Consider the following 55917-nt stretch of genomic DNA (forward strand, 5'->3'; position numbering starts at 1 on the left):
GAACGAGTGGATGGAGCCGCGCGACGGCTCGGCGATGTAGCCCAGTAACTCCGTTCCCTGCAGCGCATCCCACAATTGCTGCTGCACCCGCTGCGGGCGCAGGGCGTCGAGCACCAACAGATGATGATCGGGGCGATGCGCGGCCAGCCAGGCCACGGCCTGCTCCAGCGCGGCGGCCGCATCGCGGTGCAGCCAGGCGCAATCGATGGGGCTGTATAAGTCGCGGCCGACGAAATTGTCGGGCGTGGCATAGCGCAAGTCGACGGCAATGCCGGCGATGCTGCTCAGGTGGCGAAATTGCGGGTCGCTGCCGACCGCTTCCAATTGCGAACTTGCAACAGACATCAGACTCCTCTTTCCAGGCAGTTGCGCGCCGCCACGCCAATGCTGTCGGCCAGGCGCCGCGCGCCATGCGACAGCGGCGAGTGGCTCGCCGTCAATAAATACAGTTGGATCGGTATCGTGGGCGCCCAGGGACGGCGCTGCAGCCGCTCGGGCGAGCCGGACGCCGCCGTAAACGGGTCGACCACGGCCATGCCGGCGCCCGCTTCCACGAGGGAACGGGCGATTTGATACGTCTGCACCACGGTGGAAAACACGGGATGGATATCCTGCGCCTCGCAGGCGGCCACCACCAGTTCGCCCAGCGGATCGTTGTCCGCATGGCCGATCAGCTCGCCGTTCAGGCCATGCGCCGTCAACGGTGTGCCGCAATCGGCCGCATGCCAGGTGCCGGCTGGCGCGATGACCGTCATGACGCCCTGCGCGATCGGTTCGGCCACGATGCCCGGATGGCGCGGGTCTTGCAGCGATACGGCCAGGTCCGCTTCACCGAGGCGCAAGGTATTGACGATCTCGCCCGTGTGGTGGGTAGCCAGCTGGCAGCGCGTGTGAGGAAAGTCGCGCCGCCACTCCGTCATGGCAAACGGCAAGACGCTGATGGCAAGCGTCGGCGTGGACACCAAACGGATGGTTTCCACCGCATGGCCCTTCAGGCTAGCCGCCAGGCGGCGGATGCCCAATAAATCGCGGTTGAGCTTTTCCGTCTCGACAAACAAACGGTGCGCCTCGGGCTTCGGGTACAGCTTGCCCCGCACGCGCTCGAACAGCGGCATGCCCAGTTGCAACTCGCAATGCTGCAAGACCTTGGTCACAGCCGGCTGCGAGATATGCAGCACCTGGGCGGCGCCGCTGATGGTGCCAACTTGCATGATGGCGTGAAACACTTCGATATGACGCAGCCGCATGAGCTATTCCTTTACCTTGCCGTGGCCGCCTGGGCCGTAATGTTCAGCATATAAGAAAAAGTCATGGGCTGGAACGGCCATGCTACTTTGTTGCAACAGCTGTGGCCGGTGTCGTCAGCACTTCCAGCAGGGCTGCCGTCTCGCCGTCGGGCATGCCGTCAAAGCGCGTATTGCGGTACTTCATCTGGAAGGCGATCAGCACATTGCGCGTCGCTTCATCGAATATGCCCGTATTTGGCGTCGCATAGCCGTGCTGGGCCAGCTTTTTCTGGAACCAGACGGCATCAGGTACTTGCTGCTCAAAAATGAGGCGCTGCGCGGCCACGCGGTTGGCATCGGGCCAGACGATCAGGCCCGCATCGGCCAGCTGGCGCCATGGAAACAACGGACCCGGGTCCTGCTTGCGCTGCGGGGCGATTTCGTTGTGGCCCAGGATATTTTCCGGCGCGATGTTGTAGCGGGCCTGGATATCTTTCAACAGCGGAATCAGTTCATCGATCTGTGCCTGGGGGAAGGGATACCAGAGGCGGCCTTCCGGCGTGTCCTTGTAGCCAGGGTTGACGATCTCGATGCCGATCGAGCTGACATTTAACTGTGTATAAGTCTTCCAGTTACTCACACCCGCGTGATTGGCCTGGCGCGATTCGTCGACCAGCACGTAAAACTTCGGCTTATCCGTGTCCGTCAGCAAATAATGGCTGCTGACTACTTGTTCCGTCAGGATCTTGATCGAACGGGGCAGGTCGCTGACCGTGTAATGGATGACGATGAATTTCACGCGCGGGCTCTGGCTGCGCGCCGTCAAGCTATGGTCGAGGTGCGGCGCGGGCGTGGTACACGCGGAAAGCAGTGCCACCAGCAGGGCGAGGGCGATTTTTTTCATGAAAGATCCGTGTTCGGGTTAATAAAATAGTCAGTACTTGACAATACGCTGGCTCGCCGTCCTGGCCGCCAGCTTGGCCGCGGCCTCATGCGAACGGGCAACTTTTTGCTCCATCATCAACGATACAGGCAAAGCGGCGCGCATGGCAGCCGCGATGGCCGGGTGCAATTGCGCCGCGCGCCCTGCCAGCACCACGGGACGGGGACCGTAGCGCGCCGTCAGCGCCAGCGCCAATCGCGCCAGTTCCTGTCCCGCGCGCTGCAAGATGTCCAGCGCCAGCGGGTCGGCATCTGCACTGGCGGCCACGGCCAGCGCCAGCCGGCCGATGGCGCCCCGGTCCTGGCCATACATGAAGGCGCGCGACAGCGACCAGTCGCTGCCGCCCAGTTGCGCAAATACGGCTTCGGCCATAGGCGAACTGTGCCAGCTGCCGGGCGCCTCGTCTTCGCGGCGCCAGATGTGACGCAAGGCTTCGCGCGCGATCCAGTAGCCGCCGCCGCCATCGTCGAGCAGCACGCCGCGCCCGCCCGCGCGGTGAAAGCCGCCATCCACATCGATCCAGGCGGCGATCGAACCCGTGCCAGCGTAGACCAGATAACCTTCGCCAGGTTCAAAACTGTCGCGATAGGCGATTTCAATGTCGTTGCCCAGGCTGACGTCAGCGGCATCCAGCACCAGCAGGCTGGCCAAGGTTTGCGCCAGCACAACATCGTCGCCGCCAAAACCCGTCAAGCCCGCCACCACGGCACGCGGTTGGCCGACGGCCAGCACGGCCTGGCACAGCCGGGCAAACGTGGCGTGCACGGCGGCGCGGCCCGCATCGCTGCCCATTTGCAAGGCAGACAAGCCTTCGACTGCGCCGTCGGCCACGATGGCGCCGTCGGCGGTGGCCAAGGCCCAGCGCGTCTGCGTGCCGCCCGCGTCGATGCCCAGCCCGAGCACGGCAGTATCAGTATTGGTTGCAGGGAAGGAAATCATGGCATGAGTGTAAAGCCAAGCGAAGCTTGCAGGCATGAAAGCTTGCGCATGTTTCATGCCTACAGGTTATGGACTAGCGGTGAACGCTCAACAATTACTTGGCAGGGGCCGTAAACGGTGCGCGCACGGTGACGCGAGGGCTTTCATTGCCGAGGCGGTCCACGGCGCTGACCACCACCGCATTGACTTTACCGATGGCATCATCAACCAGGGTCAGTTCAGCCTGCACGCCAGTGACCACGGTGAAACGCCAGTCTTCGCCGTAGCGGGCCCAGACGGCGTATTGCGCCACGGGTTTGCCGCCGCCCGACGTCAATTTGACGTTCAGGCTGCTGGAATCGCGGCGCAAAGCCAGCACCGGCGTGCCCGGCGCTTCCTTGCCCAGCCATGGCGTGGCGGGGATCAGGGCCGGGCTTTGATACACGCTCGCCTTGAGTTGCTCGCTGACACCCTTGCGGTTCTGCATCAGGGGCACCATGCTGAAATGCACTTGGCCATTCGCGCCGGGGCGCGTGCGCGTCACTTCGATCTGCTTGATGATCTCTTGCGGCGTGAAGGACTTGGCGGAATTGTCGATGCGGCTCGTATATAAACCGGGCCACACGTGGCGGCCATACGGATTTTGCGCCAGCCAGTAGTCGAGCAGCACGCCAAACGCTTGCGGCGCCTGCGCCACGGGCCAGTACAGCTGCGGCGACAGATAATCGAGCCAGCCCTTGGCCAGCCATAGTTCCGCATCCGCATACAATTTATCGTACTGGCTGAAGCCGACGATGCCGGCAGGGCGGCGGTCGGGACGGCCTATGCCGAACGGGCTGATGCCGAAACGCACCCAGCTCTTTTCGCGGTGGATGCCGGTATATAAAGCTTCGATCAGCTGGTTGACGTTCTGGCGGCGCCAGGAAGCGCGGTCGAGATCGCCGCCGGCCAGCAGATATTGCTGCCAGGAAGGCTCATCGGGGAAGGGCAGTTCGCGCTTGGCGCCGCCATTGCCCGCGTCCAGCGCGGCCGTCTCGGCTCCCGCACCGGCGCCAGGCGCGTCGATCGGGTATGGATAAAAGTAATCGTCGATGTGCACGCCATCGATATCGTAGCGGCGCACCACGTCCAGCACCACGTCCGTCGTGTGCTTCGAAGCGGCCGCATCGCCCGGGTCCATCCACAGGTAGCGGCCGTATTGCTTGACGGACGCGGGGTTGGTGGACGCGAAACTGTCGCGCGCCAGCGGCGACTTGGCCGTCGCGTGACGAGCCCGGTACGGGTTGAACCAGGCGTGCAATTCCAGGCCGCGCGCATGCGCCTGCGCCACCCAGAAGGCCAGCGGGTCATACATGGGCAATGGCGGCTGGCCTTGCTTGCCCGTCAGATATTCCGACCATGGCTCCAGTTGCGAGGGGTAAATCGTGTCGGCGCTGGGGCGCACCTGCAGCACAATCGCGTTCAGATTCAAGGACTTGGCGCGGTCGAGGATGGCGATCGCTTCGGCTTGCTGCTTGGCGACAGGCAAATTGCTGCGGCTGGGCCAGTCGATATTGGCCACCGTCGAGACCCAGGCGGCGCGGAATTCGCGCGGCGCCGGCGGCGGCACTTCGCCCGTGATGTGCTGCACGGGCGGCACGGCCGGCAAGCCCGCTTCGCCTGGCGTCACTGCGGACGGCATTCTGGTGCTGGTACAGCTGCTGAGCAATGTGGCGGTGGCCAAGGCGGCCAGCACGCCGGCCGTGGCGCCCAGGCGTTTTTTGAAAGTAGACAACAAAACAATTCCTTGCAGTGGTAAAGCGCAGGTCTATCGGTGCGGGCATTTTACTGTGCGCCCGCCATCCTTGCGGGCGCACGGTTCAAAAGAATCAGGCCTCGGCCTTCTTGCCGAATTCAGGATCGATCTTGACCAGCGCGGCCATGATGAAAGCGGGAATCGTGGCGATGCAGACCCAGATGAAGAAGTGCTGGTAGCCGAGCATTTGCTGGATCCAGCCGCTGGCCATGCCCGGCAACATCATGCCCAGGGCCATGAAGCCCGTGCAAATGGCGTAATGGGCCGTTTTATGCGCGCCATCGGAGACCATGATCATGTACAACATGTACGAGGCGAAACCAAAGCCATAACCGAATTGCTCCAACGCAATGCCCCCCGCGATCACATAAATGTTGCTGGGCAAGGCGCTGGCCAGGTAGACAAACACCAGGTCGGGCAAGTGCACGGACAGCACCATGATCCACAGGCAACGCTTCAAGCCGAAGCGGGAAATGATGAAGCCTCCCAGCAAGCCGCCCAGGGTCAGGGCGATCACGCCGATGGTGCCGTAGACGAGGCCCACCTGTTCCGTCGTGAGGCCCAGGCCGCCCTTGGCGACGGGGTCGAGCAGGAAGGGCGCGGCCAATTTGAGCAGTTGCGCTTCGCCGAGGCGGAACAGCAGCAAAAAGCCGAGGATGACGACAATATCCTTCTTCTTGAAGAAGGCCGCAAAGGTGGCGATGAACTCTTGCAACGGAGAAATGCCGGCGTCCTGGATGCTGGGGCGGTCGTCCTTGGGTTTCGGCAAGATAAAATAGTGGTACAGGAAGAGGGCGATGAACAGGCCCGCCAGAATCGCGAACACGACGGACCAGGCCAGCTGCACATTGCCCGTCGCATGCGTCAGATAGCCGGCCAGATACACGAGGCCGCCCTGGCCGGCGATCATCGCCAGGCGGTAAAACGTGCTGCGCACGCCGACGAAGGCCGCCTGCTGGTGCTCTTCCAGGCCCAGCATATAAAAGCCGTCGGCGGCGATATCATGCGTGGCGGAACTGAAGGCCATCAGCCAGAAGATGGCCAAACTGATCTGGAAAAAGTGGGGCAAGGACGTCGTCAAGGCCACCAGCGCCAGCGCGGCGCCGATCACCAGCTGCAGGCCGACGATCCAGAAACGCTTGGTGCGGTACATATCGATGAAGGGCGACCACAGGGGCTTGATGACCCAGGGCAAGTACAGCCAGCTCGTGTACAGCGCGATATCCGTATTGGAAAAGCCGTAATTCTTGTACATGATCACGGACAAGGTCATGACCACTACGTAGGGGATGCCCTGGCCGAAATACAGGGAAGGGATCCACAGCCACGGATTATTTTTACGCGCCGGGGCGGGTTGTTTCACTAGCTCCATACATCCTTCTTGGTCTCCCAGACAGAAGAATGCCGCGCCATCGGATCACGCCGCCAGTGCCGCCCGCACACTGCCGCCCGCGCCGGCCAACAATGCCTGTGCCTGGTTTGTATTGATTTTTTTGATCAAGGCAACAATCGCCACCTTGACGTGATAGTGGCATTGTTCCAGCACGGTCCTGGCCTGCACCTCGCTGGCGCCGGTGGCATGCATGGTCAGACGCACGGCCCGCCAGATCAGCTTGGCGTTGGTCGGCTTCAAGTCTACCATCAAGTTTCCGTAAGTTTTGTGCAAACCGACCATCAGGGCGCTGGAAATCGTGTTCAGGGTGATTTTTTGCGCCGTACCCGCTTTCAGACGCGTGCTGCCGGAAATGACTTCCGTGCCCGTGTCGAGCACGATGCCGCATTGCGCCTCGTGCGCCACGGGGGCGTCCACATTGTTGGCAATGCCTATCGTCAAGGCGCCCGCCTTACGCGCGGCCAGCAGGGCGCCCAGCACGTACGGCGTGGCGCCGGAGGCGGCCAGCAGGATCACGACATCATTTTCTTGCGGCAACAGGGCCAGCACATCGCGCTCGCCTTGCTGTACATCATCTTCGGCCCCTTCGACGGCCGTGAACATGGCGCCCGCGCCGCCGGCCAGGATGGCCATAGCCCGCTCGGGCGGCCAGGAAAACGTGGGCGTCAATTCAACGCTGTCGAGCACGCCCAGACGTCCCGACGTACCGGCGCCCACGTACAGCAAGCGGCCGCCGGCAGCGATGCGGGGCAGGGCGGCCGTGATGGCGGCCCCGATTTGCGGCGAGGCCAGCCGCACGGCTTCGACGGCCCAGAACTGGTCGTCGACCAGCGCCGCCACCAGTTGCTCCACCGGATACAAGTCCAGATCCGGATGCCGCCGGCTCGGGGTTTCAGTTTTCAACATGATTTCAGAACATGGTTGAAGGTGAAACCAGTTTAATACCAACGAGCAAGATCAGCCATGAAAGGATGGCGGGCGGGCATAACGGGAGTTTATGGGTGCACGCGGATCGTGGCGGCCGCCTTCTTACGGCGCGCGGCGCATCTCGGCCACGAAGTCGTAATGGTCGCTGCGGCAATACGAATGCGTCAGTTCCACCGCTTCGCCCGTTTCCAAGTAGGCGATGCGCGTGATGAACAGCACGGCCTGGCCATCGGGGATGCCCAGCTGCTCGGCCAGCACGTCCGTCGCATTCATGGCGCGGATGTGCTGCAAGGCGCGCACGGGGGCCTTCTTGATGCTGCTCAAGTATTCATACAGCGAGTCGCCCATGGCGGCCGGGTCCGGCACGACGCTGAAGGGCAGCACGCTCACTTCATATGCCATCACCACGTCGTCGGCCAGGCGCAGGCGCTCCAGGCGCGCCACTTTCGTGTTCTGCGCCAGGCCCAGGCTCAGCTGCTCGTCGCTGCTGGCGATGACGACTTCGCGCTTGAGCCAGCGCGAGCCGGGACGGTAACCGCGCTGCTGCAGCTGCTCGGAAAAGCTCGACAAATTCGACAGCGGCTGCTCAATGCGCGGGGCAATATAGTTGCCCGAACCGCGGCGGCGCACGACGAGGCCTTGCTCGACGAGCTGGTCGATGGCCTTGCGGGCAGTCACGCGCGATACGTCGAGCAGTTCGGACAGGGTACGTTCAGATGGCAGGGCCTGGTCTACCTGGTAACGGCCGTTGCGTACGTCATCGCTCAGCTTGCGGGCGATCTGCATATATAAAGGCGAATTGTCATTTAAATCGACCTTGAGTTCTACGCTGGTCTGGCTCATACAGTTCTCCTTGTCCTCCTAGTGTAATAGCGATGGCGCTTGTGCGTATCCCGTCCACCCATGAATAAATGGAAAATGACCATAAATAACGGTTATACATTTAAAAAAACAATGTTTTACCGTACGTATAGCTTTGCATTATAGATAAATAAGCAATTTTCATTAGCCTGGGAAACGATCCCGCCCTATGCTGGCGATGCCTCCACCACATCGCGAAACAGAGAAACATGCATAATAAAATGACGGGTTTGCTGGGCTTGCTGCTGCTGGGCACAACCTGGAGCGCGCTGGCCGCCCCGCCCGGCAGCGGCAAGGACCAGCAGCCTGCGCTCGATGCGGCCCTGTCCGCCATCGTCGGGGATGCGGCCCACCCGCTGGCCAGCCTGTCCGTGTTGGCCATTCGCAATGGTAAGGTGTCGTATCAGCAACAATTTGGCTACCGGCACATCGGCGCCACGCCGGCTGACAGCTTGCCCGTGACGCCGGACACCCTGTTCCGCATCGCTTCCGTATCGAAGATGATGACGACCCTGGGCCTGATGCGCCTGCTCGAGCAGGGCAAGCTGAGCCTGGACCAGGACGTGGGCATTTATTTAGGCTTTTCCCTGCGCAACCCGCATTTCCCCCAGCGGCCCGTGACCTTGCGCAGCCTGCTCAGTCACACTTCCTCGCTGCGCGACGCGGGCGGCTATGCCTGGGGGCCGGAACGCAGCCTGCGTGACGTGTTTACGGCCGGCGGCGACGCGATGTGGGATTCCAGCGCGGCACCCGGCCGCTACTTTACGTATTCCAACCTGAACTGGGGCGTGATCGGCACGGTGATGGAGCAAGTCACGGGCGAGCGCTTCGACTTGCTGATGCGGCGCCTGCTGCTCGATCCCCTCGATGTACGCGGCGGCTACCATCCGCCGGCATTCACCGCGGACGAGATAGCGAACACGGCCACCCTGTACCGCAAGCGCACGCTGGAGACGGAAGAGTGGCGGCCGCACGGCCCCTGGATCGCGCAAGCCGACGATTTTGACCAGCATCCGCCTGCCGGCATCGCGCGTTATGTGATCGGCAGCAACGCCACCGTCTTCAGTCCCACGGGCGGCTTGCGCATCTCCGCCGCGGGACTGGGCACCGTCATGCAGATGCTGCTCGACGGTGGCCGCTATCAGGGAAAGCAACTATTGCAGCCGGCCAGCATCGCGCTGATGTTTGGCCGCCAATGGCAGCTGGCGCCGGACGGATGCAATGGCAACAGCGAACGGGGCTTGTACCGTGTCTGGGGCCTGGGCAACCAGCAGTTCGATGCTGTGGCTGGGCAGGGCAATGGCCTGGTCGAGGGCGCCAGTTTTCATGCGGTCGGCCACCTGGGCGACGCGTATGGCCTCGTCTCCGCCTTCGTGCTCGATTTCAAGCACAGGAATGGCATGGTGATGCTGGTGGGCGGCACGGGCAGCGATCCCGAACGTTATCCGGGCACGTATTCCGCCATGGGGCGCAGCGAGGAATTGATCCTGACCACCTTGTACCGTGGTGCGATTGACAAGCATGAATCATTGCACTGAAATAGTGCATTCCTGAAAGTTATGGCTGCACCATGATGTTTCATTGGCTCACGTGATGGCCAGCCTCTAAGCTCTCATCGAATGCTCCCGCACCATGGGAGCGCAACGCAGCGAGGCAACATGCAGCAACACGTCATCATCATCGGCGGCGGTGTCGTCGGTCTGACATCGGCCTGGTGGCTTGCCGAGGCCGGCTACAAGGTCACTGTACTGGAACGCAATGAACAAGTGGCGATCGCCGCCAGCTACCGCAATGGCGGCCAGCTCAGCTATCGCTATGTGGCACCGCTGGCGGACGCGGGCGTGCCCTTGAAAGCCCTGCAATGGCTGCTGCAGAAAGATGGCCCGCTGCGCTTCCGTCCCGAAGCGGACTGGCGCCAATGGCGCTGGCTGGCCAGCTTCCTGCGCAATTGCAATGCAGCCAGCAATGCCCGCACGACGGCCAAGCTGCTGCAGCTGGGCGAATGGAGCCGCGCCGGCATGGCGCAGCTGGAACTGACGGTGCCGCCCGAGGCGTATGCCTGGCGCGATGCGGGCAAACTCATCGTCTACCGTTCGCCCGCCATCTTCCAGCGGGCCGTGGCCCGGCCGGAATCGGAAGAGGCGCGCGTCGTGCTGTCGCCGCAGGAAGCCGTGCAGCGCGAACCGGCGCTGGCCGCCCTGCAGGGCGCGTTGGCGGGCGGCATTTTTACCGAGGGCGAGGCGGTGGCCGATTGCCACGCCTTTTGCCTGGCCCTGGAAGCGCGCCTGCTGCAGCATCCGAATTGTTCGCTCATCTTGAAAGGCGAGGCGCGCCGTCTCGTCACACACAAGGGCAAGATCACGGGCGTCGACACCAGCCTGGGCCTGCTGCAAGCGGACCATTACGTGCTGGCGGCCGGCATCCAGAGCCGCGACCTGGCCGCCACGGCGGGCATTTACCTGCCCCTGTATCCGCTGAAAGGCTACAGCCTGACGGCGCCCATCCGCGCGCAGCACCGGGCGCCCGAGATCAGCATCACGGATTTCGAGCGCAAGGTGCTGTATGCGCGCATAGGCGGCGACCTGCGCGTGGCCGCCATGGTCGACATGGTGGGCGCCGACAACAGCATCGACTGGAACCGCATCGCCGGCCTGACGCGGCTGGCGCGCGAAGCGATGCCGCACGGCGCCGACTACGACCAGGCTACGGCCTGGGCCGGCCTGCGCCCCGCCACGCCGAACAGCGCGCCGCTGGTGGGCGCCAGCAAAGTGGGCAATCTGTGGCTCAACGTGGGCCATGGCCCGCTGGGCTTTACCTTTGCCGCCGGCACGGCGCGCATCCTCGCCGATCTCATGGCCGGCAAGGCGCCGCCGTTCGCGCTGGACTTCCTCAGCCCGAAACAATAGCCGGCCAGGGCGGCGCGCACGCGCCGCTGCCGATATGGCGGATAATTGCGGAACTTTTATGTTCCTGTCTGCCAGCGCATGTCCACACCCTCAAAATTGTCCGCCTGCCCCTGTGGCGGCGCCTCCTACGCCAGCTGCTGCGGCCCGTATATCGCGGGCGACGCCTTGCCGCCCACGGCCGAAGCCCTGATGCGTTCGCGCTACACGGCGTTCACCTTGCGCGACGAAGCGTATCTGCGCGCCACCTGGCACGCCAGCACCCGTCCGGCCGACGCTTTATTTGCCGAAGAAGAAAAAGTCCACTGGCTGGGACTTGAGGTAAAATCTGCTTTACGTTTACGTCAACGTAAAGCAGAATCAGCAGATCAAGCCGAAGAGATACACCGCGATACCGTCGAATTCGTGGCCCGCTACAAGGTCAACGGCCGCGCGCACCGCCTGCATGAGGTAAGCCGCTTCGTGCGCGAGGCGGGCGAGGGCGGTGGTGCCCTGCGCTGGTTTTATCTCGACGGCAGTTTTCCCGAATAGCGCGACCCGAGAGACCGGGCGATCATAAAAAGGAACCGCAATGCCGCACATCGAAAGCAAACTCAATCCGCGCAGTGAAGATTTCAAGGCCAATGCCGCGGCCATGCAAGCCATCGTCGACGATCTGCGCGACAAGGTCGAGAAAATCGCGGCCGGCGGCGGCGAAGCGGCGGCCGCCAAGCACCTGGCGCGCGGAAAACTGCTGCCGCGCGACAGAGTCCAGATGCTGCTCGATCCCGGCACGCCCTTCCTCGAGTTTTCCCAGATGGCGGCCTACGCCATGTACCAGGACGCCAAGGGCGTCGATGCGGCCCCTAGCGCCGGCATCATCACCGGCATCGGCAGGGTCTCGGGCCAGGAATGCGTCATCGTGTGTAACGACGCTACCGTCAAGGGCGGCACCTATTACCCGATGACGGTAAAAAAGCATTTGCGCGCCCAGGAAATCGCCGACCAGAACAACCTGCCGTGCATCTACCTGGTCGACTCGGGCGGCGCCAACCTGCCGAACCAGGACGACGTCTTCCCCGACCGCGACCATTTCGGCCGCATTTTCTATAACCAGGCGAATTTGTCCGCCAAGGGCATCCCGCAAATCGCCGTCGTGATGGGCTCTTGCACGGCGGGCGGCGCCTACGTGCCGGCCATGAGCGACGAATCGATCATCGTCAAGGAGCAGGGCACGATTTTCCTCGGCGGCCCGCCGCTGGTGAAGGCGGCCACGGGCGAAGTGGTGACGGCGGAAGACCTGGGCGGCGGCGACGTGCACACGCGCCTGTCCGGCGTGGTCGACCACCTGGCGCAGAACGACTTGCATGCGCTGTCGCTGGCGCGCACCATCGTTTCGAATCTGAACCGTAAAAAACCGCAGCAGATGGCGCTGCGCGAGTCCGTCGAACCGAAATACCCGACGCAGGAACTGTATGGCGTAATCCCCGTCGATACGCGCAAACCGTTCGACGTGCGCGAGGTGATCGCGCGCATCGTCGACGGCAGCGATTTCGACGAATTCAAGGCCCGCTACGGCACCACCCTGATCTGCGGCTTCGCGCACATCTATGGCGTCAAAGTCGGCATCATCGCCAATAATGGCATCTTGTTCTCTGAATCGGCCTTGAAAGGCACGCATTTCATCGAATTGTGCTGCCAGCGCAAGATCCCGCTGGTATTTTTGCAAAATATCACCGGCTTCATGGTGGGCCGCAAATACGAAAACGAGGGCATCGCCCGCAATGGCGCCAAGATGGTCACCGCCGTGGCGACGGCGGCCGTGCCGAAATTCACCGTCATCATCGGCGGCAGCTTCGGCGCCGGCAACTACGGCATGTGCGGCCGCGCGTTCTCTCCCCGTTTCATGTGGATGTGGCCCAATGCGCGCATTTCCGTCATGGGCGGCGACCAAGCGGCGTCCGTGCTGGCGACCGTCAAGCGCGACGGCATCGAGGGCAAGGGCGGCGCATGGAGCGCGGACGAGGAAGCGGCCTTCAAGCAGCCGATCAAGGATCAATACGAACACCAGGGCCACCCGTACTACGCCACCGCGCGCCTGTGGGACGACGGCGTGATCGACCCGGCCGACACCCGCATGGTGCTGGGCCTGGGCCTGTCGGCCGCCCTGAACGCGGAAATCCCGGACACGAAGTTCGGCGTATTCCGCATGTAAGCGGCACTCAGGGAGAAGAGAATGGAATTTGAAACCTTAAAGCTGGTCATCGAGGGCAATGTCGCCACCGTGACCCTGAACCGCCCGGACGTGCGCAATGCCTTCAACGAGACGACGATCGCCGAACTGGCGCGCGCCTTCGAGGGGCTGGGGCGCAGCGACATGGTGCGCGCCATCGTGCTGGCCGCGAACGGCGCGGCCTTTTGCGCCGGTGCGGACCTGAACTGGATGAAGAAGATGGCCGGCTACACGCATGCCGAAAACCAGGCCGACGCGCTGCAGCTGGCGCAGATGCTGCGCACGATTTACCTGTGTCCGAAACCCGTGGTAGCGAAGATCCAGGGCGACTGCTATGCGGGCGGCATGGGGCTCGTCGCCGCATGCGATATCATTCTGGTTGCGGAAGACGTGCATTTCTGCCTGAGCGAAGTGCGGCTGGGATTGATCCCGGCCACTATTTCACCGTATGTCATCAAGGCCATGGGCGAAAACGCGGCACGCCGCTATTTCCTGACGGCGGAGCGATTCTCCGCCCGGGAAGCGCTGCGCATCGGCTTTGCCCACGAGGTAGTCGAGGCAAGCGCGCTGGACGCGAAAACCGCCGAGGTACTGAAAGCCCTGACGGGCAACAGCCCGCACGCCGTGGCGCAAGCGAAAACGCTGGTGCGCGAGATCGTCGGCCAGCCGGTCGATGACGCGCTGCTGGCGGACACCGCCGAGCGCATCGCGCAGATCCGCGCCTCGGAGCAGGGACGCGAAGGCGTGCAATCGTTCCTCGACAAGCGCAAGCCGGGTTGGCTCATGGGCTAGTTAATAGTCCAAAGCTCATGGACTAAGAATATCATTGGAGCAGTTTTGAAAGCAGAAAAACAATCGGGCTGGGTCGAACGCAGTCTGCGCAGCGTGTGGCATCCGTGCACGCAAATGCAGCACCACGAGACGGTTCCCTTGATCCCCGTCAGCCATGGCCGCGGCGCCTGGCTGTATGACCACGAGGGCCGACGCTACCTGGACGCCATCAGCTCCTGGTGGGTGAACCTGTTCGGCCATGCCAACCCGCGCATCAATGCGGAACTCAAGGATCAACTGGACCGCCTGGAACACGCGATGCTGGCCGGTTTTACGCATGAACCGGTGATCGAGCTGTCGGAAAAGCTCTCCGCGCTCACCAATGGCGTGCTCGGTCACAGTTTTTATGCGTCCGATGGCGCCTCGGCCGTGGAAATCGCCCTGAAAATGAGTTTTCACGCCTGGCGCAACAGCGGCAAGGGTGAAAAACAGGAATTCGTCTGCCTGAAAGGCAGCTACCACGGCGAAACCATCGGCGCCCTCGCCGTTACGGACGTGGCACTGTTCAAGGATGCCTACGGCCCCCTGCTGCGTGCCTCGCAGACGGTGATGTCGCCCGACTTCCGCCAGGCGGCAGACAACGAATCGGCGCAGGACGTGGCGCGCCGCGCCGCGGCCGACGTGGAACGGCTGTTCCAGGAAAAGTCCGAAAGAATCGCCGCCATCATCATCGAGCCGCTGGTGCAGTGCGCCACGGGCATGGCCATGCACGACCCGCTGTACCTGTCACTGGTGCGCGCCCTGTGCGACCGCTATCAAGTCCATCTGATCCTCGACGAAATCGCCGTCGGCTGCGGCCGCACGGGGACGTTCTTTGCATGCGAACAGGCCGGCATCTGGCCCGATTTCGTCTGCCTGTCCAAGGGCATCAGCGGCGGCTATTTGCCGCTGTCCCTCGTGATGACGCGCGAAGATATTTATCAGGCGTTCTACAGCACCGACGTGCGCCGCGGCTTTTTGCATTCGCACTCGTACACGGGCAATCCGCTGGCGTGCCGCGCGGCGCTGGCGACCCTGTCGATTTTCGAGGAAGACGACGTGCTGGCCACCAACCGCGAACGTGCCGGAAAAATCACGCGCGCCCTGGCGCCGCTGGCGCAGCACGAGCGCGTAAAACACTTCCGCCAGCAGGGCATGATCTGGGCGTTTGACGCCGTCGATGCGGCGCCCGATTTTTCGCGCCGCTTCTTCAGCACGGCGCTGGAACACGAACTGCTGATGCGCCCCATCGGCTCCACCGTGTACCTGATGCCGCCGTACATCCTCGACGACGCCGAAATCGCGGGCCTGGGCCAGCAGACGCTGGCCGTCTTCAACCAAGTGATCGGAGCCTGAGATGGAACTGCTCACACGCTTGAAGCAGCAGCTGCAGGGGCTGGAAGAGCGCAGCCTGATCCGCCGCCGCCGTACCGTCGACACGCCGTGCGCGCCGCGCCTGACGGTCGATGGGCGCGACATGCTGGCCTTTTGCAGCAATGACTATCTGGGCCTGGCCGCGCATCCGCGCATCGTGGACGCGCTGAAAGAGGGCGCCGACCTGTATGGCGCCGGCAGCGGCGCTTCGCACCTGATCAGTGGCCACAGCCGCGCCCACGCGCTGCTGGAAGAGCGCCTGGCCGCGTTTGTCGGCGCCAACCTGGAACAGGCGCGCGCGTTGTATTTCTGTACCGGCTACATGGCCAATTTAGCCGTGCTGACGGCCCTGGCGGCCGGTGATGCCGAAGCCGAGATCTTCTCGGAAGCGCTGAACCACGCTTCGCTGATCGACGGCACGCGTTTGTCCCGCGTCAAGACGCGCGTGTATCCGCATGCGGATCTCGACGCCTTGGCGGCCCTGCTGGCGGAAAGCAAAGCCAAAACGAAAATCGTCGTCACCGACAGCGTCTTCAGCATGGATGGCGACCTGGCGCCGCTGCCCGCGCTGCTGGCCCTGTGCGAACAATATGGCGCCTGGCTGGTGGTCGACGACGCGCACGGCTTCGGCGCGCTGGGCGAGAATGGCCGCGGCGCGCTGGAATACTTCGACCTGCATTCGCCGTATCTGGTCTACGTGGGCACGCTGGGAAAATCGGCCGGCGTGGGCGGCGCCTTCGTTTGCGCGCACGAAGCCGTGATCGAGACGCTGATCCAGAAGGCCCGCCCCTACATCTTCACCACGGCGGCCGCGCCCGCGCTTGCGCATGCGCTGCTGGCCAGCCTGGACATCATCGCCGGTGAAGAAGGAAAACAACGCCGGATGGACCTGGCCGCGCTGGTGGCGCAATGGAACGAGGGCTTGCAGCTGCAGCGCTGGCAAGCCTTGCCATCGCTCTCCGCCATCCAGCCCGTCATCATCGGCGAGAATGCGGACATGCTGGCCGTCGCCGCGAATCTGTACCAGCAAGGCCTGTGGGTCGGCGCCATCCGCCCGCCCACCGTCCCTGCCGGGTCGGCGCGCCTGCGCGTGACCCTGTCGGCCGGCCATACGGCACAGGAAGTGACGCAATTGATCAACGCAGTCAACACCCTGGAAAGGACTCGCCATGAGCCTTGATGACCCTATCGTGGCGGAAGTGCTGGCGGACCTGGCGCCGGCCGTGCAGCCGGCACCGGCCACCATCGGCCTGCCATCGCGCTTTGCCTGTTTCGTCACCGGCACCGACACGGAAATCGGCAAGACCCTGACGTCGTCGGCCCTGCTGCACGCGCTGGTGGCGCGCGGCGTGCGTGCCTGCGGCATGAAGCCCGTGGCCGCCGGCGCCGAGATGCGCGACGGAGAACTGCATAATGAAGACGCCGACAGCCTGATCGCCGCCGGCAACGTCACCATGCTGCGCAATATCACCACGCCGTATATGCTGAAGGAACCGGCCGCGCCGCACATCGCCGCCGCGCTCGAAGGCGTGAGCATCGAATCGGTGCCGATCCTGGCCGCCTACCTGGAAATCGCCGCCGCCTCGGACGCCGTCGTGGTCGAAGGCGTGGGCGGTTTCCGCGTGCCGCTGTCGCCCGGTTTCGATTCGGCCGACCTGGCGCAGCAGCTCGACCTGCCCGTGATCCTCGTGGTCGGCATGCGTCTGGGCTGCATCAGCCAGGCCTTGCTGACGGTGGAAGCCATCGAAGCGCGCGGCCTGACGGTGATCGGCTGGGTCGCCAACACCTTGGAAGTGGAAATGCGCTTCCTCGACGAAAATATCGATGCGCTGATCGAGCGCATCCCGGCGCCGCTGCTGGGCAGGGTGCCGCGCCTGGCGCAGCCCAGCGCGGAAGCGGCGGCCGCGTATCTCGATTTCACCGGCTTGCCCAACTGGCCGGCGCAGCATCCCAACACTTAAACGTATTCAAAAATAGAAACGAAGGAATCACATGTCTCACGTCCAAGAAGCAGCAAAAACCGTCGAACTGCACCGCCCAGCGGCGCGCATCACCGTGCCGGAAGCGGCCACCTGGCCCGTCGCCGACGTGCTGGCCCTGTTCGACCTGCCATTCAATGACTTGATGTTCAAGGCCCAGCAAACCCACCGCGTCAATTTCCCCGACGGCGACGTGGAACTGGCGACCCTGTTGTCGATCAAGACCGGCGGCTGCGAGGAAGACTGCGGCTACTGCCCGCAGGCGGCCCGCTACGACACGGGCGTGGAAGCGAAGAAAATTCTCGACATCGACACGGTGCTCGACGCGGCCCGCCAGGCGAAAGCCAATGGCGCCACGCGCTTCTGCATGGGCGCCGCCTGGCGTGGCCCGAAAGACCGCGACATGGACAAAGTCGAAGAGATGGTCAGCAAAGTGAAAGCGCTGGGCCTGGAAACCTGCGCCACCCTGGGCATGCTGGAAGAAGGACAAGCGGACCGCCTGAAAAACGCGGGCCTGGACTTCTACAACCATAACCTCGATACGGCGCCCGAGTTCTACGACAACGTCATCTCGACGCGCGAATACCAGGACCGCCTCGATACTTTGGGCCGCGTGCGCGAAGCGGGCTTGAAAGTATGCTGCGGCGGGATCGTCGGCATGGGCGAGACGCGCTTGCAGCGCGCGGGCCTGATCGCCCAGCTGGCCAATCTGAATCCGTACCCGGAATCGGTGCCCGTCAACCACCTGGTGCAGGTGGAAGGCACGCCTTTGTTCGGCCTGGAAGCGCTGGACCCGTTCGAATTCGTGCGCACGATCGCCGTGGCCCGCATCACCATGCCGAAAGCGCGCGTGCGTCTGTCGGCCGGCCGCCGCCAGATGGGCGAAGCCGTACAGGCGATGTGCTTCCTGGCCGGCGCCAACTCCATTTTCTATGGCGACAAGCTGCTCACCACCGACAACCCGGAAGCGGAAGACGACCGCACCTTGCTGGGTAAGCTGGGCTTGCAGACGCGCGGCGCCATGCTGGAATCGGTACAGAAAGAGAAGTGCGGCTGCTGATCCAGCCCTGTCGGGTTACGCCGTGCCGGCTAACCCGACCTGCGAATACCGCCTCACCAATGCGTAGGTCGGCTTAGCGCAAAGCGCGTAAGCCGACACGCCAGCACACAACGTCCATGACAAGAGACAGCTGCCCCTTTTTGAGAGAATAGAGAGAGACCATGTTCACTAAAATCCTGATCGCCAACCGCGGCGAAATCGCTTGCCGTGTCGCCGCTACCGCGCGCCGCATGGGCATCCAGACCGTCGCCGTGTATTCGGAAGCGGACGCCAACGCCAAGCACGTCGCCGTCTGCGACGAAGCGGTGCTGATCGGCCCCGCGCCGGCCAAGGAAAGCTATCTGTGCGGCGACAAGATCATCGCCGTGGCGCTGGCCACTGGTGCGCAGGCGATCCACCCCGGCTACGGCTTTTTGTCCGAGAACGCCGACTTCGCCGACGCCTGCCACGCGGCGGGCCTGGTCTTCATCGGCCCGCCGGCATCCGCCATGCGCGCCATGGGCTCGAAATCAGCCGCCAAGTCGCTGATGGAAAAAGCGAACGTGCCGCTGGTGCCCGGCTACCACGGCGAGAATCAGGATGCGGAATTTTTGCACGGCCAGGCCGACAAGATCGGCTATCCCGTGCTGCTGAAGGCATCCGCCGGCGGCGGCGGCAAGGGCATGCGCGTCATCGAGAACAGCGCCGACTTCAAGGCCGCGCTGGCCTCGTGCAAGCGCGAAGCGATCAGCTCTTTCGGCGACGACAAGGTGCTGGCCGAAAAATACCTGTCGCGTCCGCGGCATATCGAAATCCAGGTGTTTGCCGACACGCTCGGCAACTGCATCTACCTGTTCGAGCGCGATTGCTCGGTGCAGCGCCGTCACCAGAAGGTGCTGGAAGAAGCGCCGGCGCCGGGCATGCCGGCGGAACGCCGCGCCGCCATGGGCGAGGCGGCCGTCGCCGCCGCCAAGGCCGTCGGCTACGTGGGTGCGGGCACGGTGGAATTCATCGCCAACCAGGATGGCTCGTTCTACTTCATGGAGATGAACACGCGCCTGCAGGTGGAACACCCGGTGACGGAAATGATCACCGGCACCGACCTGGTGGAATGGCAATTGCGCGTCGCCTTTGGCGAGCCGCTGCCGAAAAAACAGAATGAATTGACGATCCACGGCCACGCCATCGAGGCGCGCATCTACGCGGAAAACCCGGAAAAGGGCTTTTTGCCGTCGATCGGCACCGTGCGCCACATGCAGTCGCCATCGGCCGTGACGTTCGAACTGGGCGGCACGCTGGTGCCCGCCGCCGTGCGCATCGATTCGGGCGTGCGCGAAGGCGACGCCATCTCGCCGTTCTACGACCCGATGATCGCCAAGCTGATCGTCTGGGGCGCGGACCGCCGCGAAGCGCTGGCGCGCATGGCGCAGGCGCTGGCCGACTACCAGATCGTGGGCCTGGCCAGCAATATCGCCTTCCTGAAGCGCCTGGTCGAAGGCCAGGCGTTTGCCAGCGCGGACCTCGATACGGGTTTGATCGAGCGCAATCAGGCGTCGCTGTTCCCCGCCCTGCAAGCAGCGCCCGACACGGCCCTGGCGCTGGCGTCCGTCGCCCTGCTGACGGAAGAAAAAGCGGCGTCCGAAGCGCAGTCGAGCAACCCCGCCGACCCGTGGGGCAATGCCCTGGGCTGGCGCTTGAACAGCACCCTGGGACGCAACCTGGCGTTTGCCGATGAATTCGCACTGGCCAGCGACGACAAAACCTATGCCGCGCGCATCGCCTACAAGACCGATGGCTGGCTGTTCAACGGCCAGCCCCTGAGCTTGACGGCGCGCACAGGCAACGAGCTGCACATCAAGCTCGGTGAACGTGCCGTGCATGGCACGGTGCTGCGCGACGGCGAGCAGTTCCACGTATTCACCGGCGGCTTGCATTACACGCTGCACTACAGCGACCCGATGGCGCATGCGGGCGAAGTCGAAGCGGAAGGCGGCCGCCTGACGGCGCCGATGCCGGGCAAGGTCGTCGCCGTGCTGGTCAACAAAGGGCAGGACGTCAAGAAGGGCGAGCCTTTGGTCATCATGGAAGCGATGAAGATGGAGCACACGATCGCCGCGCCGCATGACGGCCTGGTGGAAGACGTGCTGTACGCCGTCGGCGACCAGGTGGCCGATGGCGCGCCGCTGCTGGCTTTCAAGGCTGCCGCATAGAGGCAGCCACGATGCGCATCCTTTTACAACGCTCGGACGGCAAGGAAGCGGCGTGGATCGCCGATTTTAAAGACTTGCTGCCCGAAGCTGAAATCCACTTCTGGCGCGAAGGCGAGACGTTCGCGCCATGCGATTATGCCGTCGTGTGGCAGCCGCCCGCCGCCATGCTGCCGGCATTGAGCGAAGTCAAAGCCATCTTCAACACGGGCGCCGGCGTCGACGCGCTGCTGAAATTCGGCGATGCGCTGCCGGCCCACGTACCGCTGGTACGCCTCGACGACGCGGGCATGGGCGTGCAGATGGCCGAGTATGTGAGCCACGCCGTGCTGCGCCACTTCCGCCGTTTCGACGATTACGAGGCGCAGGGCCGCGCCGGCATCTGGCAGCCGCTGCCCGCCTTCGACAAGCTGGATTTTCCCGTCGGCGTGCTGGGCATGGGCGTGCTGGGCACCCGCGTGCTGCAAGCGCTGGCGCAGTTCGAATTCCCCCTGCGGGGCTGGAGCCGCAGCCGCAAGCACGTCGATGGCGTCGCATGCTTTGCGGGCGAGGAAGGGCTGGAAGCCTTCTTGCACGGCACGCGCGTGCTCGTGTGCATGCTGCCGCTCACGCCGGACACACACAACCTGCTCGACCGCGCGCGCCTGTCGATGCTGCTGCCAGGCGCCTACATCATCAACGTGGCGCGCGGCGCGCATCTGGCCGAACCGGATCTGCTGACCCTGATCCGCTCCGGGCATATCGCCGGGGCGACCCTCGACGTGTTCCGCAACGAGCCGCTGCCGCAGCAGCACCCGTTCTGGCAAGAACCGCGCATCACCATCACGCCGCATATTTCGGCCGCTACCCTGCGCCGCGAAAGCGTGGCGCAGATCGCCGCCAAGATGCGCCGCCTGCACGCCGGAGACGTGGTCGCCGGCATCGTCAACCGTTTGCAAGGATATTGAGATGAACCCTACTACCAGTTTGCCCAAGCAGGTCAAGATCGTCGAAGTGGGGCCGCGCGACGGCCTGCAAAACGAGAAGGAAACCATCAGTGCCGCCGTCAAGATCGAGCTGGTCGACCGCCTGACCCTGGCCGGCTTCGCCAATATCGAGGCGGCGTCCTTCGTCTCGCCGAAATGGGTGCCGCAGATGGCCACCAGCGCGGAAGTGATGGAGAGAATCGCGCGCCGCTCCGGCACGATTTATTCGGCGCTGACGCCGAACATGCAGGGTTTCGAGGCCGCCTTGGCGGCAAAAGCCGATGAAGTGGTAATTTTCGGCTCGGCCTCGGAGGCGTTCTCGCAAAAAAACATCAACTGCTCGATCGCCGAATCGATCGCCCGCTTCGAAGGCGTGGCGAAAGCGGCCAAGGAACACGGCCTGCGCCTGCGCGGCAGCATCAGCTGCGCCTTCGGCTGCCCCTACCAGGGAGACGTGCCGCTCGACGCCGTGGCCGACGTGGTGGGCCGCATGCGCGACCTCGGTTGCGACGAGATCGACATTGCCGACACCATCGGCGTGGCCACGCCGAGAAAGACGCAGGCGGTGATGCAGCGCGCCATCGGGGCTTTCCACGTGGGCGGCCTGTCCGGCCACTTCCACGACACCTACGGCCAGGCGCTGGCGAACATCTACGCCAGCCTGGAAACGGGCATCGCGATCTATCATTCGTCGGTATCGGGCCTGGGCGGCTGCCCGTACGCCAAGGGCGCCACGGGCAACGTGGCCACCGAGGACGTGCTGTACATGATGCAGGGACTGGGCATCGCCACCGGCATCGATCTGGACCTGGTGGTGGACGCGGGGCAGTTCATCTCGCAGCAGCTGGGGCGCAAGGGATCGAGCCGCGCCGGCAATGCACTGGCGGCGAAACGGGCCGCGGCGTAGGTCGGATTAGCGTGGCGGAGCCACGCGTAATCCGACGCCACCAGCGCCATGGCCATGGCCAACACTGTTGTCGGGTTACGCGCTTTGCGCTAACCCGGCCTACCCGACCAATGCGACCCGTACAGACGAAAAAAAACCCAAGAGCCGAAACTCTTGGGTTTTTTTCTACAAATTTGGTCGGAGTACAAGGATTCGAACCTTGGACCCCCTGGTCCCAAACCAGGTGCGCTACCGGGCTGCGCCACACTCCGAAGACCAAGATAATACAGGCCGTATCGACTTCGGTCAAGGGTCAGGTGAAACTCTGTGTAAATTATTTACGGACGACACTGAGATGCATGTATTTTTCAAAACGATTGAAGTATGCGACACTGGCTTGGCAAGTTTTCCCGATCAGACATGAAGGCGACGACGGCAATGGAGTTCAGGATAGAAAGAAGCGGCGGCGGCCAGCCCGTGCCGAACCGCCGCGGCATCGTGCTGGGCATCGCCGTGTCCTTGCTGCTGCATGGCGCATTGATCACTCTGTGGCGCCACGTGCAACCATCTGTTCCACCAGACACGGCCCCGCGCGTGGAATCGATCGCCGTGTGGATACGTCCGCTGGCGGCCAAGCCGCCCCCGCCGCCGGTCGAAGTCGTCAAGCCGAAGCGCGAACCAAAACCCATCAGCAAGCCGAAACTCGCCACGGCCCGGGAAACGCCGGCGGCGCCCACGGCGCCAGCATCGAGCCCGCAAGCCATCACGGTCGTACCGGCCTCACCAGCCACGCCGGCGGCCAGTCCCGACACCTTCAGGCAAGAAACTGCGGAAACGCCAAAGTTCGACATGGAAGCGGCCAGGAAGACGGCGCGCAAGATGGCGGGCGAACGCGACCCGTCAAAGGTGGGCACGGCCGTGGGGCAAATCCCCGACAAACCGCTGCAAACGGAAACCCAGCTGGCGCGCGACATCGCCCAAGGCAAGCGCGGCGATTGCCGCACCGCCTATTCCGGCGCAGGCTTGCTGGCGCCCGTGCTGATGTTGCTGGACAAGAAGGATAGCGGCTGCAAGTGGTAACGATCTGGCAATATTTCCATCTTGGCTAGGCCATCATCACATTATTCCTGCCCCTTCAACTGCAACGCCCGCTCATACAGGGCGTTTTTCTTGCGCCCCGTGATTTGCGCCGTCAGATTCGCCGCCTGCTTGACGCTGCATTCGGCCAGCAGGATGTTGAGGATGCGTTCCGCTTCCACGTCTTCCGCGTCCTGCGCTTGCGTGGCGCCTTCCAGCAGGACGACGAACTCTCCCTTTTCGCGGTGCGCGTCGGCACGGATCCAGCTTTCCGCTTCCGACAGGGGGCAGCGGTGGATTTCCTCGAACAGTTTCGTCAGTTCGCGCGCGAACACCACCTGGCGCGTCGGCTCGAACGCTTCCGCCAGGGCCGTGGCGCAATCGAGGATGCGGTGCGGCGCTTCATAAAACACCATGGTCGCCGTCACGCCGCGCAGGCTGTGCAAGATGTTTTCGCGCTGCTTGGCCTTGGCCGGCAGGAAGCCGACAAAGTAAAACTGGTCATTCAACAAGCCGCTGGCGGAGATGGCGGTGATCGCCGCCGACGGGCCGGGCAGGGGCAGCACGCGCAATCCCGCCGCGCGCACGGCGTCGACGATGCGCGCGCCGGGGTCGGACACGGCGGGCGTGCCTGCGTCGGAAACGAGGGCGATGCGCTCGCCCGCGTGCAGGCGCGCGATCAAGGTCTGCGCCACTTCGCGCTCATTATGTTGATGCGCCGCAATCAATGGCTTGTTCAAGCCGAAGCGCGTCAGCAGGTGCGCCGTGTTGCGCGTATCTTCACAGGCGACGGCATCGGCAAGGCTCAGCAAGTGCAGCGCGCGCAGGCTGATATCGGTCACATTACCGATGGGCGTGGCCACTATATACAATGTTGCGATAGGATAGACCTGGTGCGCCGCCTCTGTCATGATGGGCAGGCTGGCGATGGAACTGATTTCTTGTACGGTCATTTTGGAGGTTGAATGCTTGCTAATAGTGTGAAGTTACTGCTTGTTTGTGCCGCGACCGGCATGCTGAGCGCTTGCAGCACGCCTTGCGACGCGCCCGGGCAATTGTGCGCGCCTATTGAATCTAACACAAGGGCGCTGCCGCCACCGAAGCCGCTGCCGCCTCCCGTGCCGCCCAAGCCGCCCGCGCCAGAACCGGTGACGTTTGCCGTGGCCGTGCCCGACATTACCGCGTACGACGGCAGCGGCGCGCCGCTGGCGCCCACCGCCACCAAGCCGGCAACGGGCACGCCGCAGGACATGCCGGCCGCCACGGCACCGGCGCCGTCCGACGGCAATCTGCACCATATCGGCCTGCTGCTGCCGCTGCGCTCGGCGTCCCTGGGTCCGGCCGCCGAACTGCTGCGCGCCGGCTTCATGGCCGCGTATGAGCGCGACCGCAGCGGCTTCGAAGTAACGGTGATCGACACGGGCGACGGCAGCAGCGACGTGCTGAACAAGTTTGCGCAAGCGCAAGAGGAACAGGACGTCGTCGTCGGACCGTTGTCGCGCTCGGCCGTGACGGCCGTGGCGAACAGCGATCTGGTACGCAAGCCGACGATCGCCCTGAACCACCCGGACAACCGCGGCGAAGCGCGCCTGCCGGCCAAGCTGCTGGTGATGGGCCTGTCGATCGAGGCGGAAGCGCGCCAGGTCGCCGCCTGGGCCGCCAGCGAACAGCCGGGCGCCAGCGCGCTGATCCTGTCGGCCGGTTCGCCTTCGCAGCGCCGCATCAGCGCCGCCTTCAAGCAGGAATGGCTGCGCCAGGGCGGCAAGGTCGATGCGATGGACTTGACGGCCACGAATGGCTACCTGAGCGATGCGGAGCTGGTGCAGCTGCGCGCGCGCCTGGCCGCCACGCCGCCGGGCCTGCTGTTTGCCGCGCTCGACGCCGACCAGGCGCGCCAGCTGCGCGTGGCCATCGGCAGCGATCTGCCTCTGTATGGCACCTCGTCACTGAACCCCGGCGCCGGGCGCGGCGCCAGCGGCCCCGAACTCGACGGCGCGCGCCTGCTGGACCTGCCATGGCAGGTGCGGCGCGACCATCCGCAAGTGATGGTGTATCCGCAGCCGCCGCAACCGGCAGACGCCCGTTTGACGGCCGACATGGAACGTCTGTACGCGCTGGGCATCGACGCCTTCCGCGTGGCGCGCGAAGTGGCGCTGCGGCCAAACGCGCCATTCACGCTCGACGGCGTGACGGGCCGCCTGGCCGTGCGCTTTGAGAATGATCAAAGCGTGTTCGAACGCACGGAACAGGCCGCCACCTACCAGCAGGGCGTGCTGGGCACCTGGCCACCGGCTCCGCCGCCACCTGCCACCATGCCGCCGGTACAATAAGGACACCGCCATGCCGCCCTTCTGGAACAAACGGGAACGGGGACGGCAGGGGGAAGACGATGCGCTCGCGTATCTGTTGCTGCAAGGCTTGGTGCTGCTGGAACGCAATTATCTATGCAAGGGCGGCGAGCTGGACCTGATCATGCGCGATGGCGCCTCCATCGTCTTCGTCGAAGTGCGGCTGCGCAGCAGTGCGGCCTTCGGCGGTGCCCTGGCCAGCATCACGCCCGCCAAGCAGCGGCGCATGGTGGTGGCCGCGCAAACCTGGCTGCTGGGACAAAAAACCGTGCCGCCCTGCCGCTTCGACGCGCTGGCCATCGATGGCGGGCGCATCAGCTGGCTGAAGAACATCCTCGATATGTAAGCATTTTTAACAGTGCTTGTCCGCCATGCCGCGCGCCTGCACTATAATCGGCAGACTATGAATAATCAACGCATCCTCTCGCACTTCCACGAAAGTGCCGAACTCAAGATCCAGGCCGCCACCGTACTGGCGCAACCCATTGCGCAGGCGATCGACCTGATGTTTTATGCATTGTCCAACGGCAACAAGATCCTCGCCTGCGGCAACGGCGGTTCCGCCGCCGATTGCCAGCATTTCGCGGCCGAGCTGGTCGGACGCTTCGAACGCGAGCGCTTTCCGCTGCCGGCCCTGGCGCTGACGACGGATACGTCGATCCTGACGGCCGTGGCGAACGACTACAGCTACCGCGAGATCTTCTCGAAGCAGGTGCAGGCCTTCGGCCAGGCCGGCGACATCCTGCTGGCCATCTCCACGTCGGGCAATTCGGCCAACGTGATGGCCGCCGTGGAAGCGGCGCTCGAGCGCGAAATGCGCGTCGTGGCGCTGACGGGCAAGGACGGCGGCGCCATCGGCAAGATGCTGACGGACGCCGACGTGCATATCTGCGTGCCGGCCGAGCGCACGGCGCGCATCCAGGAAGTCCACCTGACCACCATACATTGCATCTGCGACGGCATCGACGTCGCGCTATTCGGAGGAGACGTGAATGACTAAATTCGGTACTGGCCCAGGCTGGAAACGCGTACAACGCCCGCTGGCCACCGCACTGCTGTGCGGCGCCATGCTCACTTCGCTCACCGGCTGCATCGAATTGATGGTCGGCGGCGCGGTGATGGGCGGCGTTGCCGCGGCGGACCGCCGCACCCTGGGCGCCCAGACCGAAGACAAGTCGATCGCCGTCAAGGGCGAGGCGCGCATCCCGTCCATCGTCGGCGATGCGGGCCACGTGAATGTCACCAGCTTCAACCGCCGCGTCCTGCTGACGGGCGAAGTGCGCGACGAGGCGATGAAAAATGCCGTCGAGCGCGAAGTGCGCAATATCGAGGGCGTGGAGTCGGTGGCCAATGAGTTGATCATCGCCGGACCGGCCAGCTATACCTCGCGCTCGAACGACGCGCTGATCACCACCAAGGTCAAGGCCAGCCTGGTCGACATGAAAACCATCTCGGCCGCCTCGTTCAAGGTCGTCACGGAAAACGGCACCGTCTTCCTGATGGGCCGCGTGACCCAGCGCGAAGGCACGGTCGCGGCCGACGTGGCGCGCGGCGTGGGCGGGGTGCAGAAAGTGGTCAAGCTGTTCGACTACATTTCGGAAGCGGAACTGAAGCAATTGCAGCCCGATCCGCCGCAGCAGCGCACGACCAGCACGGTCAGCGATACGGTCCAGCAATAAACGCCTCCGCCGTTTGACCTACGGCGCCAGACTGACGATGCGTCTATAATGGCCGCATCGTTGCTCTACATTAGTGAAACTTTGCCATGTCCACTTCGCCCTCCGCAAGCAAGTCCTGGATCAAGCCAGCCCTCATCGCCGTGTTCGTGGCGGGCGTGGCGGCGGCCGGCTATCTGTCGCTCAATGACAAGCAACGCGCGCCGGACGTGACTTTCCACGGCATCCATGGCGAGAAAATTACCTCGGCCAGCCTGCGCGGCAAGGTGGTGATGGTCAATTTCTGGGCCACTTCGTGCACCACCTGCGTGGCGGAAATGCCGGACATGGTCGACACCTACAACAAGTACAAGGGGCAGGGACTGGAATTCGTGGCCGTGGCCATGAAATACGATCCGGCCAACTACGTGCTGAATTTCGCCGAAACACGCCAGCTGCCATTCAAGGTGGCGCTCGACGTGACGGGCGAGGCGGCCAAGGCCTACGGCGACGTGGCCCTCACGCCCACCACCTTCGTGCTCGACAAGCAGGGCAAGATCCTCAAGCGCTACGTGGGCAAGCCGGAATTTGCCGAACTGCACAAATTGCTCGAAACGGCCATCGCGGGATAACACGGCACAAAACCCTGTTGCCAAGCGTTGTCAATCTGTTATAACCTTCCCAGGCGTGATCCCATTCACCTTGTGAAGGCCAGCCGTGTCCCCAGCCGCTCAATCGCTCGACCCGCAGCAACTGAAAACCTGGCTGCTTGCCACCGGGAACAAGGACGCCACGGCGTTCCGCCAGCTATATAACTCCACCTCATCGAAACTGTTTGGCTTCGCGCTGCGTATATTGCATAAGCAAGAGCTCGCTGAAGAAGCCTTGCAAGAGGGTTTTGTCGCCATCTGGAACAACGCCGCCGCTTACCAGAGCCATCTGGCCGCGCCGATGACCTGGATGGCCACCATCGTGCGCAACAAGGCGTTCGATGTGCTGCGGCGCAGCGACGATACCGTGGAAATCGATGCCGAACAGTTTGATAGCGAAGTCATGAATGCACTCCGGGACCCCCAGGCCACGCCGATCGAATCACTGCAGCTGAGCGGTGACGCCAAGGCGCTGGCGTTTTGCATGTCGGCCCTGGAAGGGCTGCACCGGCAGGTGGTCGCCCTGGCCTTCTATCACGACCTGTCGCACAGCGAAGTGGCGCAGCAGATGTCGCTGCCGATCGGCACCGTGAAGACGTGGATACGCCGCAGCCTGGAACGGCTGCGCACGTGCCTGGCGAAACGGGAGGCATCATGAATATCCGCGGCAATGACGCGCTGCGCCAGAAACTGGCGTCCGAATACGTGCTGGGCACCCTGAAAGGGGGCGCGCGGCGGCGTTTCGAAGGCTGGCTGCACAACGACGCCGATTTGCGCAATATCACGGCCGAATGGCGCCAGCGCCTGGAACCGATGGCCGAATTCGCCACGCCCGTGGCGCCGCCCAAGCGCGTGTGGCAGCAGATCGAGCAGCGCCTGCACCTGAAGCCGCAGGGCCGCTGGTCCTTGTTCCGCGATGCGCTGTCGTTCTGGCGTTCGCTGGGCATGGCGTCGAGCGCCATCGCCGCGCTGCTGGTGATCGTCGTGGCCACGCGCGTGATGGAGGCGCCGCAGATCAGCTATGTCGCCAGCCTGACGGACGAAAAAGCGCAAACTGCCCTGCTGCTGACGGCCGACAGCCGCCACGGCGCGCTCGAGGTGCGCATGGTGGCCAACGCGCCCGTGCCTGCCGACCGCGACCTGGAACTGTGGGCCGTGCCGAAGAGCGGCAACCCGCGCTCCCTGGGTTTACTCGCCGACAAGGGCAACGTGAAACTGGCCCTGTCCCAGCGCGCCATCGGCAACGACGTGGCCTTGCTGGCCGTCACCCTGGAGCCGAAAGGCGGTTCGCCGAATCCGAACGGACCGACGGGACCAATCTTGTATAAAGGTAACTGGGTAAAAATTTAACCCTAACGCAAAAATCCGGGGTCAGACCCGTCGGGTCTGACCCCAGCAGTTGATTTGGGTTGCTTACCTTACTTTGGATACAGAATCATCTGCGTACAGCGGAACAGGGCAATCGTCTTGCCCGTTTCCTTGCTTTTCACCACGGCATCCCACACTTGCGTGTTGCGGCCCTTGTGCTCGACCTTGGCGGTGCAAGTGAGCGTGCCTTCACGGGCCGTGCCCAGGTGGTTCGATTTCAGTTCGATGGTGGTGAAATTCGTCGCGCCTTCGGGCAGGTTGACGATGCAGCCGTAGCCGGACGCCGTGTCGGCCAGGGTCACGACGCTGCCCGCGTGCAGATAGCCGTTCGGCGCCAGCAGGTGGGGCAGCACGGGCAATTCCGCCGTCAGCTGGCCGTCGCCCACTTCCGTGATGACGATGCCCAGGTGGCCGGGCAAGCGGCCCGTGCCGCGTTCATTCAACATTGCTACGGTGATGTCGGGATTGCTCATGCTGGTCCTTGTGCGGGTGGGTCCGGACAGCGGATCTGCCGGAAAATACTATGATGATAGCAACTTTCCCGGCAACGGTTTGAGCGCAGCTATTTTTTGCCGCGCCGCCGTTTCCACCACACCAGCGTCCCCGTCAGCAGGAACAGCAAGGGCATCAAGCCAAACAGCGTAATGAAGGCGCGCCCGGCCATGCCGAACGCTTGGCCCGAATGCAGAGGGAATTGCCAGCCCAGGAAGACATCGCCGGCCGGCGCCCGCAAGGGATCGCGTATGCGCAGGGGCAAGCCGCTGCGCGCATCAAGGGTGATGCGCGTGGCGCCGTCGCCGTGGGCAATCTCGCCGGGCTGGCGCACGCGCACGTCATACGGCTGGTCCTTCTTGGCCGGCAGCACGATGCGCGACACGCGCGCATGCGGATACAGCTGCTGCGCGGCGGCCATCGCCTGGCCCGCATCGAGCACGGCGCCGTCCTGCTGCACATTCTTGAGTTTTGCCGTGTCCGGCACCGTCGACACGAGCTCCACCAGGGGCACGATCAATTGCGGCAAATTGAAATAGATGCCGGAAAAGGCCAGCACGGCCAGCACGGGCGCGGCAAAGAAGCCCGCCGCCTTGTGAAACGTGTAATTAAAACGGGGCCAGGAGCCGCCATGCGACACCGTCAAGGCGCGCCGGATCGCCGTCCACTGCAGGCGCGGCCACCACAGATAAATGCCGCTCAGGGCCATCAGCAGCAGGGCCACGCCGGAAATGCCCGTGATCGTCTTGCCCGCGTCGCCGGACAATACATAGCGGTGCAAATGAAACATGCCCGACATCAGCAATGGGCGCGTGAGGCCGAAGCGCCCCCAGTCGCGCTCGCCTTTGACTTGCAGGGTGTACGGGTCGACCATCACCTGGCGCACGATGGCCTGGCTGAAGAGGGATGGTTTGCCTGGCTGGCGGTACGAGGCCACGTACACGTCGCGCGCGTCGGCGGGCGGATTGAGCTGGCTCGGCTTGCCGTAGGAGGGGTCGGCCGTAAGCCCATCCACCACCGCCTGCACCGTGCGCGGCGTCACCTGGAACACCTGGCCAGGTGCGGGCGTGCTCGCCTGTAACAAGTTGGGATTCAGGTAAGCGTCGAGTTCCGGCATCCAGGCGATGGCGGAACCCGTCAAGCCCAGCAGGACGAACAGGGCGCCGAACCACAGGCCCACGTACAGGTGCAGTTTGCTGAGCAACCACTTGATCGAGCGTTGTGACATGGAAACTTTGGGAAATTTGGGCTGCGAAACGATAGCATGAAAGCCCTGCGGGGAAAATCACGCGCAGCAAGAAAGGAAGGAATAGAACAACACGCTCATGACAACGGCAGATTCGGATAAAAACGAGCGTTTCGGCACCATCAGCGAGCGCATCGGCATCGCGCGGTTATGTTGCGCGGCATACACTTTCCCCTATACTTATCGAAAGGAAAACTATGACCGCCTCCCGCTTCCTCGCCGCCACCTTGGGCCTCGCCCTTCAACTGGGCGCGCACGCCGCCGATTTCACGGTCACCAGCACCGACATCGCCCCCGGCCAGCGCCTGGCGAGCGCGCAAGTATTCCAGGGCTTCGGCTGCACGGGCGGCAACCTGTCGCCGCAATTGTCATGGAGCAACGCACCGGCCGGCACCAAAAGCTACGCCGTCACCCTGTACGACCCGGACGCGCCCACGGGCAGCGGCTGGTGGCACTGGAGCGTATTCAATGTGCCGACCAGCACCACGTCCTTGCCTGCGGGAACGACAACCGCCACCCTGCCAGCCGGCGCCGTACAAGGGCGCAACGATTACGGCGACAGCGCCTACGGCGGCGCCTGCCCGCCACCGGGCGACCAGGCCCACCGCTACCAGATCACGGTGTGGGCGCTGAAAACGGACAAGCTTCCCTTGGACCGGCACGCCAGCGGCGCCATGCTCGGCTACATGCTCAATGCCAACGCGCTGGGCAAGGCACAGCTGACGGGACTGTATGGCAGATGACATGGAAGCGGTGGCCCTGAGCGAGCTGCGCATCGCCCACGGCACCATCGAGGCGCGCCGCGCGCAAACCCTGCGCCGCGTGCCCGTCTTCCAGAGCGCCCTGTGCCGCGTGCGGCAGGGAACCAAGCTGCTGGAATGGGGGGCGCGCCAGGCGCGCGCCGGCACGCACGACGTGGTGATGATGCCGGCGGGACAGGAACTGGGCGTAGCCAACCTGCCTGACGCGCAAGGCTATCGGGCGGAAGTGCTGAGTTTTTCGCCGGCCCTGATCGCCCGTTTCCGCGCGCGCCATGGCGGCCTCGTCGATACCCAGCTGCGCCAGGCGGCCACGGCCAGCCTGTGCGTGCCGCTCGATGCCCACGCGGCACTGGCCTGGGACCAGCTGACGGCCAGCCTGGCGAGCAGCACACCGCCCGCGCTGCTGGCGCACCAGGCGGAAGGCTTGCTGCTGGCCCTGGCACTGGGCGGCCATTGCGGCCCGCTGTTGCTGGACCGCCGCGATCCGCTGGCCGCGCGCGTGCAGCAAGTGCTGCTGCTGGACCCGGGCGCCGACTGGAGCGTGGCCAAGGTCGCCAGCCATCTGCACCTGGGCGCCTCCACCCTGCGCCGCCAGCTGGCCCTGGAACAGCGCCATTTCCGCGCCATCCTGGAAGACGTACGCCTGGGACTGGCCTTGCAGGAATTACAATCTGGCATCTTACCCATCGGCGACATCGCCGCCGCCTGCGGCTATGCCTCGCCATCGCGCTTCGCGGCCCGTTTCCGCCAGCATTACGGCCTGTCGCCGCGCGACCTGCGCGCCACCTTGTAAGCCCGCTCTGGCGCAAATCAAGCAACAAGCGCTGACAGCGCGGCGATTTTCTTGCTACTATGCGCCCATGTCTTCCCGCCAGCCATCCCGCAAGCCTTACCCGGCGTCCGCCCTCGCGCGCACGCCGTGGCAGCTGTGCGTGGCGCTGTTCAGTGCGCTGGCCCTCGTGTTCCTGCTGTCGACGGCCGCCTCGCACCTGCACAAGACGACGCTCGACGCGGAAGAGTGCGCGCTGTGCGCCACGGTCATCGACAAGGTGGCCGACATCGCCGTGCCGCCGGCCATCGCCGAGCCGCCCGCCCAGTTACTGCCGTACCGCCTGCTGGCCATCGCGCCCGCTACCCTGGCGCCCGTCGCCGCCATCCTGCTGCCGCCCGTGCGCGGCCCGCCTGCCGCCTCACTGTAGTTCCCACGCTGTTTTTATCCTTTTCAGGCTGCCCCTTGCCGCACTTTCATGCGCGCCGGGCCGCCTGGCGTTGACTATTTTCGAGGTTTACCATGCAACACACTCCACGTCTGAGCGCGCTGTCGCTCGCCCTTGCCAGCCTGTTTACCGTTTCCGCCCATGCCGCCGAGCCTGCCGAAGCCAGTAGCGATACCGCCCCGCCGGAAATGCAAAAGGTGGAAGTCACCTCCGCCCATCTGAAAAGCGCGCGCATCGAACTGTCGCCGAAAGTCGGCACCACCATCTACAGCATCGACAGCCACATGGTCGACATGCTGGGCCAGGGCGACAACACGCCGTTCAATGAAGTGCTGCTGCGCCTGCCGGGCGTGTCGCAGGATTCGAAGGGCTCCGGCGCCCTGCACGTGCGCGACGACCATGCCAACGTGCAATACCGCATCAATGGCGTGCAGTTGCCCGAAAGCATCAGCGGCTTCGGCCAGTCGATCGACACGCGCCTGATCGACAAGACGGATTTCATGACGGGCGCCTTGCCGGCCCAGTTCGGCCTGCGCACGGCCGGCATCGTCGATATTGAAACGAAGGAAGGCGGCTTGAGCCCTGGCGGGCGCATCGGCATCATGGTGGGCAGCCACGACCACGTGGAGCCGAGTGCCGAATTTTTCGGCAGCGTGGGCAAGTTCAATTACTACCTGTCCGGCAGCTATCTGGGCAATGCCCTGGGCGTGGAAAACCCGCAAGCCACGCGCAGCGCCCTGCACGACAAGACGCGCCAGAACAAATCGTTCGGCAGCCTGTCGTATTTCCTTGATGACAACACCCGACTGGGCGCCATGTTCGGCACGTATAACGGCCGCTTCCAGATCCCGAACAACCCGGACCAGGCGCCGGCATTCAGCTTGGCCGGCCACAGCGATGCGCAGGCGGGCACGTCCAGCATCCCTTCCTCGCAGCTGAATGAAAACCAGCGCGAAGTGAACCGTTTTCTCGTGCTGTCGCTGCAAAAAAGCCTGGGCGACGTCAATTACCAGGTGTCGGCCTTCCACCAGTATTCGGAACTGCACTTCACGCCCGACGCCATCGGCGACCTGATCTACAACGGCGTGGCCTCGGACTCGCGCCGCGCGAACAGCGCTTCCGGTGCCCAGTTCGACATCAGCTACAAGTTGCACCAGGACCACACCGTGCGCGCGGGCCTGGCCTACACGCGCCAGAAAACGACGAGCGACAACACGGTGGCCGTCTTCCCGGCGCTGGACGGCGCGCAAACCTCCACCACGCCGATCAGCATTCTGGACAACAGCGGCAAGACGGGCACCCTGGCCAGTGTCTACCTGCAGGATGAATGGCATATCAGCAAGCCTTTGACCCTGAACTACGGCGCCCGCTTCGACAAGGTCTCGGCCTACACGAGCGAACAGCAATGGAGCCCGCGCGTCAACCTGGCCTACCAGATCGCGCCGGGCACAGCCCTGCACGCCGGCTATTCGCGCTACTTCACGCCGCCGCCGCAAGAACTGGCCGCCCAGGGCAGCATCGACCTGTACGCGAACACGACGAATGCGCCGGCAATCGGCCAGTCCGACAACGTCAAGGCCGAGCGCACGCATTACTACGATATCGGCATCAGCCACCAGGTCAATTCAAAACTGACCGTGACGGCCGATGTGTACTATAAAAAGATCAACAACCTGCTGGACGAAGGCCAGTTCGGCCAGGCGTTGATCCTGACGCCGTTCAACTATGCGGATGGCTACGCCAAGGGCCTGGAGCTGTCTGCCATCTACAGCGAGAAAAACTGGGGCCTGTTCCTCAACGCCAGCACGCAAAAGGCGCAGGGCCGCAACATCAATTCGGGGCAAGCCCTGTTTGGCGCCGATGAGTTGAACTACATCAGCCAGCACTATGTCTACCTCGATCATGACCAGAAATACACGCTGTCGGGCGGCGGCCACTATCACTTCGGCGATTCGCAAGTGAGCGCTGACTTCCTCTACGGCAGCGGCCTGCGCATGACACCGGACGGCGGCGCACCGAATTCCGGCCATTTGCCGGCTTACTTCACCGTCAACACGGCGCTCACGCACACGTGGAAGAACACGCCGGTGGGCAAGGTGGAAGGACGGCTGGCCCTGATCAACCTGTTCGACAAGTCGTATTTGCTGCGCGACGGTTCCGGCGTGGGCGTGGGAGCGCCGCAGTATGGCGCCCGCCGCAGCATCTACGCCGGCCTGTCGACCAGTTTTTAACCGTTACCACCGTTACGCGCGAAGACAGCGGCAGGGAGCAACGCCTGCCGCTGTCGGTTGCCGTTGAGAAACGATCTCGCGGCGTCTATCGGGATGCTGTTTTAATGGGGAATATCGGCGATGGGTAGCAGCATGGTCAGCGGATCATCGGGGAGAGGCGTAAAACCATACTGTTGATAAAACTGCGTACCTTGCGGCTCTTTGGCATCGACAAACAGGGCAAAGCCGCCCACCTCCGCTGCGACCGATTGCACGCGCTTCATGGCCGCGACCAGCAGCAATGCGCCAAAGCCGCGACGCTGATGCCGCTGCGCGACAGCAAGCCGCGCCAAGGTAAAGCCGGGTACGTTGCTGGGCAACTTCTTCATCATGGCGATGGGAATAGCCTCCTTGGGGGTCATGGTACGAATCGCCAGTGAAAAATAGCCAATAATTTCCGTAGGATCAGTTTCATCGACCAGCACGAACGTTCGCGATGCGCCATGCCGCTGATGCTGCCTTGCTATTGTCTGCAACCACGTATCCAATACCGGTGTGCCGCAATGAAACCTTGTTACATCATGTATTGCTTTCAGTGCTGTCACGAAGTACGCCATTCTCTACTTTCTGTGCATAATTTTCAAAAGCCTTCGTCAAAGCCGCATTCGGCCCCTGCGGGTTTTCCAGCAAATCGATCATCATGGCGGCGTCACGACGGGAATAGCGGATCAGGTATTCGCGATCGATGATCATTTCCGCCTTTTCCAATGCAGCTTGCACGAGGAATTGATTCAAGGTAGCGCCGGTCAGCTCAGCCGCTTCTTGAAGTTTCTCGGCAATTGAGCCGGAAACCCTGGCCGTAATACGGCCGCGTTCTTCAGTCACACTCATTATTTAGCTCGTGTCGTCGGGTTTGTTCGGGTGTCGTCGGGTATCCCAATGAGCATAGCACATGATGGGGACAAAGCAACCCTTATTGGAGACAAAATGTCACCACTATTCATTGCCCCATTTGATTTCGGCATGGTGATGCGCCTGCAGATACGCATTTGCCTGGCTGAACGGCTTGCTGCCAAAGAAACCTTTGCTGGCCGACAAGGGCGAAGGGTGGGGCGCCGTCAGCACCAGGTGCTTGCCGGGGTCGATCAGGATGCGCTTGGCTTGCGCATAGCCGCCCCACAGGATGAACACAAGGTGTTCGCGCTCGGCGGACAGGTGGCGGATGGCGCTGTCCGTGAGCTTTTCCCATCCCTTGGCTGCGTGCGAACCGGCCGCCCCTGCGCGCACCGTCAGCACGCTGTTGAGCAGGAACACGCCTTGCTCGGCCCAGTCGGACAAATCCGTGCGCGTGCGCGCCACGCCCATGTCGCTGTGTAATTCCTTGAAGATATTCTGCAGGCTCGGCTGCGGCGGCGTGCCTTCGGGAATCGAAAAGCACAGCCCCATGGCGGCACCGGGCGTGTGATACGGGTCTTGCCCCAGGATCACCACCTTGACTTGCCCGAACGGCGTCAGGTCGAAGGCGCGAAAAATGAGTTTACCGGGAGGACAACACGGCCCCGCCGCATATTCGGCCTTGACGAAGGCGGCCAGGCGCTCCCAGTAGGGCTGGGCAAACTCCCCCTCCAGCCGCGCCTTCCACGATGCGTCGATGCGTACGTCCATGGCTCCCCCGTCAATCATGTTTTTAAAACATCATTGATCAGTATAGCCGCGTCACGTCCGGTACCGCGTTACGGTACGGCTGGGCAATGCCTATTTGTCGTCATAGTGATAACGGCAGGCCGCCACGTAGATGCAGCCCGCGTCGGGCAGATACACGAGCCGGTGCTGGCGGTCGATGCGGCGCGACCAGAAACCCGTCAGGTCGCCTTTCAGCGGTTCCGGCTTGCCCGTGCCCTTGAACGGATCGGCCAGGCATGCATCGAGCAAGTCGTTGATTTTTTGCAGGATTTTCAAGTCGTTCTCTTGCCAGAACAGATAATCCTCCCAGGCATGATCGGTCCAGGCCAGCACGGCGGCGCGCGCCTGCTGCTTGTTTTCAGTCTTCCGGTTTTTCATGCCGCGCCAATGCCCGTGGCTGCGCCTTGCCCGCCTTGATCTGCGCCACGGACGCCATCAGCCGGCTGGCATTCTTTGCCGTGCCCAGCAAATACAGGGTTTCCTCGATGCTGTTGTAGTCCGACAAGGACAGCATCACCACATGTTCGCCATTCACGCGCGTGATCACCGTAGGCGTATGGTCGTTGCAGACGTCGTCCATCACGCTTTTCAGGCCCGCGCGCGCCTCGCTGAAAGTCAGGATATTCATGCGGTGCCACCACTCCATGGAAAGTACATGCCAATAATTGTACAGGATATTGTACATCACCTCAATCAGGCAAAAAAAAGCCGCCACGCTATCGCGGGCGGCTTTGATGTGGCGCAAGCTGCTTAGAAATTCAGCGCCGATTCCACGCCGGCGCTGTGCGCCTGTTCATCCGCGTGGTACGAGCTGCGCACCATGGCGCCCACGGCGGCGTGGGTGAAGCCCATTTTATAGGCTTCCTCTTCGAACATTTTAAACACGTCCGGGTGCACGTAACGGCGCACGGGCAGGTGGCTGTTCGATGGCGCCAGGTACTGGCCGATGGTCAGCATGTCGATGTCGTGCTCGCGCATGTCGCGCATGACTTGCAGGATTTCCTCGTCCGTCTCGCCCAGGCCCACCATGATGCCGGACTTGGTTTTGACGTCCGGGTACATGGCCTTGAAATCCTTCAGCAGTTTCAGCGAGTGCATGTAGTCGGAGCCGGGACGTGCTTCCTTGTACAGGCGCGGTGCCGTTTCCAGGTTGTGGTTCATGACGTCAGGCAAACCATCCTTGAACAGATCCAGGGCTTTTTCCAGGCGGCCACGGAAGTCGGGCACCAGCACTTCGATGCGGGTGTTCGGCGACAGGGCGCGCGTTTGCTGGATGCACTCGACGAAATGGCCGGCGCCGCCGTCGCGCAAGTCATCGCGGTCGACGGAGGTGATGACGACGTAGTTCAGGCGCAGCTTGGCGATGGTTTTCGACAGGTTGGCCGGCTCTTCCTTGTCCAGCGGGTCCGGACGGCCATGGCCGACGTCGCAGAACGGGCAGCGGCGCGTGCACTTGTCGCCCATGATCATGAAGGTGGCCGTGCCCTTGCCGAAGCACTCGCCGATGTTCGGGCAGCTGGCTTCCTCGCACACGGTGACGAGCTTGTTTTCGCGCAACACATCCTTGATTTCATAGAAACGGGTCGAAGCCGAAGCGGCCTTGACGCGGATCCAGTCCGGCTTTTTCAGGCGCTCGATCTGCTCGATCGGGACGATCTTGATCGGGATGCGCGAAGTCTTGCTGGCGCCTTTTTGCTTTTCGCTCGGGTTGTAGGCGGGAGCGGCGGGGGCGGTGCTGGAAATGGTCTCAGAAGTCATGGCTGCAAGCCCTTGACGGGCATGTTGGTTTGTTTGCTCAGGCATCCGCTGCCTGAGGCGCGCCTGCGGCGCTGTTTACTTCGCTTACATCGAGTAATACGGTCAATTCCTGGGCCAGGGCCCGCTGCACCTCGGCCAGCGGCGCCACGACGCCCATGCTGCGCATGTCCGCCGTCTTCAGGCCGGAATAGCCGCAAGGGTTAATCCAGGAAAACGGCGCCAGGTCCATCGCCACGTTGAGCGATACGCCATGGTAGGTGCAACCGTTGCCGCGCACTTTCAAGCCCAGCGCGGCGATCTTCGCACCCTTGTCTGGTCCGCCAGCAATATAGATGCCAGGCGCGCCATCGATGCGCTCGCCAGCGAGATTATACGCCGCCAGCACGTTGATGATGGCTTGCTCGATTTTATGCACGAACTGGCGCGCATACAGCTTGCCGCCCGGCTTGTTGCGGCGCAAGTCCATCAGCAGGTAAATCACCACCTGGCCGGGGCCGTGGAACGTCACTTCGCCGCCCCGGTCCGTCTGCACCACGGGCACACTCTCGGCGCCGGCCAGCAGATGGCCGCGGTCGGCCGCCAGGCCCAAAGTAAATACGGGCGGATGTTCGACGATCCACAGTTCGTCGCGCGTGTCCGTCGTGCGCGCATCGGTAAAGGCGCGCATGGCGGCAAAGGTCGGCTCGTAATCGACGCGGCCCAGCTCGCGGATCAGCGCCGTTTCGGTGCGGGTGGTGGTCATGACAGATTCTGTAATCAGCTGCCGGCGCCCTGCGGACGCTGCGGCGAAGCCGTGATTATAAGCCAGGCCGCCGTTTCATTCAGCCAAGGGCGCCTCGTCGTTGCCAGAAGGCAGCAGCAAGCTGCCCAATTTTTGTGCAGCGTAGCGCACCTGGGCCAGGCTCAAGGCCGTGTAACCGAGCAGCACGGCCGGCGCCAGCCTGGCGCTGTGGCAAAAATCGCCGAGCGGCTGCAGCGCCAGACCCTCCTGCGCCGCGCGCGCGCAAAAGGCCCGTTCATCGCCATCGGGCGGCAGCCACAGCACGCAATGAAAGCCCGCCTGCTGGCCGGAAATCGTGTAACGCCCGGGGGCCGTCTGCTCGAGGCAGGCCAGCAGCAGGTCGCGCCGCTCCTTGTAGGCCAGCCTGGCCTGGCGCAGATGGCGCACGAAGGCGCCTTCTTCCATCCAGGCGGCCAGCGCCAGCTGTTCCGTCACGCCCACGGACCTGCCCGTCAATTGCACGATGCGCAGCAGCTGCGGGCGCAAGGCGGGCGGCAGCACCATGAAGCCCACGCGCAGGCCGGCAAACAGGGTCTTGTTGAAACTGCCGCAATAAATCACGCGCTGGTACTGGTCCAGTGCCTTCAGGGCCGCCAGCGGCGCGCTGTGGTAATTGAATTCGCTGTCGTAATCGTCTTCCACCACCCAGGCGCCGCTGTCGTTCGCCCATTCCAGCAAGGCCAGGCGGCGCGTGACGGACATGGTCACGCCCAGCGGCGACTGGTGCGCCGGCGTCACGTACGCGAGGCAGGCGTCCGTGTGCGCGGCCAGGGCGGCGCAATCGATGCCCTCGGCGTCGACGGCAATATCCACGGGCACGGCGCCGGCCAGGGCAAACAGGGCGCGCGCGGCCGGGTACCCCGGTTCTTCCAGGCACACCTTGTCGCCATCGCGCACGATGCCGCGCGCCAGCAAGTCGATCGCGTGGCGGATGCCGGTCGTGACAACGATATCTTGCGGGTCGCAGCGGATGCCGCGGTACTTGGCGAGGAAGTCGGCAATCTGCTGGCGCAGCTGGGGCAAGCCGGCCGGATCGGCGCTGCACAGCTGCTCCGGCGTGGCGGCCGCCAGCGCCCGCGTGGCGCACTTGGACCAGGCTGCCATGGGAAACAGGCTGGCGTCGGCGCGCCGCGCCACGAAGGGCAAGCCGTCGCGCACACCCGTGTCCGACGCGGGCGCGGGCACGCTGGCCGGCGCGGCCGGGGCGGTATCTGCAAATCCTGCCATCAAAAAGCGCTCCGGCACCACGGCGCACACGCGCGTGCCGGAACCGGGCACGCGCGTCACATACGCTTCCGCGTGCAGGCGGTCGAACACGGTTTCGATGGTGCCGCGCGACAACTCCCACCGTTCGGCCAGGGTGCGGCTCGATGGCAGCCGGCTGCCCGCCGGCAGCATCTTCGTCAGGATGGCCGAGCGCAGCGCTTCATACGCGCCATCCTGCTTGTTGACGCCTGCCTTGTCGAGCCAGCTGGTGGGACGAGGCAAGTCCAGGGCGTGCGGTGATTTTCCTCGCGGCATGATGATCGTCCAAGTGGTCCAATGAGTTTTCTGATGAGTGGCACTTCGCATTACACCACAACCAACCTACTCTCATCGTTCCGGTGCGCCAGCGGGGCGCACGTTTGCAAGGATCGTATAAAACAATGCAGAAACACATCGCTTTATGGGCCTGGGGCGGCATCGTGCTGCTGCTGGTCTGCCTGTCGCGCATCAGCATCGACATCTATCTCCCTTCGCTGCCGGCCATGGCCGATGCCCTGCATGCCAGCGATGCCCAGTTACAACTGACCCTGAGCCTGTTCATGGCCGGCTCCGCCGCCTCGATGCTCGCCTGCGGACCGCTGGCCGACCGCTACGGACGCCGACCCGTGCTGCTGGCCGGCACGGGCATTTTTGTGCTCGCCAGCATCGTCTGCACCTTCACCAGCGATGTGCACGTGCTGATCGCCGCACGCGTGCTGCAGGCGTTCGGCGGCTGCAGCGGCACCATCATCGGCCGGGTCATGGTGCGCGACCGCTTCGACCCCGCCACGCAGGCGCGCATGCTGGGCAGAATATCGATGGCGATGGGTTTGTCGCCGATCCTGGCGCCGCTGGCCGGCAGCGTGCTCGACGCGGCATTCGGCTGGCGCGCCGTATTTGGCGTGCTGTGCCTGCTGGGTGCGCTGTCGCTGTGGCTGATCGCCGCCTGGGTGCCGGAAACCAAGCCGGCCAGCGTCGTACCACAGGGCAATACCCTGGCGCTGTACTACCGCCTGCTGGGCGACAGATATTTCCTGCGCTATGCGCTGGCCATCGGCTGCGTGTATTGCACGTATTTCCCCTTCATCGCGGAATCGTCCGTGCTGCTGCAAAGGGGCATGCACCTGTCGCCTGGCGCGTATGCGCTGGTGTTCGGGCTGACGGTGAGCGGCTATATCGCGGGGTCGAGCCTGTTCCGCGCGCTGGGACCGCGCCTGGGCGCCGATCACATGCTGGGCGTGGCTGTGCTGCTGAATGTGGCGGGGGCGGCCAGCCTGTTGCTGGCGGGTACGTTGGCGCCGCAGCATGTGGCGTCGCTGGTGGCGCCCATGCTGCTGGTGATGGTGTCGGTAGGCATGGCGATTCCCGCCTGCCAGCTGGCCGTGCTGCAGCCGTATGGCGCCCAGGCGGGCAGCGCCTCGGGCCTGTTCTTCTTCGTGCAGATGGCCATCACGGCCGCCTGCGGCGCCGTCATCGCCGCCATCACGGACGGCAGCGAAAAACCGCTGCTGTGGGTGACGGCGGCGGCCAGCGGCGCCTTTGCCGCCGTCTGGCTGCTCACGAAGAGCCGGGCCAGCGTGGCGGCAGCCAGCCTTACATGACGATCTTGACCATCGGGTGGCCCGACAGCGCCATGTACAGGGCGTCGAGCTGCTCGCGGCTGATGGCGCGCACGGTCACGGTCAGGCCCGTGTAATTGCCCTTGCCCGATGGACGCTCTTCCATGCGGCCCACATGGAAGGTCGGATCGTGGCTGATGACCAGCTCGAGCATGGTCGGCGCGAAATCGACATGCGTCGGACCCATGATCTTGATGGGAAAATCGCTCGGGTATTCGATCAGCGATTCGCTGGGAGGAATCGTCACTTCGGTCGGTGGGGTGGTTTGCATGGGAAATCCAATCAGTGCCGGTCAGAACAGGCAGCGCTTATCGCGCGGCGGCTGCATAAAGGCGTATTGTAGCCAACTTTGGCAGCGCCTGCGCCGGCCGCCATGGCCCCAGGGGCGCGGAAAAAAAAAGCCAGCTGGGTAAGCTGGCGAAAACTATTTCGTTTGGACAAAATAGCCGGAAAAGTCGATGCTGTCACTTGGAGGATAAGCAGTGGCCGTACTGTAGCCAAACCACGGCAGCTTTACCTCCGGTATGTGACGAACTGCGCATTTCGCGGCTTGAACGTCGATACGGCGCGACAGACGGCACGGCCGTCAGCGCTCCACTTCCTGCATCCGGCCATTGCGGCCGGGACCGCCGCGCTCGTTGTTGCGCTCATTGTTGCGTTCACGCGGCGGATTGGGACGCTCGGCGCTGCGCGCTTCCTGGGGCGGACGGGCGGCAGGGGCCGGCATCGGCGGCGCAGGCAGGGAGGGCGGCGGCGCCGTCTGCAGCACCTCGCGGCGGGGGCCACGCTCGGCGCGGGGCCAGTCGGCGCGGGGCCGCTCCTCGCCACGCCAGCCGGGACGGGCCACATGGTCATGCACCGGTGGCAAGACCGGCATCGCCGGCATCACGGGCTGCGCCGGCATGGGGGGCTGCTGCGGCTGGGCCGGCACGGGCGGGCGGTTCGGCTGCATGGGATGCGGCGCCAGGTGCGTCTGGCCGTCGTCCGTCTGCAGGCGGCCAGGGCGGCTACCCCAGTCGCGCCGGGGCTCCCGGTCGCCGCGCGGCGCCTCAACGGGACGCTGCCAGTTGTCGGCCGGTGCAGGCGCGGTGCTCAACGGCAAGCTTTGCATGACGGGCGGCGGCATGGTGGTGCGGTTGCGGCGCGGCACGTCGACCGTGCGCGAGGCGCCAAAACGCTCGCCGGGCAGCATGGTCATGCCTTCGCGCCGTTCGCGTTCGCCCGCCACGAAACGGCGCCCCTCGGCCACGCGGTTGATGCGGCGTTCATAGTCCGCGCTGGCGCGGTAGCCGGGCACGTAGCGGTCGTGCGGCGACAGGGGGAACCAGCCGATACCGGGTCCCGGCCGCTGGCCGTGCTGCTGCCCATGGTTGCCGCCGACCCAGCCCACCAGGGCCGGCGCCCACGGCACGCGGCCGCGCTCGCGGCCGGGCGCCCAGCCCCAGCGGTGGCCCAGCAGCACCCAGCGGCCGTAGTGCGAGGGCGCATAGCCCCACGGCGCATTGTCGACCCAGGTCCAGCCCCACGGCGCGATCCACGTCCAGCGCCCGTCGCTGTACGGCGCCCAGCCGACCGGCACGCTGCTCGGCAGCCACAGGGGGCCGTATTGCGCGTCTTCCTGCCAGGCGCCGTAGCGGTCCAGCTCTTCATAGCCGGTGGTATCGTCCGTGACATAGCGCAAGGCCGGCGCGGCGGCGGGCAAGGCTTCGGGCCAGTTGTCGAAGGCGATCCGCTGCAAGGCGCCCGTGCGCAGCTCCTCGTCCGTCAGCTCGGCGCGCTTGCCGGCACGCAAGGTCACGCTGCCCGTCGCGCCATCCACGTCGGCCGCGCCGTCGAGCACGCTGACGACGCTGGTGCCGGGCTGGCGTCCCGCCTCGATGCGCACCCAGCCCGGCTGGGTCAGGACCACGCGGGCCTGGGCCGTGGTCAGCTCGAAGCCGCGCAGCGCGTCCGGGTTGCGCACGCGCACGCTGACCGTGCCATAGCTGAGGTGCAATTTGAAACTGTCGTCATCGAGTTCGCTCACTTCCAGCTCGGAATCGCCATCGAGGCGCACGGCGGCCGCGCCCACGCGAAATTCCGCCAGCGCACCGCGCAGGGTGCTCAAGCGGTTATCCGTCGTGACGGGCCAGTTCAAGAGGGCGTTTTGCGCGTCGCCATCGCCGGCGCGCACCAGCACTTGCCCTTCGACGGTGGAAATGCGGCCCACGCGGGCGGGCGGGTCCTGCGCCAGGACGAAGGCGCACGCCGACGACAGCAGCACGGCGCACACGGTGCGCAGGAAGGGGAGAGTCAGGGTCGGACGCATGGCAGCGCTCCAGGCAGGACTTACAGGGATGATTGCTACCGATTACATCCGCATTCGACGGACCTCGCAAGCGGGCTTACAAATGTTTGCATATTGACTTCGTTCAGGATGCCGCCTGGCTGCCCCGCTTGACGAAGAACAGGGCCGCGCCGACGGCCATCAGCAAGCCGCCAAAGAAGCGGTTCTGCTTTTTCACGGCGCGCGCATCGCGGAAAAAGCGCTGCATCGAGGACGCCAGGAAGGCGTAGCTGTGCATGACGATCTGATCGATCGTACACATGGTGACGGCCAGGATCAGCAGCTGCGGCAGCAGCGGCGCTGCCGGGCTGATAAATTGCGGCAACACCGCCACCATGAAAATGATGCCTTTCGGGTTAGTCACGTTGGTCAGAAAGCCCGTCAGCACGCGCCGGCGCATGGAAGGCACCACGGCGTCGGCATGCAGGTCGCCCGTGACGGCCACCTTGGCGCGCCATTGCGACAGGCCCAAATAGATCAGGTACAGGGCGCCCACCGTCTTGACGATATTGAACGCCACTTCCGAGGCCAGCAGCAGGGAACCGACGCCGGCGCCGGCGATGCCCAGCACCACCAGCAGTCCCAGCTGCAAGCCCAGAATCGTCGCGCTGGCCTTTTTCACCCCGTACGACAGGCCGTGCGACATCGACAGCACGGCGCCCGAGCCGGGCGAGACGGCGATGATGGAAGCGGCGATGACAAAGGTGATCCAGGTGGCGAAGGGCATGCGGTATCCAAAAAATGGTGACGATGAGCAATTTTAACCCGGTCGGTGCGGCCTTGCCGGCCCGCCCTGAGGTAAGATCGCAGTCACACACTTCCTTGCCGTACAACCAAGAATAACATCATGAAAAACAACACTTTCCTCGCTCCACAATTTCCTGCCGCTACCGTGGGAGCGCGCTGAGATGGCCGGCTCCAGTCTGCTGGCCCTGCTCGACGACATCGCCAGCATCCTCGATGACGTTTCCCTGATGACCAAGGTGGCCGCCAAGAAGACGGCCGGCGTGCTCGGCGACGACCTGGCCCTGAACGCGCAGCAAGTGGCCGGCGTGCGCGCCGAACGCGAACTGCCCGTCGTCTGGGCCGTCGCCGTCGGTTCGCTGAAGAACAAGGCCATCCTCGTGCCCGCCGCGCTGGCCATCAGCGCGTTTGCGCCGTGGGCCATCACGCCATTGCTGATGGTGGGCGGCGCCTACCTGTGCTTCGAAGGTTTCGAAAAGATTGCCCACAAGTATTTGCATCCGGACGACAGCCACAAGGCCGAGCTGGCGCAGGCGCTGCGCGACCCGCAGGTCGACCTCGTCGCCCTGGAAAAGGACAAGATCAAGGGCGCCATCCGCACCGATTTTATTTTATCGGCGGAAATCATCGTCATCGCGCTGGGCACCGTGGCCGCGGCCACCTTTGCCGAGCAGGTGGCCGTCGTCGTCGGCATTGCCATCATCATGACGGTGGGCGTGTACGGCCTGGTGGCCGGCATCGTCAAGCTCGATGACGCGGGCTTTTATTTGTCCGCGCGCAAGGGTGCGGGCGCGCTGATGGATGGCGTGCGCGGCTTGGGCCGCATGCTCGTGTCGGCGGCGCCGAAACTGATGAAATTCCTGTCCGTCGTGGGCACGCTGGCCATGTTCATGGTCGGCGGCGGCATCCTGACGCACGGCTGGCCGTGGGCCAGCGCGATGCTGCACCATGCGGAAGAAGCGGTGGGCAGCGTGGCCGGCATCGGCCCCGTGCTGGCCGCCGTCACGCCCAGCCTGATCAATGCGGTGGCCGGCCTGATCGCCGGCGGCCTGGTGCTGGCCGGCGTCACCGCCGTGTCCGCTTTGTTGCGCATGATCAAGCCAAGCAAATAAACTTTCTGGTCTGATGAGGCGGCAGGCGCATCCGTGCCTGCCGCCCCGGCCATGCCGGCGGCGCCCGCTGCCCATGGAGACCTTATGCAGACTTCCCCCGCCCCACGCCCCAGCAGCGCCTTTATCGGCGCTTCCTGGGCGGCATTGCTGATCGGCATCGTCACTTACCTGTCCGGCCTGTGGAACGCCAGCATGGCCCTCAACGAGAAGGGCTATTACTTCACGATCCTCGTGTACGGCCTGTTCGCCGCCATCTCGCTGCAGAAATCCGTGCGCGACCGCGCCGAAGGCATCGCCGTGACGGGGATTTACTTTGGCCTGTGCTGGATTTCCGTGCTGCTGGCCTTGCTGTTATTGACTGTCGGCCTGTGGAACGCCACCCTGCAAAACAGCGAAAAAGGGTTCTATGCCATGGCGTTTTTACTCAGCCTGTTCGCCGCCGTGGCCGTGCAAAAGAACGTGCGCGACGTGGCGCGCGCCACGCCGCTCGCGCCGCAGGACGTGCCGGGAACTTAAACGCCACCGCCCCGTCTATCTCCGTATCCATGTCGGGAGGGGATGATGGGCGACCAGCAGAAACGTTTGCAGATGGCACTGGAGGCGGCGCACATGGCCATCTGGGATTCGCGCATCGTCGATGGCCAGGTCATCGACGGCACGGTCAGCTGGTCGGCCAAGGGCGCTGCCTTGCTGGGCCTGGAAGAACGCGCGCTGACGCAGCCATTTCGCGCCTTTCTCGACTGCGTGCGCGCCAGCGACCGCGACAAGGTCATGACCGTGCTGCAGGACGGCGTGCGCCGGCGCGAAGGCTACGCCCTGCAATACCGCGTCGTCTGGCCCGACGGCAGCGAACATTGGCTGGCTGCCAAGGCGCAAATTTTCATGGATGCCGACGGGCATCCCGAACGCACCCTGGGCATCATCTGGGATATCACCGAGCACATGGAGCGCGAACTTCTGATCGCCGAAAGCAAGGAACTGGCCGAAGTGACGCTCAGCTCCATCGGCGATGGCGTCATCACCACCGATCCTCAGGGCAAGACGCGCTACCTGAACCGGGTGGCCGAGCAATTGACGGGCTGGAGCAACGAGCTGGCGCAGGGCCTGGACATCTGGGAAACCCTCAAGCTCGTCGATGAACACACGGGGGCGCCGCTCGAACACGTGGCCATCAAGTGCTTGCGCCAGCGCCAGGCCATCGGCATTTCCACGCATGCGCAGCTGGTCACGCGCGAAGGGCGGCATATCGCCGTGGAAGACTCGGCCGCGCCCATCTGGTCGCGCGACGGCGAGATCCTCGGTGCCGTCGTCGTGTTTCGCGACGTCAGCCACGAACGCAAGCTGAGCCAGCAGCTGTCGTGGCAAGCCACGCACGACGCCCTGACGGGCCTGATCAACCGGCGCGAATTCGAACATCTGGTGGCCGGCGCCCTGCACACGGCCAAGCAGGACGGCCACACACATGCGCTGCTGTACCTGGATCTGGACCAGTTCAAGGTCATCAACGACACCTGCGGCCACGGCGCCGGCGACGTGCTGCTGCAGCTGCTGGCCAAGATGCTGCAGGGGCGCATGCGCGACAGCGACATCCTGGCGCGCCTGGGCGGCGACGAACTGGGCGTGCTGCTGCCCCACTGCCCGCTCGATCACGCGCGGCAGATCGGCGAACAGCTGCGCCAGTCCATCCGCGATTTCCGCTTCGCCTGGGATAACCGCAGCTTCGAGCTGGGCGTGAGCATCGGCATCGTGGAAATCAACCAGGACAGCAAGTCCATGAGCGAGCTGCTGAGCGCTGCCGACCAGGCGTGCTACCTGGCCAAGGAGCAGGGCCGCAACCGCATCCATATCTACCAGGAATCGGACGTCATGCTGGCGCAGCGGCACGGCGAAATGCTGTGGATTTCGCGTCTGAACGAAGCGTTCGCACACGATTATTTCCGCCTGTACGCCATGCCCATCGTGCACCTGCACGACCGCGAGGAACACCACGACGAAGTGCTGATCCGTATCCGCAACAGCAAGGGCGACCTGATACTGCCCGGCGCCTTCATTCCCGCCGCCGAACGCTACGACATGATGCTGCCCATCGACCGCTGGGTCATCCGCGCCGTCTGCGCGCATATCGAAAGCGTGCGCGACAGCCTGCCGCCGCTCGAGGCGCTGGCCGAAAGCCGGCGCCGCGCACCGGCCCTGTATTCCGTCAACCTGTCGGGCATGTCGCTGGCTGACACGGGCTTGCACGACTACATTACCGAGCAGTTCGTGCAATTCGCGATTGCGCCCGAGCAAATCTGTTTTGAAATCACGGAAACGGCCGTCATCGCCAACCTGCCCAAGGCGCAAGTATTCATGCGCCAGCTCAAGGCCATGGGCTGCCGCTTCTCGCTCGACGACTTCGGCAGCGGCTTTTCCTCATTCGGCTACCTGAAGGCCCTGCCCGTCGACTATCTGAAGATCGACGGCGTCTTCGTGCGCGACATCGCCACCAACGCCATCAACCGCGCCATGGTCAAGGCCATCAATGAAGTGGGCCACGTGATGGGCCTGCAAACGGTGGCCGAATACGTGGAAGACGAAGCCACCCTGGCCGTCATCCGCGAGCTGGGCATCGACTATGCGCAAGGCTACGCCGTGGGCGGCTTGCGGCCGCTGACGGCGGGCGTGGATTAGCGGCCAGGCTTCAGAGCTCGCAGGCCGGCGCCGCCGCCACGCACTGCGCATCGGGAAACGCGCGCACGCGGTAGCGCACCGGGTAGCAATCGATTTGCTCCATCAGGCCGCCGCCGATGGCTTGCGCCTCGTCCCACGCCAGCAGCTTGCTGCCGCTGCGCTCGCCATGCTCGTCGCGCACCTCGAGCGCCACGACATCGGTGCGCGGCAGCAAGGTATGCACGTCGCGGGCCCAGCTGCTCACGGAAACGACGCGCTCGCCCGGCTGCCGTTCGATCAGCAGGCAGCTGGCGACGAAGACATCTTCGCCCGTGCTCGTGTTGAGTTGCTCCCACTCTTCCTTCTGTTGGTTGTAGAGATCGGCGCGCACGATCGTCTGGAAACGCCGCAGCGCCGTGGCGACGGCCGCATCGGCCGGTTCGCAGGCGACGATTTTCCCGTCCCGCACGCCATACAGGGCGGTCGAGACCTGCCGCCCCTCGTCGCGCGCCAGTTGGTCGGCCAGAGCCACCATGGCCAGCTGTCCTGCCGCATGGTGCGACGACGCCAGCAGGAAGCGGCCGCGCGTGGGCACCATCACCAGCGGTTCGCCGCCTTCGCAGGCGCGGTACAGCAAGTCCGGCAGCAACAGGCGCGAAGAATCATAGGCGTCGTTCCAGTCGCCCAGCAGCAAGCCGTTGCCCAACGCGACGAAACTGTGCGCCGTGCGGTCACGCAAATTGTCCATGGCCGCCGCCAGCGCCTGTTCGAACGTCACGCCCCACTGCGCCAGCGTAGCCTGGCCGATGGTGGCCATATTCGCTTCCGTATCGTAGGCCAGCATGACGACCGCATCCTCGCTGAAGTCCTGGCAGGCCGTGGCAAATGCAGGACGCTGCGGCTCGGTCTGCGCCAGCAGGCGCAGATGGTCGCCCTGCCGGCGGCTGCGCAGTACGGGCATCAGGCTGGCGCGGGCGTCGGCAAAGCTGGATGGCACGCCGGGAGCCGAGTAGATGCTCAGGTAGTGCTGCACGACGTGTGCACGCTGCTTGCGCGGCGCGGCGCAATAGTCGCGGTAGGCATTGTCCAGATTGAAAACATGCCCGTCGTCGCTGCCCGACACGATGCGAAACTGTTCCCGTTCATAGCGGCTGTCGGATGCCAGGCCATCCTGGCCGATCTGCCGCAGGACGAGCTGCGCAAAGGCATCGCGCGAGGGAGGGCTGCGGAAAAAATCGAATAAACCCATGGGTCTCCTGAATCCAAAGAAAGCCGCCAAGGCAAATAGTGCCAATTAGCAAAAGAAATAGCCAATTTGGCACTATAAACGAAAAGCTACCGGGACGAAATGGGACTGGCTTGAGAGCTGCGGCAAATTACCCGAGCCAATCTGGAGGATTTTGATCTACATCAATAAATTTGCGCAGGCGACTCCTTACACTGATCTCCATTCTTGCAATCGTGCAAGTCTTACTTACCAATTGCTCATTTAACCGACCAGGAAGCCGCGACCATGCGACAAAATTTGCCAGTGACTAACCGTGAAGTCCTCGTCCAGGACGACCAGGCCATCGTGTCGAAAACGGATATGAACGGCAATATCGTCTACGTGAATCCGTACTTCAGCCAGGTCAGCGGCTTCAGCGAGGCAGAGCTGCTCGGTTCGCCCCAGAACATCGTGCGCCACCCGGACATGCCGGCCGAAGCGTTTGCCGACCTGTGGGCGTCGATCCAGGCGGGCACGCCGTGGACGGGCCTGGTCAAGAACCGCTGCAAGAACGGCGATTTTTACTGGGTGCGCGCCAACGTCACGCCCATCCGCGAAGCGGGCAAGACCATCGGCTACATGTCGGTGCGCGTGAAGGCCGACAAGGACCAGGTCAAGGCGGCAGAGGAAGCCTACGCGGCCATCCGCAACAAGGAAGGCGGCAACATCGTCATCAAGCATGGCCAGATCGTGCGCCCGGGCCTGGCGCACCTGCTGCACAACCTGACGCACATGTCGCTCAACCTGCGCATCTGGGCCGCCACCTCCATCGTCAACTGCCTGCAGCTGCTGGTGTGCATCATCAGCCTGTTCGCCAGCGGCGGCAAGATCACCAATTACGCCATCTTCGGCGCCACCCTGTTCGGTTTCCTGATCAACGTCTTCCTCTGGTACACCTTGCGCATGTCCGTGCTCAAGCCGCTGGGCAAGGCCCTGAACGGCGCGCGGGCGATTGCCGCCGGCGACCTGTCGGGCAGTTTTGAAACGGACAGCACGGATGAAATGGGCCAGCTGCTGCGCGCCCTGCAACAGATGAACAGCAACCTGATCGCCACCATCCGCGACGTGCGCATCAACGTGGAAACCATGGCCGTGGCCACCAAGCAAATCGCCGTCGGCAATATGGACCTGTCGGGCCGCACGGAATCGCAGGCGGCCAGCCTGGAAGAGACGGCGTCGAGCATCGAGGAATTCTCGTCGACCGTGAAACAGAACGCGGACAACTCGGTGCAGGCGAATGAACTGGCCGTGGCCGCCTCGAAAGTGGCGGTGCAGGGCGGCGAGATCGTTTCCGAAGTGATCACCACCATGGACGACATCAACACCTCGTCAAAGAAGATCGTCGACATCATCGGCCTGATCGAAGGCATCGCCTTCCAGACCAACATCCTGGCCCTGAACGCGGCCGTGGAAGCGGCGCGCGCCGGCGAGCAGGGCAGGGGCTTTGCCGTGGTGGCGGGCGAAGTGCGCAACCTGGCGCAGCGCTCGTCCGTGGCGGCCAAGGACATCAAGCAACTGATCGAAATTTCCGTCGGCAAGGTGGGCGCCGGCATGCTGCAGGTGAACCGCGCGGGCGCCACCATGGAGCAGGTGGTCAGCTCCGTCAAGCAGGTGACGGCCATCATGCAGGAAATTTCCATCGCCTCGCGCGAGCAGAGCATCGGCGTCGACCAGGTCAACCAGGCCATCGCCCACATGGACCAGGTGACGCAGCAGAACGCGGCCCTGGTGGAAGAAGCCGCCGCGGCCGCCACGCGCCTGGCGGAAGAAGCAGCCAGCCTGTCGCAAGCCGTGAGCCTGTTCAATTTCGGCAAGATGCCGCCACCGCGCCGCGTCGCCATGCCCGGCGGCAAGGGCGGCGCCGCGAACGCCGGCAAACCCGCCATGAAACGCCTGGCCGCCTAAACCTTTCAAGACATCAAAACACATCATGCCTACACTCCTCAGCAGTGCTTCCGCCGACCTGGACGCCGTCGTCGAATTCGACCCGGTCATCATCGGCAAGATGAGCCAGTCCGGCCCCCGCTACACGTCGTATCCGACCGCCGACCGTTTCAGTGCCGATTTTGGCTACGGCAATTTCCTCGAAGCGCTGGCCGCGCTGCGCATGCGCGGCGGCCGCCGTCCGCTGTCGCTGTACGTGCACGTGCCGTTCTGCGACACCCTGTGCTACTACTGCGCCTGCAACAAGATCATCACGAAAGACCGCAGCAAGGCCGCCACCTACCTCAGCTACCTGAAACAGGAAATCGCCATGCAGGGCAAGCTGTTTGCCGGCATGAACCAGATCGAGCAATTGCACTTCGGCGGCGGCACGCCCACCTACCTGAGCGAAAAGCAGATGGACGAGCTGATGGCGCACCTGCGCCAGCATTTCGAGTTCGCTGCCGATGAAGACGGCGAATATTCGATCGAGATCGATCCGCGCACCGTGTCGCGCGAGCGCGTGTTTTCCCTGCGCGCGCAAGGCTTTAATCGCATCAGCCTGGGCGTGCAGGATTTCGACGCGGACGTGCAAAAAGCCGTCAACCGCATCCAGCCGGAAGCGGAAACGGTGGCCATCATGCAGGCGGCGCGCGACGCCGGTTTCCGCTCGATCAGCATCGACCTGATCTACGGCCTGCCCAAGCAAAACCTGGACACGATGACGGAAACCTTGCGCAAGGTGATCAACGCCAGCCCCGACCGCATCGCCCTGTACCACTACGCGCACATGCCGCACCTGTTCAAGCCGCAGCGCCGCATCCTCGACGCCGACATGCCCGACAGCGCCACCAAGCTGGCCATGCTGGGCCTGTGCATCGCGCGCCTGACCGCCGCCGGCTATGTCTACATCGGCATGGATCATTTCGCCAAGCCGACGGACGACCTGGCCGTGGCGCAGCGCCAGGGCCGCTTGCACCGCAATTTCCAGGGCTATTCCACGCGCGCGGAAGCGGACCTGATCGCCTGCGGCGTCTCGGCCATCAGTTCCGTCGGCGCCGTCTACAGCCAGAATGAAAAGACGCTCGACGCGTACTATGAAAAGCTCGACGAAGGCGTGCTGCCGATCGCGCGCGGCATCAAGCTCGATACGGACGATTTATTACGCCGTATCATCATCCAGATGCTGATGTGCAATTTCGAATTGTCGATCGCCACCATCGAGCAGGCGCACCCCGTGAAATTCCGCAGCTACTTCGCCACGGAACTGGAAAAGCTGCGCGAACTGGCGCGTGACGGCTTGCTCGTCATCGAGGAAGACTGGCTGACGGTGACGCCGAAAGGGCGCTTGCTGATCCGCAATATCTGCATGGTTTTCGACCGCTACCTGACCATGGCGCGCGCCAACGCGGCGCCGGACGCGGTGCAGCCGCTGCGCTACTCGAAAACGGTGTAACACCGCCCGATGAACGCCCTCAGCCTCGTGCCCATGTTCCTGGTCGGCCTGGCCGGCAGCGTGCACTGCATCGGCATGTGCGGCGGCATAGTGGGCGCCCTGTCGATCAGCGGCGGTGCCGCTCCCGCGCCAGCGCGCCCCGTGATCGCCATCGCCGTGGCGCGCCCGGCATTGCAGACAACCGTGCAGGCCAATGTGCTGCGCGTGCTGGCCTACAACGGCGGGCGCATAGGCAGCTACATGCTGGCCGGCGCCCTGGCCGGCAGCCTCGCCGGCGCGGGCATGCTGCACATGGCGTCACTGCAAGTGGCCGGCTACTGGCTGGCCAACCTGATGCTGGTGGCGTTGGGCCTGTACCTGATGGATGCCTGGCGCGGCCTGGCCCGCCTGGAAGCGGCGGGCAACGTCGTCTGGCGCCGCGTGCGCCCCCTGCTGAAACCGCTGATGCCCATGGATACGCCGTTCAAGGCCCTGGCCGTGGGCGGCCTGTGGGGCTGGGTGCCGTGCGGCATGGTCTACAGCGCCCTGCTGACGGCCATGATGCAAGGCTCGGCCCTGAGCGGCGCGGCCACGATGGCCGCCTTCGGCCTGGGCACCCTGCCCACGTTGCTGGGCATGGGACTGCTGGGCACGCGCCTGCGCGCACAGATGCAGCGCCGCCCCGTGCGCATCGCCAGCGGCGTGCTGGTGCTGGGCTTTGGCTTGCTGGGCCTGCTGCGCGCCGCGAATGGCGTCTCGCTGGGCTGGCTCGACGCCCTGTGCGTCACGGGCCATCCATGAAAAGACGCATGAAAACAAACTTATGAATGCAGTTTTACAACCCTCCGCCTGCTTCCATTGCGGCTTGCCCGTGCCCAGCGGCTCGAGCTGGCACGTCACCATCGACGACGTGCCGCGCGCCATGTGCTGCCCCGGCTGCGAAGCGGTGGCGCAAACCATCGTCGACATCGGCCAGAGCGCCTACTACCGCGACCGCGACGAATACGCCGTCAACGCGGCTGACGCCACCATGGTGCCGCCCGAACTGCGTTTGTACAGCAATGACGACACGCAATTCGCGCGCGACGCCAGCAGCTGCGAAGCGACCCTATCTGTCGAAGGCATCCGCTGCGCCGCTTGCGTCTGGCTGATCGAACGCCAGCTGACGCGCTTGCCCGGCGTGCAGGCGGCCAGCCTGAACGTCGCCACGGAGCGCCTGTACGTGCGCTGGAGCCGCGCGCAGTGCGAGCCGGGCGACATCCTGCAAGCCGTGCGGCAAGTCGGTTACACGGCCTATCCGTATGACGCCGTGCGCCATGGCGAACGCCTGCAAAAAGCCAGCAAGACGCTGGGCCGCCAGCTGTTCGTGGCCGGCCTGTCGATGATGCAGGTGATGATGTACGTGGCACCCGCCTACCTGGCGGCCGAAGACGGCACGCTGGACGACAATATGGCCAGCCTGATGCGCTGGGCCAGTTTGCTGCTCACCTTGCCGGCCATCTGCTATTCGGCCATGCCGTTTTTCCAGGGCGCCTGGGCCAGCCTGCGCGCGCGCACCCTGGGCATGGACGTGCCCGTGGCGCTGGGCATCCTGGCAGCGTTCTTCGGCAGCGTGGTGGCGACGTTTACGGGCCGCGGCGAGGTGTATTACGACTCGGCCACGATGTTCATTTTTCTGCTGCTGTGCAGCCGCTATTTCGAGCTGCAGGCGCGCCGCAAGGCTGCCTCGGCGCTGGAAAGGCTGCAGCATGCCTTGCCCGCGTCCGCCTCGCTGATGGCGGGCTTTCCCGACAACCGCGCCACCACCCTGGTGCCGGCCGGCAGCCTGGCCGTCGGTGACATCATCCTGGTCAAGCCGGGCGAGGCGATCGCCGCCGACAGCGTCATCATCGAAGGCACGAGCGCGCTCGATT

The 55917-nt window shown here is 64.1% G+C and carries 55 protein-coding genes and 1 tRNA gene (2 of these 56 only partly in view); 32 read left to right on the top strand and 24 right to left on the bottom strand.

Features of this window, described 5'->3' with window-relative positions:
* From AC3RCG_RS00930 to AC3RCG_RS00965, 8 genes are all read right to left on the bottom strand, one after another.
* Positions 1 to 345: the 5' portion of a M15 family metallopeptidase gene (locus AC3RCG_RS00930; RefSeq protein WP_492402550.1), read on the bottom strand. Its footprint begins 270 nt before the window's first position; only the first 345 of its 615 coding nucleotides appear in the window; it begins with the start codon at positions 343 to 345; the stop codon falls past the left edge of the window.
* Positions 345 to 1247, bottom strand: a complete 903-nt coding sequence (locus AC3RCG_RS00935; protein ID WP_099408255.1) for a LysR family transcriptional regulator — start codon at positions 1245 to 1247, stop codon at positions 345 to 347. The genes AC3RCG_RS00930 and AC3RCG_RS00935 overlap by 1 nt, the downstream gene beginning before the upstream one ends.
* An 82-nt stretch (positions 1248 to 1329) precedes the next feature.
* Positions 1330 to 2130, bottom strand: coding sequence for an N-acetylmuramoyl-L-alanine amidase (locus tag AC3RCG_RS00940; protein WP_121670730.1), 801 nt, complete (start codon positions 2128 to 2130; stop codon positions 1330 to 1332).
* A gap of 30 nt (positions 2131 to 2160) precedes the next feature.
* Complete coding sequence (locus tag AC3RCG_RS00945; protein WP_409027549.1) at positions 2161 to 3108, bottom strand: BadF/BadG/BcrA/BcrD ATPase family protein; 948 nt, start codon at positions 3106 to 3108, stop codon at positions 2161 to 2163.
* 94 nt (positions 3109 to 3202) lie between these two features.
* A complete protein-coding gene (locus AC3RCG_RS00950) occupies positions 3203 to 4864 on the bottom strand; it encodes a glycoside hydrolase family 10-like protein (protein ID WP_409027548.1) in 1662 nt (553 codons plus the stop codon).
* 91 nt (positions 4865 to 4955) lie between these two features.
* A complete protein-coding gene (locus AC3RCG_RS00955) occupies positions 4956 to 6254 on the bottom strand; it encodes an MFS transporter (RefSeq protein ID WP_409027547.1) in 1299 nt (432 codons plus the stop codon).
* Between the two features lie 45 nt (positions 6255 to 6299).
* Positions 6300 to 7181: an N-acetylmuramic acid 6-phosphate etherase gene (locus AC3RCG_RS00960; protein ID WP_492402546.1), complete on the bottom strand. Its 882-nt coding sequence runs from the start codon at positions 7179 to 7181 to the stop codon at positions 6300 to 6302.
* Between the two features lie 123 nt (positions 7182 to 7304).
* The gene (locus AC3RCG_RS00965) at positions 7305 to 8045 is read right to left on the bottom strand and encodes a GntR family transcriptional regulator (RefSeq protein WP_086140517.1); all 741 of its coding nucleotides are present in this window, start codon (positions 8043 to 8045) and stop codon (positions 7305 to 7307) included.
* A gap of 227 nt (positions 8046 to 8272) precedes the next feature.
* Here AC3RCG_RS00965 and AC3RCG_RS00970 point away from each other — a divergent pair, with 227 nt between their 5' ends.
* The 12 genes from AC3RCG_RS00970 to AC3RCG_RS01025 all read left to right on the top strand — a co-directional run bounded on the left by AC3RCG_RS00970 (position 8273) and on the right by AC3RCG_RS01025 (position 22459).
* Positions 8273 to 9601 carry a serine hydrolase domain-containing protein gene (locus tag AC3RCG_RS00970; RefSeq protein ID WP_492402544.1) on the top strand — a complete coding sequence of 443 codons (1329 nt, stop codon included), beginning with the start codon at positions 8273 to 8275 and terminating at the stop codon, positions 9599 to 9601.
* 81 nt (positions 9602 to 9682) lie between these two features.
* On the top strand, positions 9683 to 10969 hold the full coding sequence (locus AC3RCG_RS00975; RefSeq protein WP_071653832.1) for a D-amino acid dehydrogenase: 1287 nt from the start codon (positions 9683 to 9685) through the stop codon (positions 10967 to 10969).
* Positions 10970 to 11047: 78 nt separating this feature from the next.
* A complete protein-coding gene (locus tag AC3RCG_RS00980) occupies positions 11048 to 11497 on the top strand; it encodes a YchJ family protein (protein WP_070312649.1) in 450 nt (149 codons plus the stop codon).
* A 40-nt stretch (positions 11498 to 11537) separates the two neighbouring features.
* On the top strand, positions 11538 to 13160 hold the full coding sequence (locus AC3RCG_RS00985; protein ID WP_070312650.1) for a carboxyl transferase domain-containing protein: 1623 nt from the start codon (positions 11538 to 11540) through the stop codon (positions 13158 to 13160).
* 21 nt (positions 13161 to 13181) lie between these two features.
* On the top strand, positions 13182 to 13970 hold the full coding sequence (locus tag AC3RCG_RS00990; RefSeq protein ID WP_070312651.1) for an enoyl-CoA hydratase/isomerase family protein: 789 nt from the start codon (positions 13182 to 13184) through the stop codon (positions 13968 to 13970).
* Positions 13971 to 14015: 45 nt separating this feature from the next.
* Positions 14016 to 15344 carry an adenosylmethionine--8-amino-7-oxononanoate transaminase gene (gene bioA, locus AC3RCG_RS00995; RefSeq protein WP_070312652.1) on the top strand — a complete coding sequence of 443 codons (1329 nt, stop codon included), beginning with the start codon at positions 14016 to 14018 and terminating at the stop codon, positions 15342 to 15344.
* A 1-nt stretch (position 15345) separates the two neighbouring features.
* Positions 15346 to 16542, top strand: coding sequence for an 8-amino-7-oxononanoate synthase (gene bioF, locus AC3RCG_RS01000; protein ID WP_492402540.1), 1197 nt, complete (start codon positions 15346 to 15348; stop codon positions 16540 to 16542).
* Positions 16532 to 17323 carry a dethiobiotin synthase gene (gene bioD / locus AC3RCG_RS01005; protein ID WP_070312654.1) on the top strand — a complete coding sequence of 264 codons (792 nt, stop codon included), beginning with the start codon at positions 16532 to 16534 and terminating at the stop codon, positions 17321 to 17323. The genes bioF and bioD overlap by 11 nt, the downstream gene beginning before the upstream one ends.
* A gap of 31 nt (positions 17324 to 17354) precedes the next feature.
* Positions 17355 to 18401 carry a biotin synthase BioB gene (gene bioB, locus AC3RCG_RS01010; RefSeq protein ID WP_070312655.1) on the top strand — a complete coding sequence of 349 codons (1047 nt, stop codon included), beginning with the start codon at positions 17355 to 17357 and terminating at the stop codon, positions 18399 to 18401.
* A 161-nt stretch (positions 18402 to 18562) separates the two neighbouring features.
* Positions 18563 to 20590, top strand: coding sequence for an acetyl/propionyl/methylcrotonyl-CoA carboxylase subunit alpha (locus AC3RCG_RS01015; RefSeq protein WP_492402538.1), 2028 nt, complete (start codon positions 18563 to 18565; stop codon positions 20588 to 20590).
* Positions 20591 to 20601: 11 nt separating this feature from the next.
* Positions 20602 to 21534, top strand: a complete 933-nt coding sequence (locus AC3RCG_RS01020; protein WP_070312657.1) for a 2-hydroxyacid dehydrogenase — start codon at positions 20602 to 20604, stop codon at positions 21532 to 21534.
* 1 nt (position 21535) lies between these two features.
* Complete coding sequence (locus AC3RCG_RS01025; protein ID WP_492402536.1) at positions 21536 to 22459, top strand: hydroxymethylglutaryl-CoA lyase; 924 nt, start codon at positions 21536 to 21538, stop codon at positions 22457 to 22459.
* A gap of 174 nt (positions 22460 to 22633) precedes the next feature.
* Here the strand turns inward: AC3RCG_RS01025 and AC3RCG_RS01030 are convergent.
* Positions 22634 to 22710: transfer RNA gene (locus tag AC3RCG_RS01030), tRNA-Pro, on the bottom strand.
* Between the two features lie 112 nt (positions 22711 to 22822).
* Between AC3RCG_RS01030 and AC3RCG_RS01035 the strand changes: the two genes are divergently transcribed.
* Positions 22823 to 23518 (top strand): hypothetical protein, encoded by a 696-nt coding sequence (locus AC3RCG_RS01035; protein ID WP_492402534.1) that lies wholly within the window; start codon positions 22823 to 22825, stop codon positions 23516 to 23518.
* A 41-nt stretch (positions 23519 to 23559) separates the two neighbouring features.
* Here AC3RCG_RS01035 and rsmI read toward each other — a convergent pair whose 3' ends face one another.
* A complete protein-coding gene (gene rsmI / locus AC3RCG_RS01040; protein ID WP_070312660.1) occupies positions 23560 to 24468 on the bottom strand; it encodes a 16S rRNA (cytidine(1402)-2'-O)-methyltransferase in 909 nt (302 codons plus the stop codon).
* Positions 24469 to 24633: 165 nt separating this feature from the next.
* On the opposite strand from rsmI, the gene AC3RCG_RS01045 reads away from it, so the two are divergent.
* From AC3RCG_RS01045 to AC3RCG_RS01075, 7 genes are all read left to right on the top strand, one after another.
* The gene (locus tag AC3RCG_RS01045; RefSeq protein WP_083293649.1) at positions 24634 to 25845 is read left to right on the top strand and encodes a penicillin-binding protein activator; all 1212 of its coding nucleotides are present in this window, start codon (positions 24634 to 24636) and stop codon (positions 25843 to 25845) included.
* 10 nt (positions 25846 to 25855) lie between these two features.
* Positions 25856 to 26209 carry a YraN family protein gene (locus AC3RCG_RS01050; protein WP_070288965.1) on the top strand — a complete coding sequence of 118 codons (354 nt, stop codon included), beginning with the start codon at positions 25856 to 25858 and terminating at the stop codon, positions 26207 to 26209.
* Positions 26210 to 26266: 57 nt separating this feature from the next.
* Complete coding sequence (locus tag AC3RCG_RS01055; RefSeq protein ID WP_034752465.1) at positions 26267 to 26863, top strand: phosphoheptose isomerase; 597 nt, start codon at positions 26267 to 26269, stop codon at positions 26861 to 26863.
* A complete protein-coding gene (locus AC3RCG_RS01060; RefSeq protein WP_070223194.1) occupies positions 26856 to 27542 on the top strand; it encodes a BON domain-containing protein in 687 nt (228 codons plus the stop codon). The genes AC3RCG_RS01055 and AC3RCG_RS01060 overlap by 8 nt, the downstream gene beginning before the upstream one ends.
* A gap of 86 nt (positions 27543 to 27628) precedes the next feature.
* The gene (locus AC3RCG_RS01065) at positions 27629 to 28150 is read left to right on the top strand and encodes a peroxiredoxin family protein (protein ID WP_070223196.1); all 522 of its coding nucleotides are present in this window, start codon (positions 27629 to 27631) and stop codon (positions 28148 to 28150) included.
* 85 nt (positions 28151 to 28235) lie between these two features.
* A complete protein-coding gene (locus AC3RCG_RS01070) occupies positions 28236 to 28826 on the top strand; it encodes a sigma-70 family RNA polymerase sigma factor (RefSeq protein WP_070312662.1) in 591 nt (196 codons plus the stop codon).
* Positions 28823 to 29518: an anti-sigma factor gene (locus tag AC3RCG_RS01075; protein ID WP_492402530.1), complete on the top strand. Its 696-nt coding sequence runs from the start codon at positions 28823 to 28825 to the stop codon at positions 29516 to 29518. The genes AC3RCG_RS01070 and AC3RCG_RS01075 overlap by 4 nt, the downstream gene beginning before the upstream one ends.
* A gap of 68 nt (positions 29519 to 29586) precedes the next feature.
* Here AC3RCG_RS01075 and AC3RCG_RS01080 read toward each other — a convergent pair whose 3' ends face one another.
* Entirely contained in the window at positions 29587 to 30009 is a 423-nt protein-coding gene (locus AC3RCG_RS01080) for a PaaI family thioesterase (protein ID WP_070312664.1), read from the bottom strand.
* Positions 30010 to 30098: 89 nt separating this feature from the next.
* Positions 30099 to 31256 (bottom strand): PepSY-associated TM helix domain-containing protein, encoded by a 1158-nt coding sequence (locus tag AC3RCG_RS01085; RefSeq protein WP_492402528.1) that lies wholly within the window; start codon positions 31254 to 31256, stop codon positions 30099 to 30101.
* A 215-nt stretch (positions 31257 to 31471) separates the two neighbouring features.
* On the opposite strand from AC3RCG_RS01085, the gene AC3RCG_RS01090 reads away from it, so the two are divergent.
* The 4 genes from AC3RCG_RS01090 (at position 31472) to AC3RCG_RS01105 (ending at position 35483) form a co-directional block, all read left to right on the top strand.
* The gene (locus tag AC3RCG_RS01090; protein ID WP_492402526.1) at positions 31472 to 32017 is read left to right on the top strand and encodes a YbhB/YbcL family Raf kinase inhibitor-like protein; all 546 of its coding nucleotides are present in this window, start codon (positions 31472 to 31474) and stop codon (positions 32015 to 32017) included.
* Positions 32007 to 32828, top strand: a complete 822-nt coding sequence (locus AC3RCG_RS01095) for a helix-turn-helix transcriptional regulator (RefSeq protein WP_492402524.1) — start codon at positions 32007 to 32009, stop codon at positions 32826 to 32828. The genes AC3RCG_RS01090 and AC3RCG_RS01095 overlap by 11 nt, the downstream gene beginning before the upstream one ends.
* 67 nt (positions 32829 to 32895) lie before the next feature.
* Entirely contained in the window at positions 32896 to 33234 is a 339-nt protein-coding gene (locus AC3RCG_RS01100) for a hypothetical protein (RefSeq protein WP_070312667.1), read from the top strand.
* A gap of 92 nt (positions 33235 to 33326) precedes the next feature.
* On the top strand, positions 33327 to 35483 hold the full coding sequence (locus AC3RCG_RS01105) for a TonB-dependent receptor (RefSeq protein WP_492402522.1): 2157 nt from the start codon (positions 33327 to 33329) through the stop codon (positions 35481 to 35483).
* A 101-nt stretch (positions 35484 to 35584) separates the two neighbouring features.
* Here AC3RCG_RS01105 and AC3RCG_RS01110 read toward each other — a convergent pair whose 3' ends face one another.
* The 8 genes from AC3RCG_RS01110 to pdxR all read right to left on the bottom strand — a co-directional run bounded on the left by AC3RCG_RS01110 (position 35585) and on the right by pdxR (position 41205).
* Positions 35585 to 36067 (bottom strand): GNAT family N-acetyltransferase, encoded by a 483-nt coding sequence (locus AC3RCG_RS01110; RefSeq protein WP_492402520.1) that lies wholly within the window; start codon positions 36065 to 36067, stop codon positions 35585 to 35587.
* Positions 36042 to 36353, bottom strand: coding sequence for a type II toxin-antitoxin system TacA family antitoxin (locus AC3RCG_RS01115; RefSeq protein WP_071650246.1), 312 nt, complete (start codon positions 36351 to 36353; stop codon positions 36042 to 36044). Before AC3RCG_RS01115 ends, AC3RCG_RS01110 begins: the two co-directional genes overlap by 26 nt.
* A gap of 105 nt (positions 36354 to 36458) precedes the next feature.
* Complete coding sequence (gene ung, locus AC3RCG_RS01120; protein WP_492402518.1) at positions 36459 to 37127, bottom strand: uracil-DNA glycosylase; 669 nt, start codon at positions 37125 to 37127, stop codon at positions 36459 to 36461.
* Positions 37128 to 37217: 90 nt separating this feature from the next.
* Positions 37218 to 37523 (bottom strand): Txe/YoeB family addiction module toxin, encoded by a 306-nt coding sequence (locus AC3RCG_RS01125; protein WP_070223221.1) that lies wholly within the window; start codon positions 37521 to 37523, stop codon positions 37218 to 37220.
* On the bottom strand, positions 37504 to 37773 hold the full coding sequence (locus AC3RCG_RS01130; RefSeq protein WP_070223351.1) for a type II toxin-antitoxin system Phd/YefM family antitoxin: 270 nt from the start codon (positions 37771 to 37773) through the stop codon (positions 37504 to 37506). Before AC3RCG_RS01130 ends, AC3RCG_RS01125 begins: the two co-directional genes overlap by 20 nt.
* A 122-nt stretch (positions 37774 to 37895) precedes the next feature.
* Entirely contained in the window at positions 37896 to 38903 is a 1008-nt protein-coding gene (gene lipA / locus AC3RCG_RS01135; protein ID WP_070223223.1) for a lipoyl synthase, read from the bottom strand.
* A gap of 37 nt (positions 38904 to 38940) precedes the next feature.
* Positions 38941 to 39645 carry a lipoyl(octanoyl) transferase LipB gene (gene lipB, locus AC3RCG_RS01140; protein WP_409027528.1) on the bottom strand — a complete coding sequence of 235 codons (705 nt, stop codon included), beginning with the start codon at positions 39643 to 39645 and terminating at the stop codon, positions 38941 to 38943.
* Positions 39646 to 39720: 75 nt separating this feature from the next.
* Positions 39721 to 41205 (bottom strand): MocR-like pyridoxine biosynthesis transcription factor PdxR, encoded by a 1485-nt coding sequence (pdxR, locus tag AC3RCG_RS01145; protein WP_409027527.1) that lies wholly within the window; start codon positions 41203 to 41205, stop codon positions 39721 to 39723.
* Between the two features lie 125 nt (positions 41206 to 41330).
* Here pdxR and AC3RCG_RS01150 point away from each other — a divergent pair, with 125 nt between their 5' ends.
* A complete protein-coding gene (locus AC3RCG_RS01150; RefSeq protein ID WP_409027526.1) occupies positions 41331 to 42530 on the top strand; it encodes a multidrug effflux MFS transporter in 1200 nt (399 codons plus the stop codon).
* Here AC3RCG_RS01150 and AC3RCG_RS01155 read toward each other — a convergent pair.
* From AC3RCG_RS01155 to AC3RCG_RS01165, 3 genes are all read right to left on the bottom strand, one after another.
* Positions 42523 to 42819 carry a DUF493 family protein gene (locus AC3RCG_RS01155; protein WP_070223235.1) on the bottom strand — a complete coding sequence of 99 codons (297 nt, stop codon included), beginning with the start codon at positions 42817 to 42819 and terminating at the stop codon, positions 42523 to 42525. The genes AC3RCG_RS01150 and AC3RCG_RS01155 overlap by 8 nt on opposite strands.
* 315 nt (positions 42820 to 43134) lie before the next feature.
* Positions 43135 to 44856 (bottom strand): DUF6600 domain-containing protein, encoded by a 1722-nt coding sequence (locus AC3RCG_RS01160; protein WP_492402515.1) that lies wholly within the window; start codon positions 44854 to 44856, stop codon positions 43135 to 43137.
* A 103-nt stretch (positions 44857 to 44959) separates the two neighbouring features.
* Positions 44960 to 45601 (bottom strand): LysE family transporter, encoded by a 642-nt coding sequence (locus AC3RCG_RS01165; RefSeq protein ID WP_492402513.1) that lies wholly within the window; start codon positions 45599 to 45601, stop codon positions 44960 to 44962.
* A gap of 181 nt (positions 45602 to 45782) precedes the next feature.
* Here AC3RCG_RS01165 and AC3RCG_RS01170 point away from each other — a divergent pair, with 181 nt between their 5' ends.
* From AC3RCG_RS01170 to AC3RCG_RS01180, 3 genes are all read left to right on the top strand, one after another.
* On the top strand, positions 45783 to 46730 hold the full coding sequence (locus AC3RCG_RS01170; protein WP_121670757.1) for a DUF808 domain-containing protein: 948 nt from the start codon (positions 45783 to 45785) through the stop codon (positions 46728 to 46730).
* An 84-nt stretch (positions 46731 to 46814) separates the two neighbouring features.
* The gene (gene yiaA, locus AC3RCG_RS01175) at positions 46815 to 47246 is read left to right on the top strand and encodes an inner membrane protein YiaA (protein ID WP_409027523.1); all 432 of its coding nucleotides are present in this window, start codon (positions 46815 to 46817) and stop codon (positions 47244 to 47246) included.
* A 72-nt stretch (positions 47247 to 47318) separates the two neighbouring features.
* Entirely contained in the window at positions 47319 to 49400 is a 2082-nt protein-coding gene (locus AC3RCG_RS01180; protein ID WP_492490443.1) for an EAL domain-containing protein, read from the top strand.
* A gap of 10 nt (positions 49401 to 49410) precedes the next feature.
* Here AC3RCG_RS01180 and AC3RCG_RS01185 read toward each other — a convergent pair whose 3' ends face one another.
* Positions 49411 to 50628 carry a DUF1444 domain-containing protein gene (locus tag AC3RCG_RS01185; protein ID WP_070312674.1) on the bottom strand — a complete coding sequence of 406 codons (1218 nt, stop codon included), beginning with the start codon at positions 50626 to 50628 and terminating at the stop codon, positions 49411 to 49413.
* 264 nt (positions 50629 to 50892) lie between these two features.
* Here AC3RCG_RS01185 and AC3RCG_RS01190 point away from each other — a divergent pair, with 264 nt between their 5' ends.
* The 4 genes in view from AC3RCG_RS01190 to AC3RCG_RS01205 are tightly spaced (at most 25 nt apart) and all read left to right on the top strand, a layout consistent with a single transcriptional unit that may run on beyond the window.
* Positions 50893 to 52551, top strand: coding sequence for a methyl-accepting chemotaxis protein (locus AC3RCG_RS01190; protein ID WP_070223242.1), 1659 nt, complete (start codon positions 50893 to 50895; stop codon positions 52549 to 52551).
* A gap of 25 nt (positions 52552 to 52576) precedes the next feature.
* Positions 52577 to 54025 (top strand): oxygen-independent coproporphyrinogen III oxidase, encoded by a 1449-nt coding sequence (gene hemN / locus AC3RCG_RS01195; protein ID WP_099408217.1) that lies wholly within the window; start codon positions 52577 to 52579, stop codon positions 54023 to 54025.
* 9 nt (positions 54026 to 54034) lie between these two features.
* Positions 54035 to 54805 (top strand): sulfite exporter TauE/SafE family protein, encoded by a 771-nt coding sequence (locus AC3RCG_RS01200; RefSeq protein WP_070288951.1) that lies wholly within the window; start codon positions 54035 to 54037, stop codon positions 54803 to 54805.
* Positions 54806 to 54827: 22 nt separating this feature from the next.
* On the top strand, positions 54828 to 55917 hold the start of the coding sequence (locus AC3RCG_RS01205; RefSeq protein WP_492402508.1) for a heavy metal translocating P-type ATPase. It continues 1340 nt past the right edge of the window; 1090 of the gene's 2430 nt are visible here — the first part of the coding sequence; it begins with the start codon at positions 54828 to 54830; the stop codon falls past the right edge of the window.

The organism is Janthinobacterium sp. GW823-FHT01H08 (assembly GCF_058797855.1).

What these genes read in the sequence shown, in the direction of transcription:
- AC3RCG_RS00980 (WP_070312649.1), top strand. Translation starts at nt 11,048, where the DNA reads ATGTCCACACCCTCAAAATTGTCCGCCTGCCCCTGTGGCGGCGCCTCC.
- AC3RCG_RS01185 (WP_070312674.1), bottom strand. Translation starts at nt 50,628, where the DNA reads ATGGGTTTATTCGATTTTTTCCGCAGCCCTCCCTCGCGCGATGCCTTT.
- lipA (WP_070223223.1), bottom strand. Translation starts at nt 38,903, where the DNA reads ATGACTTCTGAGACCATTTCCAGCACCGCCCCCGCCGCTCCCGCCTAC.
- AC3RCG_RS01170 (WP_121670757.1), top strand. Translation starts at nt 45,783, where the DNA reads ATGGCCGGCTCCAGTCTGCTGGCCCTGCTCGACGACATCGCCAGCATC.
- AC3RCG_RS00990 (WP_070312651.1), top strand. Translation starts at nt 13,182, where the DNA reads ATGGAATTTGAAACCTTAAAGCTGGTCATCGAGGGCAATGTCGCCACC.
- AC3RCG_RS01085 (WP_492402528.1), bottom strand. Translation starts at nt 31,256, where the DNA reads ATGTCACAACGCTCGATCAAGTGGTTGCTCAGCAAACTGCACCTGTAC.
- bioD (WP_070312654.1), top strand. Translation starts at nt 16,532, where the DNA reads ATGAGCCTTGATGACCCTATCGTGGCGGAAGTGCTGGCGGACCTGGCG.
- AC3RCG_RS00955 (WP_409027547.1), bottom strand. Translation starts at nt 6,254, where the DNA reads ATGGAGCTAGTGAAACAACCCGCCCCGGCGCGTAAAAATAATCCGTGG.
- AC3RCG_RS01060 (WP_070223194.1), top strand. Translation starts at nt 26,856, where the DNA reads ATGACTAAATTCGGTACTGGCCCAGGCTGGAAACGCGTACAACGCCCG.
- AC3RCG_RS01065 (WP_070223196.1), top strand. Translation starts at nt 27,629, where the DNA reads ATGTCCACTTCGCCCTCCGCAAGCAAGTCCTGGATCAAGCCAGCCCTC.
- AC3RCG_RS00935 (WP_099408255.1), bottom strand. Translation starts at nt 1,247, where the DNA reads ATGCGGCTGCGTCATATCGAAGTGTTTCACGCCATCATGCAAGTTGGC.
- AC3RCG_RS01190 (WP_070223242.1), top strand. Translation starts at nt 50,893, where the DNA reads ATGCGACAAAATTTGCCAGTGACTAACCGTGAAGTCCTCGTCCAGGAC.
- AC3RCG_RS00940 (WP_121670730.1), bottom strand. Translation starts at nt 2,130, where the DNA reads ATGAAAAAAATCGCCCTCGCCCTGCTGGTGGCACTGCTTTCCGCGTGT.
- AC3RCG_RS00970 (WP_492402544.1), top strand. Translation starts at nt 8,273, where the DNA reads ATGCATAATAAAATGACGGGTTTGCTGGGCTTGCTGCTGCTGGGCACA.
- AC3RCG_RS01095 (WP_492402524.1), top strand. Translation starts at nt 32,007, where the DNA reads ATGGCAGATGACATGGAAGCGGTGGCCCTGAGCGAGCTGCGCATCGCC.
- yiaA (WP_409027523.1), top strand. Translation starts at nt 46,815, where the DNA reads ATGCAGACTTCCCCCGCCCCACGCCCCAGCAGCGCCTTTATCGGCGCT.
- ung (WP_492402518.1), bottom strand. Translation starts at nt 37,127, where the DNA reads ATGGACGTACGCATCGACGCATCGTGGAAGGCGCGGCTGGAGGGGGAG.
- AC3RCG_RS00945 (WP_409027549.1), bottom strand. Translation starts at nt 3,108, where the DNA reads ATGATTTCCTTCCCTGCAACCAATACTGATACTGCCGTGCTCGGGCTG.
- hemN (WP_099408217.1), top strand. Translation starts at nt 52,577, where the DNA reads ATGCCTACACTCCTCAGCAGTGCTTCCGCCGACCTGGACGCCGTCGTC.
- AC3RCG_RS01035 (WP_492402534.1), top strand. Translation starts at nt 22,823, where the DNA reads ATGCGACACTGGCTTGGCAAGTTTTCCCGATCAGACATGAAGGCGACG.
- AC3RCG_RS00965 (WP_086140517.1), bottom strand. Translation starts at nt 8,045, where the DNA reads ATGAGCCAGACCAGCGTAGAACTCAAGGTCGATTTAAATGACAATTCG.
- AC3RCG_RS01055 (WP_034752465.1), top strand. Translation starts at nt 26,267, where the DNA reads ATGAATAATCAACGCATCCTCTCGCACTTCCACGAAAGTGCCGAACTC.
- AC3RCG_RS01155 (WP_070223235.1), bottom strand. Translation starts at nt 42,819, where the DNA reads ATGCAAACCACCCCACCGACCGAAGTGACGATTCCTCCCAGCGAATCG.
- AC3RCG_RS01025 (WP_492402536.1), top strand. Translation starts at nt 21,536, where the DNA reads ATGAACCCTACTACCAGTTTGCCCAAGCAGGTCAAGATCGTCGAAGTG.
- AC3RCG_RS00960 (WP_492402546.1), bottom strand. Translation starts at nt 7,181, where the DNA reads ATGTTGAAAACTGAAACCCCGAGCCGGCGGCATCCGGATCTGGACTTG.
- rsmI (WP_070312660.1), bottom strand. Translation starts at nt 24,468, where the DNA reads ATGACCGTACAAGAAATCAGTTCCATCGCCAGCCTGCCCATCATGACA.
- bioB (WP_070312655.1), top strand. Translation starts at nt 17,355, where the DNA reads ATGTCTCACGTCCAAGAAGCAGCAAAAACCGTCGAACTGCACCGCCCA.
- AC3RCG_RS01090 (WP_492402526.1), top strand. Translation starts at nt 31,472, where the DNA reads ATGACCGCCTCCCGCTTCCTCGCCGCCACCTTGGGCCTCGCCCTTCAA.
- bioF (WP_492402540.1), top strand. Translation starts at nt 15,346, where the DNA reads ATGGAACTGCTCACACGCTTGAAGCAGCAGCTGCAGGGGCTGGAAGAG.
- AC3RCG_RS01105 (WP_492402522.1), top strand. Translation starts at nt 33,327, where the DNA reads ATGCAACACACTCCACGTCTGAGCGCGCTGTCGCTCGCCCTTGCCAGC.
- AC3RCG_RS01130 (WP_070223351.1), bottom strand. Translation starts at nt 37,773, where the DNA reads ATGAATATCCTGACTTTCAGCGAGGCGCGCGCGGGCCTGAAAAGCGTG.
- AC3RCG_RS00985 (WP_070312650.1), top strand. Translation starts at nt 11,538, where the DNA reads ATGCCGCACATCGAAAGCAAACTCAATCCGCGCAGTGAAGATTTCAAG.
- AC3RCG_RS01020 (WP_070312657.1), top strand. Translation starts at nt 20,602, where the DNA reads ATGCGCATCCTTTTACAACGCTCGGACGGCAAGGAAGCGGCGTGGATC.
- AC3RCG_RS01200 (WP_070288951.1), top strand. Translation starts at nt 54,035, where the DNA reads ATGAACGCCCTCAGCCTCGTGCCCATGTTCCTGGTCGGCCTGGCCGGC.
- AC3RCG_RS01115 (WP_071650246.1), bottom strand. Translation starts at nt 36,353, where the DNA reads ATGAGTGTGACTGAAGAACGCGGCCGTATTACGGCCAGGGTTTCCGGC.
- lipB (WP_409027528.1), bottom strand. Translation starts at nt 39,645, where the DNA reads ATGACCACCACCCGCACCGAAACGGCGCTGATCCGCGAGCTGGGCCGC.
- AC3RCG_RS01165 (WP_492402513.1), bottom strand. Translation starts at nt 45,601, where the DNA reads ATGCCCTTCGCCACCTGGATCACCTTTGTCATCGCCGCTTCCATCATC.
- AC3RCG_RS01050 (WP_070288965.1), top strand. Translation starts at nt 25,856, where the DNA reads ATGCCGCCCTTCTGGAACAAACGGGAACGGGGACGGCAGGGGGAAGAC.
- pdxR (WP_409027527.1), bottom strand. Translation starts at nt 41,205, where the DNA reads ATGCCGCGAGGAAAATCACCGCACGCCCTGGACTTGCCTCGTCCCACC.
- AC3RCG_RS01180 (WP_492490443.1), top strand. Translation starts at nt 47,319, where the DNA reads ATGGCACTGGAGGCGGCGCACATGGCCATCTGGGATTCGCGCATCGTC.
- AC3RCG_RS01075 (WP_492402530.1), top strand. Translation starts at nt 28,823, where the DNA reads ATGAATATCCGCGGCAATGACGCGCTGCGCCAGAAACTGGCGTCCGAA.
- AC3RCG_RS01150 (WP_409027526.1), top strand. Translation starts at nt 41,331, where the DNA reads ATGCAGAAACACATCGCTTTATGGGCCTGGGGCGGCATCGTGCTGCTG.
- AC3RCG_RS01160 (WP_492402515.1), bottom strand. Translation starts at nt 44,856, where the DNA reads ATGCGTCCGACCCTGACTCTCCCCTTCCTGCGCACCGTGTGCGCCGTG.
- AC3RCG_RS01125 (WP_070223221.1), bottom strand. Translation starts at nt 37,523, where the DNA reads ATGAAAAACCGGAAGACTGAAAACAAGCAGCAGGCGCGCGCCGCCGTG.
- AC3RCG_RS01100 (WP_070312667.1), top strand. Translation starts at nt 32,896, where the DNA reads ATGTCTTCCCGCCAGCCATCCCGCAAGCCTTACCCGGCGTCCGCCCTC.
- AC3RCG_RS01080 (WP_070312664.1), bottom strand. Translation starts at nt 30,009, where the DNA reads ATGAGCAATCCCGACATCACCGTAGCAATGTTGAATGAACGCGGCACG.
- AC3RCG_RS00975 (WP_071653832.1), top strand. Translation starts at nt 9,683, where the DNA reads ATGCTCCCGCACCATGGGAGCGCAACGCAGCGAGGCAACATGCAGCAA.
- AC3RCG_RS01015 (WP_492402538.1), top strand. Translation starts at nt 18,563, where the DNA reads ATGTTCACTAAAATCCTGATCGCCAACCGCGGCGAAATCGCTTGCCGT.